Raw genomic sequence first — 56545 nt, forward strand, 5'->3', positions numbered from 1 at the left:
CGAGGATTTCGGCGCAGATCATCGCGGAGGCATTCGACGGCGCCGGCCGTTCGGCGGGTTTGAACACGGCGTCGCCACGGCGAATCTTGCGGCGCGACACCGCGCAGGTGCCGGACGTATGCGCCGACCGGCGCCGCCAGCGTTGCTCGCCGTAATGACATCGCCCGGGCTCTACCCAGCGGATCACCAGCGTCGTGTCGGAGCGCTCGAGAATTTCGATGCGTACGCCATTGGTACCGTCAAGGGGGATGGACTCTAAGGTCATCATCATCGGCTCCGTATTGTGGAAGGCCGAATGTAGTCCCGTGCGCGCCGGATAGCCATTGTGCCGCGGTTGAAACACTGTTCTCCAAATAGCAACAATGCCGCTTGACATTCACGATCGCCCGAAATGACGGGCGTTAGAGACCGTTATTATGTAAATTTTTAATAGTGTGAATTTTTGCAACGGAGTGTTGACTGGAGCGCGACGGAAGCGCCACCTGCAAGGGGCGCCGGTGCTTCCTTTAAGATGTGGTTCTCGATGGGCGACCGGCCGTGCGCTGCAAGTGTAGCGGGTTTGGATTTTTCGGGTCGGCTCGCGCACATCCTAAAAGAGAAGAGCTCATATGATTTCACGTCCACCCGACACCTCGTCCGATCGGCCGGTCCCGCCGGATCGCCTGAAAAAGCAGAAGGCGGCCTCACTCGCGCTGTACATCGGGCTGGTGCTGCTGGCGGTGTGGGTCGTGCGCGACTTCATCGCGGTGGTCGCGTGGGCCGGGGTCGTCGCGATCGCGCTGTGGCCGCTGTTGCGCAAGGTCGAGGGGAACCGCTGGTTCACCGGCCGCACGACGCTGATCGCGGCCATGCTGACGCTCGCGATTGCGTTGCTGGTGGTGCTGCCGGTCGGCATCGTCATTGCCCAGGCGTTGCGCGAAGCGCATGACCTGAACGAATGGTTCAAGGGGGTGCGCGAGACCGGCATCGCGATGCCCGACTTCATTCAGCGTCTGCCGTTCGGCGTGCCGCAGATTTCCGCGTGGTGGCAGGCCAACCTCACTCAACCGCTGCGCGATTCGGCCGCCATGAAGGGCCTGCACAACCCCACCGTCATGACGCTCGGGCGACGCTTCGGCGCGCGTGCGCTCCATGCGGTCGTGGTGTTCGCGTTCATGCTGGTCACGCTGTTCGTGATTTTCCAGGCGGGGCCGCGTCTGTCGGGCTCGTTGGTCAAGGCGGTGCGGCGTGCTTTCGGCGATGACGGTGCCGACCTTCTGCAACGGATGGCCGCGGCAGTGCGCGGCACGGTGTCGGGGCTGGTCGTGGTCGGACTCGGCGAGGGCGCGTTGTTGGGCGTCGCGTATTTCGTGACCGGCTTGCCGCATGTCGCACTGCTCGGCTTCATCACCGCGATTGCCGCGATGCTGCCGTTCTGCGCGCCGATCACGTTCGGGCTCGCGGCGTTGTGGCTGCTCGCGCAAGGCTCGGTGGCGGCGGCGGTGGGGCTGGCGGTGTTCGGCTCGGTCGTGGTGTTCGTCGCCGAGCACTTCGTGCGGCCGGTGCTAATCGGCAACTCGACGCGTCTGCCGTTCCTGCTCGTGCTGTTCGGGATTCTCGGCGGGGCGGAGACGTTCGGGCTGCTCGGTATCTTTATCGGCCCGGCGCTGATGACAGTGCTGATGGTGCTGTGGACCGATCTCGTGCGGTAGCGGGCAGGACGGTTTTTCGGGCGCGTGATCGGGTGGAACCACGCGCATTCGGCTAACCCGGTTCACCGGCCGGTCGGCCAATTCGGCAAGACACTGCGCGCGCCGAACGACGCCGGCGCGGCACGCGCGCCACTGCGATGCGCTGCGAGCGAACGCGATACGTCGAGCCCGGTAATCGACACGCAGGCCGGCTCGAGCGCATCGAACGACGACGTCACGCGGATGTCGCTCGCCTGTCGGCGCCACTCAAGGCTGCTGATTCGACGGATGCTCCACCGCCGGCGGCTTCACGCAGCCCAGCGTGTATTTCAACGCGGCGGGCAGCAGCGCGCTCCAGACTTCCCACGTATGCCCGCCGTCGATGATCCGCAGCGCCGCCGGATTGCCCGCCAGCCGCAGACGCGTGTACAGCGTCGACGCGTCGGCCTGGATCGCGAGGTCGTCGTCGCCGGCGGCGATGAACATCGGCAGGCGATACGGGCGGCTCATGTAGCGGTCCCATTGCGCCGGATAGTTGAGTTCATGCCAGACACCCGGCTCGAACTGCCGGTCGCCGAACACGCCGACCCGCCGTGCAGCCGACGCGCGCGGCGGCTCGTTCGCGTAGATCGCCGGGCTCAGCAGCATCGCGCCGCAGAACAGTTCCGGTTGCGTCAGCGCGTAGCGCAGCGCACCGAAGCCGCCCATCGACACCCCGCCAATCATCCGCGCGCCACGCTGCGTCGACACCGCATAGCGCGTTTCGATCTCGGGCAGCAGATCGCCGAAGAACGCGCTCTCCATCTTCTCCTTGCGATCGACGTACCAGTCGGTGCCGCCTTGCGGCATCACGATGACGACCGGCGGGATTTCCTTGCGCGCGATCAGCGTATCGGCGGCGCCTTGCAGGTGGCCCTGGGTGAGCCAGTCGTTGGCGTCGCCGTTGTTGCCGTGCAGGAGATACAGCACCGGCAGGCGCGCGGCGTCCTGGCGATAGCCGGTCGGCAGATAGACCGTGTAGTTCCAGTCGCGGCCGAGCGCCTCGGAATAGAAGCTGCGGCTGACGACGGTGCTGGCGAACGCCGGCGCGCCAACGGCAACGGATAGCAGGACGAGTGCGAAGTGTAGGAATAGACGCATGTCAGTGTAGGAAGCCCGCGCGCTGCTTGCGCGCGGCCGTCATGCTAGCAGCATCGGCGGACGATTTGAGGCTGAATGGAGGGCGATCGCGATTGATTCGAAGCGGGTGGGAGGCGACTCAGGGCGACAGGACAAGAGCAAAGGGCAAGCTACGCCCGTCACGCGCGCGCCCGTCGCTCAGGACGACATCCCCAGCGCGCCGGCGAAGCGTCCCACGCAGCGTTTGAGCGGCTCCACGCCCAGCGCGACGGCCAACAGCGCGCCCACCGCGATCGCGTCCGCGAGCAGCCCGAGCGGATAGTTCAGATAGCCGTCGGTGGCCGCGTACAGCACCGAGTCGACCACCAGCGAAATCACCGCGCCGGCGATGAAGCACAGCAGCCCCTTGCGCCCGATCACGCCGACCCACGGCAGCCATTGGGCGAGCTTCTTCGCCCAGCCGAGCTCGATCAGATTCGCGACCAGCCACGCGATCGCGAGGAAGTTGCCCGCGCGCAGGTAGGACAGATTCTGCTTGAGGCTCGCGTCGAGCGGCGCATGTTCGATGATGAGCTTGAAGTAGGCCGCGCCGGCGACCACCGCGAGCGCCAGCAGGCTGACGATCCAGCCGAGGCGGTGCGCGCTGACCCGCTGATAGACCGGCTGGCAACGCGCGAGCACGCCGAGCACGAACAGCAGTTGCCACGCGAACGGGTTGAAGTCCCAGTGCATGTCGGGCGCGGCCGGCAGGTACGCGTTGATCGCCGGCGCGCCGGCCCACAGCGCGACGCTGCCGGCCAGCAGCAGCCACGGCTTGCTGCGCGCGAGCGGCAGGATCATCGGCACCAGCAGCGCGAAGAACGCGTACATCGGCAGCACCGAGGCGAGGTAGGGCTGGCGGCGGAACAGCAGGATGTCGCGCAGCGCGGCGGCGGGCGTGGCGATCAGATCGTCGAGATCGGTGATCGCGAGATTCGGCCCGTCGATGCTGAACGCGCTCAGCACGGCGCTGACCAGCAGCATCAGCCCGGCGGTGACGAGGAACGCACGATAGATCTCCAGCGAGCGCCGCAGGAAGCGGCTGCGCGCGATCGTCTCGTTGCGCCGTTCGGCGAGCGTCACATACGCGGTGGCCGTGGCGAAGCCGCCGAGGAACACGAAGACTTCGGCGGCATCGCACAACGCGTACGCGTGCAGCGTGAAGCGCGACAGGATGCTGCCGCCGATGTGATCGACGACGATGATCAGCAGGACCAGGCCGCGAAAAAAGTCCAGCTCGATCAGGCGTGAGGGTGAGGGTTGCATTGTTTGCGCCAAAAGCAGCCCCGTGCGACGGCGCGCTGATTCAGCGCGTCAGGCGTCTCACAAGGCTTGGGAATTGGATTTGGGTATTGCGGCGGGTGCGCGACTCATAGCGCAACCCACATCGCCGCGTTCGACCGGCCTCGCGAGGCGCGGTGTCAGGGGGCAGTAAAAATGACCCTGGCGACGACGCGGAGTTCCGCTGCGTCGCCGCAAAAGCCGCCGATTATATTTCTTTCGATGACAAGCCGCTGCGGGCCGCGCATCGCACGAGCGTGGCAAAGCGTCGCCGAAGCCGGGCCGGCCGTGCGGCGGCGCCTACCTGAACGGGCGCCGGGACAAAAGGGGCCGTCGCTCGCAGTGGAGATTTCGCAACATTTTGAGATATCGAAGCGGCCCCCAATGGACGGCCAGTAAACGGCGTGTGAGGATTTCCAAAAGCGCGGCGCAAGCAGAAGCGGCGCGCTCGAAAGTGCCCGGGAAGCGCTCGGAAGCGAAGCGCCAGAAGCAGAACATCAGAAGCAGAATGCAAGAAGCACTACGCCAGAAACGAAGCGCCACAACAGAGCGCCAGAAACAAAAGCGGCCGGATCGAGTTGTCCCATTACTCGAGTGCTGGGAGATCTTCATGAACAAGCAAGTGTTCGCGCTGGCTGTCTCTGCCGCTGCGTCTGCCACTTTTGCCGCGTCCGCCGACGCGCAGACGAGCGTCACGCTATACGGGGTGATCGACGAGGGCATCAACTACACCAACAATGTCGGCCGCGGCCACGTCTACGAACTGGCGAGCGGGTTCGCGCAAGGCAGCCGCTGGGGCCTCCAGGGCGCCGAGGAACTCGGCGGCGGCCTGAAGGCGGTGTTCCAGATCGAGAGCGGTTTCGACCTGAACTCCGGGCGGCTCGCGCAGGGCGGCCGGATGTTCGGGCGCCAGGCGTTCGTGGGCCTCAGTTCGCAGCCGTATGGCACGTTGACGTTCGGCCGTCAGTACGATTCGGTGGTCGACTATCTGGCCCAGACCACGGCCAACGGCAGTTGGGGCGGCACGCTGCTCTCGCACCCGCTCGATAACGACAACACCGATAACACATTCCGGCTCGACAACACCGTCAAGTACACGAGCCCGTCGATTTCCGGCTTCCAGTTCGGCGGCACCTACAGCTTCAGCAACGACACCGGCTTCGCGAACAATCGCGCGTACAGCATCGGCGGCCAATATGTGTATGGCGGCTTGCTGGTGGCCGCGGCCTACCTGCAGGCCGACAACCCCGGCAACGGCTCGAACGGAGCGATCACCGCGAACGACGCCAATTTCATCGCGGCGCGCATGCGCGTGTTCGGCGGCGGCATCACCTACACCTTCGGTCCGGCGACGGCGGGCTTCGTCTACAGCAACTCGAACTATCTGGATCCGACCGGCAACGGCTATCTCGGCATTACACCGCTTGTGCCGCCTGGTGTGCTGCTGAACTCGCTGAAGTATCAGAACTTCGAGGTGAACGGCAAGTACCAGATTTCGCCGATGCTGTTCGTCGGCGCGCAGTACGTGTACACGATGGAAACCTTCGACGCGTCGACCGGCGGCGTGAAGCCGCGCATTCACTCGTTCGGCCTGATGGCGGACTACAACCTGTCCAAGCGCACCGATGTGTATATCCAGGGCGAATATCAACAGGTGACGGGCGATCTGACCTATTCGATTCTGGACTACGCATTCATACCGGGGACCCAGGCGCCGTCGTCGACGTCGAGGCAGGTCGTGGTGCGCGCGGCGATCCGGCATAAGTTCTAGGATGCGCCGCTTCAGGATGCGCGGTGTCGTCCGCGTTCAGTTCATCACGTAGTTCTGAATCAGAATGCCGACCAGCACGCCGGCCGGCACGCCTGAGGTTCGGCCGCGCAACGTGGCGCTCAGGTCTTCGTCGAGCACGAAGCTGCAACGGCGTTCGCTCAGGATGGTCCTGTAGGCGAGCGGTTTTGCATCGACGATCACGAGCGCCACGAGCGCGGCCACGATCAGCTGTTGCAACGCATGCAGCCGCGCCATGAACGGCAGGACTTCACCGGCGTTGCACACTAGCACCATCATGACGGCAGCGACCAGGGCGCCGAAGAGAAATCCGCCCATGAACCTGCTCGCCGTATTAAGAGAATCCACTTGAACCTCAGTTGCCTTCGTCGCCGGTATCGGGCCGACGAAGAAAAAAATGATGCTGCTGGAAAAGAGCGCCGTTCGATGCCACCGGCACCGAGAAAAACCGGGAAAGGCGATGCTGTCGGGACAGCCGTCGAAGCGACCCGTAAGCGTATTGACTTCGGGCGGCGCGACATATCGGAGGGTTCTTAAAACTGCGCGGACCGCGTCTGCCAACGCGCGCGGCTTGCGCGCATTCAATCGACGCGTTCGCTCCGACTCCGCGCACTGAACTCGCGCGCGACGGCTCGCTCAAACGGTATCGCGCTGTCGACACCGGACAGCCGCGTCTTTTACGTTTGCCGTAGACGAGCCCGCTTTTTTTTCACGGAGACTTCATGAGCATTCGCGCGACACTGATCCTTCCGCATCATCGTTATGTGTATTCGCTAGGCGCGCCGCTCGCCTGCGTGCAAGGCACGATCGGCAAGGTGTTCGACAGCCCGGAGAATCACCACGGCGCCAATCACCAGCACTTCGTCATCAAGGTCGACAAGGTGCTGAAGTTCGAAGGCGGCACGCAGAATCTGGTCGGCACCGAGTTATTTGTCGCCGTGCGTTTCGGCGACAGCGAGGGACTGGCGCAGGAAATCCCCGGACTCCAGGCGGGGCAGCCGATCGAGGCGCAAGGCGAATACATCTCCGAGGCGAGCGCCTATCCCACCGCCGACAACTCCAACCCGGTGCTGCCGGTGCTGCACTTCACGCATCATGCGGTGGGCTATGTGAAGTACGGCGGCGAGTACTACAGCTAGGCGGTGTCTTTCCCGCCGCGCGCGCCGATTCAAGTTTCCGCGACGATCTGCCGATAAAGAAAACGTGAACGTCCGGGCGCCGAGCGCGTCGCGCTGTTGCGCGATGGTCATGGCTGGCGATGCTTGCGTACGCGGACATTCACACGGGCCCGGGGACGCGGGCGCGGCGGGTCTGCGCGCAGGTGCGCGCAAGCCGGACGCAACGAGCGGCTTGCCGCGTTAGCGACCGCGCCTCGTGGCCTCGCCGCACATTCGCGCGACCCCACGCCACCGCTATTCGTTGCAGCCGCAACGTATGCCGGCAATACCTAAGTAATGTTTGTATCGAAGTGTTCGAGACGGGCGTTTTTATTAAAACGGCCTTTACAATTCCGCTGGAATTTTAATCAGCAATCTGGCCCTCCGCGTTCGGTGCCGGCTGTCCCGTGAGACCGGGCGCCGGGCCGCCCGATAAGTGGCAAGGGTTGGATCGATCGGCAGGCACGCGATGAGCGCCGCACGAGGCGGCCTCGCCCTGTCGCGACGCGGGCCGCGCGGCGTGAGACCGCGCCTCGCACGCGACATCGCGGCATCCGTCCCGCGCATATAAAGCAGGAGTCGAACAAAAGATGACAAAGCGTTTCGACAGAACGATGAAGGCCGGTCTCGCCGGCGTGTGGGTCGCGCTGGCGGTCAGCGGGTGTGCGAACGTGGGACAACAGGACGCGCAGAACGGCGGGGCGGCAAGTCCAAACGCGGCTTCTGGCGTGCAGGCGACGAGCGCAGCGGCTGTCGATCCGGCGCTGGCGCGCGCGCCCATCGCGAGCAGCACCGACGACGGCACGCTGCCTAAAAAGTCACCACCGCTCGTCTATCGCGTCAAGCGTGGCGACACGCTGTCGCGCATCGCGCAGCATCATCATTGCAGCGTCAAACAGTTGCAGGCGTGGAACGGCCTGAAGCCGTCGTCGCGGCTGAAGCACGGGCAGGTGCTGCGCGTTGCGTCGCCGGAAACGGTGCGGGCGGTGAACGCTGCCAATGCCGCGAAGGCCGCGGCGGGCGCCGTGCCGGCGGCTTCGCTGGCGACCCAGCCGGCGGGCGCATCGGGCCAGGCGCAGTCCGCGTCAGGCGCGCCCACCGCCGAAGAGGCGCGCGAAGTCGTGCAGCAAACCGCGCGGCACGCCAGCGGCGTCGCGCTCGTGTGGCCCGCGGGCGGTCGCGTCGTCGAAGCATTCCAGCCTGGCGAAACGCGCGGAATCGAAATCGGCGGCAAGCCGGGCGATCCGGTGCGCGCCGCCGCCGATGGCCGGGTGATGTACGCCGGCACGGGTCTGAACAGCTACGGCAGCCTGATCATCGTCCAGCACAACAAGGACTTTCTGACCGCGTACTCGCATAACCGCAAGCTGCTGGTCAAGATCGGCGACGTCGTCCGGCAAGGTCAGCAGATCGCCGAGATGGGCGATGAAAACAACTCGCGCGTGTCCGTCGGCTTCGAGCTGCGCCGTGACGGCAAGCCGGTCGATCCCATGCCTTATCTGCCGCAAGGGCGCGGTTAATCGCGCGCGGTCAGACGAAGCAGCGCAGCGCCGCGGCGACGATCGCCTCCGGCGCATCTTCCTGCATGAGGTGGCCCGCGTTCGGGACCGCCTGAAAGCGCGCCGCGGGAATCGCGGCGGCCAGTTGCCGTCCGCGCTCGAGCGGAATCCACTGATCCTTTTCTCCCCACAGAATCTGCACCGGGCAACGCAGTTGCGGATAACGCGCTTCGACTTCGTCGGTGTAGCGCTGGTCCATCTGCGCGATCTGCCGATAGAACGCGTCTTGTCCGGCAGCGCCGAGCCACGGTGTCACGTACGGCGCGAGTTCGTCGTCCGGAATCTCGCGGGCGATCGCACCGCGCACATACGCTTTCACCACCGCTTCGTGAATATAAGGCGGCAGTCCCGCGAACGCGTCGCCGTGTTCACGCACGTGCCGTACGAACGGCGAACCCCACGGCGCAACCGCGACCGGATCGATCAGCGTGAGACTGCGGTACTCGCAGCCGTTCAGCAGATGCGCGCGTAACGAAGTCGCGCCGCCGAAATCATGCGCGATCACATCAGGGCTCGGCAGCTTCCAATGCGCGAGCAGTTCCGCGAGCAACACGTTCTGGACGCCGAGCGACACGTCCTGTCCGTCGCGCTGCTCCGATTGCCCATAGCCAAGCAGATCGTAGTAATGAACCGTGCGCGTCTGCGCGAGATGCGCGGCGATGCGATGCCACACATACGAAGAGAACGGCGTGCCGTGAATCAGCACGAGCGGCGGACCGTTGCCGGTCACGTGGTAGCGCACGGTTTGATCGCGGAAGGTATAGGTTTCGGATAGCGGCCAGGTTTGCATGTTGATGAGCCGAGGAGCGTCGCATGAAGATCCGCTTACCTTAGCAGCCGAATGCGCAACGTGCAGCGCGCCTTTTCGTAGGTGGCTCTGCGCGGCTCCCGCAGAAGCTCACCTTTGTTTTGTTCAGCAACGCCAGGCAAATTGATGAACGACGCGTTTGCAGGACCGTTCGAATGACGGGCGCGCATCGTTCGCAATCCGCACTCTTACGAATCGGGCAGGAATAGGCTTGAAATAACGGGTATTTGTACGGGACGCAGTCGCGTAACGAACGTAATCGGTCGGCTACGCGTGCATGCGACGTTCGAGTGGAGCGCTCGGCGTCGTTGTGAACCCACCGGAAGCCGGTTTTTCAATGGTGAGGAAATCCGGGAGGCGGCGCGCGCATCGCAATGAGATGCGCGCGCCGCGATGCAGCGTTTTACTTCGCCTGAGCGCCGCGCAACAGTTGCGACACCTGGCCGTGGTGATGCAGGATCGCCGGGTCGGCTTGCAACAGCGGCAGGTAGCGCGGCAAGAACTGGTTCTGCGGCTGATCGGGCGAGAAGAGACCGGTCACCGCTTCAAGTGCGGCGAGGCGGTCGGCGGCGTCGGCTTCCTTGTCGTCGAGGATCTCATCGACGCTCGCAATCACCGTCGACAGCGGCGTGAGCCAGCGAAACCCCGAGCCGTTGATGAGCACCTGCAGAAACGCTGCGGGCGTCACCGGGCCGAATTCCTTTTCATACGCCGCGCGTTCGTGGTCGAGTATGGCCTTGTGCAGCGCGAGCAGGGGCCGGCGAATGTCCGAGAGGAATTGAGTGCATTGCTGGTCGTTCATAGTTCTGCTCCTTCGCATGGTCTGGCCGGATCGATCCGGCAATCGGCTCATGCTAACAAAATCGCTCCCGGTTGATCGGACATTGATTGGCCATCGACCGAACATCAGATCACGTGCGTGTGCCAAACGCGTCGACGCGAGTCAACACGCCACGACTAACACATTGATTCGATGCCCGTTTCAAGCTCGTCTCACGCGCCTGCAAGGCCTCTCTCGCGAGCCAGCCGCGCGAGCCTCACGGCGAATTTCTTTTTCCACGGCTACAATTTGTGAGTCCGTTCCGGCGCCTACGCGCCGCGCATCATCTGCCGTTGCCGGCGCGAGTCAGGCGCAAGTCAATCGCAAGCCGGCCGCCTCGCGTATTAGCCTGGCTTGTCGAATAAACGCGGCAAGTCTTTGCGTTTTGGTTCGACGTCTCTGTCTAAACAGCCTCATAAACAATAATCCCCACCCGGAGCCGCTCATGACAACGTTCAACATCAACGGTCAGACTCACACCGTCGACGCGCCACCCGACATGCCCCTCCTGTGGGTGCTGCGCGATCTCGTCGGGCTGACCGGCACCAAGTTCGGTTGCGGTATCGCCCAATGCGGCGCATGCACCGTGCATCTCGACGGCGTCGCGGTGCGCTCGTGCGTGTTCCCGGCAGCGGCGGTCGGCGACCGGAAAGTCATCACGATCGAAGCGGTCGGCAGCACGCCCGCGGGGCAGAAGGTGCAGCAGGCATGGCGGCAACTGGACGTCGTGCAATGCGGCTACTGTCAGTCGGGGCAGGTGATGTCGGCGGCGTCGCTGCTCGCGAGCAACCCCAATCCCAGCGACGCGGACATCGACGCCGCGATGGCGGGCAACATCTGCCGCTGTGGGACGTACAACCGCATCCGAGCGGCGATCAAGCAAGCCGCGAAGGGAGTCTGATATGTCCCAGGGATTGCTCGATGCACAGAATGGAGCGGAGTCTTCGAAAGGGGACGCGGGTGGTGCAGGTGGCGCAGGTGGCATCTCACGCCGGACCTTCCTGAAATTCAGCGTGACGGTGGGCGCGGCGGCCGGCGGCGGTTTGTTGCTCGGCTTCAGCATGCCGGCCGCGAGCCAGGATCAGAAGGCCGGCAAATCGGTGGTCGGCGGCGATGCGATCGAAGCGCCGCAAAGCGGCGTGTTCGCGCCGAACGCGTTCATCCAGATCGATACGGCGGGCAAGGTCACGCTGGTGATTCCGAAGGTCGAGATGGGCCAGGGCGTCTATACGTCGATCCCGATGCTGATCGCCGAAGAACTCGAAGTGCCGCTCGACGCGGTCATACTCGATCACGCGCCACCGAACGAAAAGCTCTTCATGGACCCGCTGCTCGGCGGCCAGCTCACCGGCGGTTCGACGTCGATCCGCTTTGCGTGGGAGCCGATGCGCCGCGCCGGCGCCACCGCGCGCGCGATGTTGATCGACGCGGCCGCGCAGCAATGGCAGGTCGAGCCGGCAAGCTGTCACGCGCAGGGCGGGCAGGTGATTCACGCGGCCAGCAATCGCAGCATCGGGTATGGCCAGCTCGTCGAGGCCGCCGCGAAACTGCCCGCGCCGCAGAACGTGCCTTTGAAAGACCCGAAGGATTTCAAACTGATCGGCACGCCGGTGAAGCGTCTCGACTCGCCGGAGAAAGTGGACGGAACCGCGCAGTTCGGACTGGACGTGCGTGTGCCCGACATGGTCTACGCGGCGATCGCGAATTGCCCGGTGTTCGGCGGCACGCTCGCAAGCGTCGACGATACCAACGCGAAGAAGATTCCCGGCGTGCGCCAGGTCGTCAAGATCGATAACGCGGTCGCGGTGATCGGCGATCACACGTGGGCGGCAAGACGCGGGCTGCAGGCGCTCGACATCAAGTGGAACGAAGGCGCGGGCGCGAACATTTCGATGAAGCAGATCGTCGACGATCTCGCCAATGCGTCGCAACGCAACGGCGCGGTCGCGCGCAAAGAGGGCGACGTCGCCAACGCGTTCTCGAATGCGAAGTCGCGCGTCGACGCGGTGTACCAGCAGCCGTTCCTCGCGCACGCGACGATGGAGCCGATCAACTGCACGGTCCACGTGCGCGCCGACGGCTGCGATGTGTGGCTCGGTTCGCAGGTGCCCACGCGAGTGGTGGACGCAGCCGTCGCGGTCACGGGCCTGCCCGCCGACAAGATCGTCGTGCACAACCATCTGATCGGCGGCGGCTTCGGGCGGCGGCTCGAGTTCGACATGGTCACGCAGGCGGTCAAGGTCGGCAAGCAGGTCTCGACGCCGGTGAAGGTGCTGTGGACGCGCGAAGAAGACATCCAGCACGACATGTACCGGCCGTACTATTACGACAAGATCTCGGCGGGGCTCGACGCGAACGGCAAGCCGGTCGCGTGGCAGCACCGCATCGTCGGGTCGTCGATCATGGCGCGTTTCGCGCCGCCCGCATTCAAGAACGGGCTCGACCCGGACGCGGTCGAAGTGGCGTCGGACCTGCCGTACGACTTGCCGAACCAGCTGGTCGATTACGTGCGCCAGGAACCGCACGCGGTGCCCACCGCATTCTGGCGCGGCGTCGGGCCGACGCGCGGCACCTTCGTGGTGGAGAGCTTCATCGACGAACTCGCCGCTCAGGCGAAGATCGACCCGGTCAAGTACCGGCAGGACCTGCTGGGCAAAACCCCGCGCGCATTGAACGTGCTGAACACCGCCACGCAGGCGGCGGGCTGGGGCAGCGCGTTGCCGAAAGGGCAAGGGCGCGGCGTGTCGGTGATGCACGCGTTCGGCAGCTTCTTCGCGATCGTCGTCGATGTCGCCGTCGATCAGGGCGAGGTCGCGGTCAAGCGCGTCGTATGCGCGGTCGACTGCGGGATGGTGGTCAATCCGAACACGATCGAAGCGCAGGTGCAGGGCGGCATCATCTTCGGCATCACGGCGGCGCTCTATAGCGAGATCACGATCAAGGACGGCCGCGTCGAGCAGAACAACTTCACCGACTACCGGATGCTGCGGATCGACCAGACTCCGCCGATCGACGTGCATATCGTCAAGAGCAGCGAGGCGCCCGGCGGTATCGGCGAACCCGGCACGGCGGCGCTCGCGCCCGCGTTGACCAATGCAATTTACGCGGCCACCGGCAAGCGGCTGCGGCAATTGCCGGTCGGCAGCCAACTGCAAACCGCCTGACCGGAGCCCGACCATGAAAAACACACTGAAGGGTTTCAGCGCGGCGCTGTGCATGGCGCTGCCGTTCATCGCACAAATGGGCGCCTATGCGGCTGCGCCTGCCCCGGCTCACGCGGCGGACCCGGCGCTGCTGCAACGCGGCGCCTATCTGGCGAAGGTCGGCGATTGCGTTGCCTGTCACACGGCGCCGAAGGGCAAGCCGTTCGCGGGCGGCCTGCCGATGTCGACGCCGATGGGCCAGATCTACACCACCAACATCACGCCCGACCCGCAGACCGGCATCGGCAGCTACACGGAAGAGGACTTCGCGCGGGCGATGCGCGGAGGCGTCGCGAAAGACGGCCACAACCTGTACCCGGCGATGCCGTATCCGTCGTACGCGAAGATCAACGACGACGACATGAAAGCGCTGTACGCGTTCTTCATGAGCGGCGTCGCGCCGGTGCAGCAGGCGAATCGCGAGTCGGACATCAAGTGGCCATTGAACATGCGCTGGCCGCTGAAGTTCTGGAACATGGCGTTCCTCCAGAAGGGCGCCTATCAGGACAAATCGGGCAAGGACGTCGCATGGAATCGCGGCGCGTATCTGATCCAGGGACTCGGGCACTGCGGGTCGTGTCATACGCCGCGCGGCATCGCGTTCCAGGAGAAGGCGCTCGATGAAAGCGGCAGCGCGTTCCTCACCGGCGGCCTGCTCGACGGCTGGTTCGCGTCGAACCTGACCGGCGAGCACAACGTCGGGCTGGGTCGCTGGAACGACGAGGACGTGCACGCGTTTCTGAAGACCGGCGCGAATCGCCACGCGTCGGCGTTCGGTTCGATGACCAGCGTGATCAACAACAGCACGCAGGGCATGACCGATGCCGACATCGCCGCGATGACGACGTATCTGAAGTCGCTGCCGCCGGCGGGCGGCAACGGCGCGCCGGCTTACGCGTACGATCCGCAGAAGACGAAGGTGTCGCTGAACCGTCCGGCGAACGACGCGGGCGCGCGCGTCTACACCGCGTATTGCATGCATTGTCACGGCGCCGACGGCCGCGGCTTCGCGCCGATGATGGCGCCGTTGGCCGGCAATCCGAACGTGCTGGAGAAGGACGCGTCGTCGTTGATCAACGTCACGCTGAACGGGACCGGCGATCTGGTCGTCGGCGGCGTGCCCGCGGCCTTTCCGATGCCGAAGTTCGCGCCGGTGCTCAACGATCAGCAGATCGCCGACGTGCTGACCTTCGTACGGGCCGGCTGGAACAACGGCGCACCGGCGGTGTCGGCGGCCGAGGTGGCGAAGCTGCGCAAGTCGACGCAGGCGGCGCGTTAAGCGGCAGCACGGCGTTAGCCAGAATTTGCTGTGGCGGCAGGCGCAAAAAAACGGCAGCCGTGCAGAGCGCGCGGTTGCCGTTTTTTACTGGCGCGTCACGTGCCGCGAGGCAACGCATCGCACCATCGCCTCAACGATGCTGGCCGACCTTTTGCCGCTTTTCGAGCACGCGTGCGTACCACGTCAACGGGAAGCACATCGCGAAGTAAATCATCGCGACCATGCCGTAGATCGGGAACGGACGGAACGCGGCGTTGGTGATCATGGTGCCGGTCTTGGTCAGTTCGGTAAAGCCGATGATCGACGCGAGCGCGGTGCTCTTGACCACCTGCACGAGAAAGCCGACCGTCGGCGCGACCGCGATCTTCAGTGCCTGCGGCCACACGATGTAGCGCAACTGCTGGCCGAATGTCATGCCGAGACTCGCACCCGCGGCCCACTGTCCGCGCGGCACGGCTTCGACGCAACCGCGCCAGATGTCGACCAGATACGCGCTCGTATAAAGCGTCAACGTGACGGTCGCCGCGACCCAGGGCGACACGTCGACGCCGAGCAGCGGCAGACCGAAGAACGCGAGGAACAGCTGCATCAGCAGCGGTGTGCCCTGAAACACTTCCACGTACAGCACGACGATGCGGCGCAGCCAGGCGGTCGGCGACACGCGCATCGCTAGCAGCACCAACCCGACGATGCCGCCGCCGACGAACGCGATCAGCGACAGTAGCACCGTCCAGCGGGCGGCGAGCAACAGATTGCGGGCGATGTCCCACAGCGTGAATTCGATCATGATCAACGCTCCGTCGGCAGGGTGCGGGTGCCGCGCAACATCAGGCGGCTGCGCCAGTTACGCGGCGCGCCGTCGTTGCCCTGGTTGTTGCCGCGCGCGGCACGGCCCGCGAACAGACCGCGTCCGAAGCGGTTGATCAGTTGCCGCAACACGATCGACATCAGCAAATAGGCCGCGGTGATGATCACGTAACTCTCGAACGAACGGAAGTTGCGCGACTGGATGAAGTTGGCCGCGTAGGTCAGATCGGGCACCGAGATCTGCGACACGACCGCCGAGCCGAGCATCACGATCAGCACCTGGCTCAGCAGCGCGGGAAACACGTTGGCGATCGCCTGCGGCAGCACGACATGGCGGAACACCTGCCGGCCGTGCAGACCGAGCGCCTGCGCCGCCTGCACCTGGCCGCGCGGAATCGAATCGATGCCGGCGCGCACAATCTCGATTGCGTACGCGCCGAGATTCACCGTCATCGCCAGAATCGCGGCCTGGACTTCGTCGATATGAATGCCGAGGCTCGGCAAGCCGAAGAACACGAAGAACAACTGCACGATGAACGGCGTGTTGCGGATCAGTTCGACGTAGCTCGCCACGAGCCAGCGCGCCCACTTCGGCCCGGCGACCGCGATGCTCGCCCCGCCGATGCCGACGAGGCCGCCGAGCACGGTCGAGACGGCGGTGAGCCCGAGCGTCACGGCGGCGCCGCGCACGAGCATCCCCGCATAGAGGTCGAAGCCGCTGAAATCGAACGCGTAGGTCATGTCGTGGCGCTCATCGTGATGATCAACCTCTGTGCGAAGGGTTTTAGAGCTCGGCCGGCAGCGGCGCACGCAGCCACTTCTGCGAGATCGCGTTCATCGTGCCGTCCTTGCGAGCCTTGGCAATCGTCTCGTCGACCTTCGCCTTCAGGCGCGGTTCGTTCTTGTTCAGGCCGACGTGATCCGGCGAGCTGAACAGCGAGAACTTCTGCTCCGGATCGTTGGCCGGATGACGCGCGAGAATCGTCGCGCCGACGTCGTTGCCGACCACCATCAACTGTACCTGACCAGAAAGAAACGCCGAAATTGCGCCGTTCGGATCGTCGAAACGTTTGATGTTGGCGGTGGGCGGTGCGATCTTCGTCACGCTCAGGTCTTCCAGCGTGCCGCGCGCGACCGAGATCGACTTGCCGGCGAGGTCGGCGGCGTTCTTCACGGGCAGCGACTTCGGGCCGAACACGGCGAGGTAGTAGGGCGCATAAGGCTGCGAGAAGTCGATCACCTTTTCGCGCTCCGGCGTCTGTCCGACCGACAGCAGCATGTCGGCCTTATGGTCGGCGAGGTAGGCCATGCGGTTGTCGCCGGTCACCTGCACGAGTTCGACCTTCGCGTTGAGCGCCTTGCCGATCAGGTTCGCGACGTCGATGTCGTAGCCCATCGGCTTCATGTCCGGTCCGATCGAGCCGAACGGCGGATAGTCCATGAACACGCCGATGCGCACCGTGCCCGACTTCGCGATGTTGTCGATTGCGTCGGCACGCGCGGCCGACGGGAAGGCGCACAACACACCGAGGCCGGTGAAGGCGAGCGTCGCGGCAAGCGTGGCGAACACGCGGCGGGTCTGCGAGTGAGCAACGGGGCGCTGATTCATGGTGTTTCCTTGGTCGAGAAGGTCGGTACGTCGTTATTGGAATGGTTGCGGAAAAGTGGGCGCAAAAGCCAGGCTCAGTGCGTGGCGCGCGCGGCGATCAGCTTGCACGCGTGCGGTGGCAATTCCGCGAGCACCGGCATGCCGAGCGTGAGTCCCGGCGTTTCGCGCGGCGTGGTCGCGGCGGTCAGCGTGAAGCCGGCGCAATCGATGGTCGCCTCGAGCGACGCGCCCACGTCGCGAATGAACGTGACGGTGCCGGCGAGCCGGTTTGGACCGGGGACCTCGGAGGCCTGCTTCACGCAGACATCTTCCGGGCGGATCAACAGACGGACGTCGGTGCCCGACGCCGGCGCGCTTGCGCTTTGCGCGACGGCGATGCGCCGGCCGCCCGGCAGGCTGACGCCGCCCGCGCCATCGTACGCGACCGGCAGGATATTGCCGAGCCCGATGAAGTCGGCGACGAACTCGCTGACCGGATCGCGATAGATATCGAGCGGCTTGCCGACCTGCGCGATGCGGCCTTTTTCCATCACGACGATTTCATCGGCCATCGTCATTGCTTCGCGCTGATCGTGCGTGACCATGATCGTCGTGATGCCCAGACGCTGTTGCAACAGGCGGATTTCCACCTGCATCGCTTCGCGCAGCTTGGCGTCGAGCGCGGACAGCGGCTCGTCGAGCAGCAGCAGTTTCGGTTGCGACGCGATCGCGCGCGCAATCGCCACGCGCTGACGCTGGCCGCCGGAGAGTTGCGTGACCGGCCGGTTCGCCATGTGCGGCAACTGGATCAGATCGAGCAGTTCGGCGACGCGGCTCGTTTGCCGGGCCTTCGCCATCTTGCGCAGCTTCAGCGGATACGCGACGTTCTGCGCGACCGTCATGTGCGGAAACAGCGCGAGGGACTGGAACACCATGCCGAAGTCGCGCTGGTTGGCCGGCAGTTGCGTGATGTCACGGCCGGCGAAATGGATGCTGCCCGAACTCGGCGTCTCCAGCCCGGCAATCATCCGCAGCAGCGTGGTCTTGCCGCAGCCGGACGGGCCGAGAAAGCAGACCAGCTTGCCGTCGGGTACGCTCAGGTCGACATTGTCGACGGCATGCGCGGCGCCGAAGCGGCGAGTCACGGCCTGCAAGGTCAGATGGGTCATCGGGGGCTCCGGCAAAGTGGCGTCGTGCGTGCGTTCGGGTTCACAGTGCGACTCCTTCGTCGCCGATCAGCTTTTCCAGCAGCCAGATCAGCGCGAAGTCGATCGCGACGATGACGACGGCGAAACAGAACACGGTCGGATCGAGCGACGACACCGTGCGGCTGTACAGCCACACTGGCAGCGTCATCGTATCGATGCCGTACAGGAAGAAGGTCACCGTGAACTCGTTGAACGAGACGATGAACGCGAACAGCATGCCGGCGAGAATGCCCGGGCGCATCAGCGGCAGGATCACGTCGACGAGCGCGCGGCCGGGGCTCGCGCCCATCACGCAGGCGGCCTCCTCGAACTCCGGGCCGATGGACGCGACCGACGCCGCGCAATTCTTCACCGTGAACGGCAGCGCCAGAATCACATGCGCGATGATCAGGCGGAACACGCCAAGCTCGATGGGCAGCACGTTGAACACGAGCAGCAGCGACAGGCCAAGCATCACCAGCGGATAGACGAGCGGCAGCGCGACCAGCTGCTCGACCGCCGGTTTGCCGCGAAAGCGGTAGCGGCTCAGCGAGTAGGCGGCGGGCACCGACACGAGCGTGGCGATCAGCATCGTCGAGAACGCGACGATCAGGCTCGTGCTCAACGCGGCGCCCATGGACAGCGAGTCGCTCGCATCCGGCGACACGAAGCTGTGCCACGCGGCGCGGTACCAGTGCAGGCTGAACGCGTGCGGCGGAAACTCGAGCGTGTCGGCGGCGCTGAACGACATCACGATCATCGTGAGGATGGGCAGCGCGGCGAGCAACAATACGATCGCGGCAAGCAGCGCGGTGGCGCGGCCGAGCTGGCCGGGCATCGCGTTCGACAGCCGCGGCAGGCGAGGCGAACGCGGCGAGGGGGGCGCTGGCTGCGGCAGGCGCGAGGTTCGAAGCGGCGTGCTCATGCGTGGGGCTCCCCGGCGGCGAGCCGCTGTGTACGGCGCACGAGGCGCTGCGAAATCGCCATCACCGTGAGCGTGGCGACCATCAATACGACGCCCGACGCGGATGCCGCCGGCCAGTTGAGCAACGGCGCCACCTGGTCGTGGACCAGCACGGCGAGCATCGGCACGCGGCGTCCGCCGAGCAGCAACGGCACGGCGAACGCGCTGGCGTTGTACGCGAACACCAGCAGCGCGCCCGACACGAGGCCCGGCATCGCCAGCGGCAGTAGCACATGACGCAGCGTTTGCCAGCGCGTCGCGCCGAGCGTCGCCGCGGCTTCTTCGTAAGAGGTCGAGACCGCGCGCATCGCGCTCGACAGCGGCAGCACGGCGAGCGGAAACGCGGTCTGAATCAGACCGAGCAACACGCCATGCTCGCGATACAGCCACATCACCGGACGTTGCACGAGGCCGCTCGCGAGCAGCGCGTGATTGAGCAGACCGGCGGGCCCGAGAATGATCAGCCAGCCATAGCCTTGCAGCAGCAGATTGACCAGCAGCGGCAGCAGCACGCCGGCCAGCAGCAGCCGGCGCGCGAGCCGCGACTTCGTGCGCGCCATCGCGAGCGCGACGGGAATCGCCAGCAGAACCGCACAGATCATGCTCTGGAACGCGAGCCGCAACGTGAGCCACAACGACTTCATGAAGTAGCCGTCGAGCAGGTCCGCGTAGTTTTGCAGCGTGAAGCCGCGCCATTCGTCGCCTTGCGTGCCGAAGCTCATGCGCAATACGACGAGCGCCGCCGCGCCGAGCACAGCGAGAAACAGCAGGATCGGCGCGAGCAGCAGCCACGGACGCGCTCTCGCCAGCGCGGTGCCGGCGGGTTGATCCGGCGCGCCGGACGCGGCATCGGGCGTGGGCGCCGAGGTCGAGCCCGACGCCCCGTCCGGCGTCAACGCGGCCCGCCGCGAAAAGCGCGCGAGCATCGGCATCAGGCCGCGAAAATTTCGGTGTAGCGCTTGATCCACGCCGGCTGCACGGCGGCGAGCGCCTTGTCGTCGTGAAGCACGGCTTTCTCCGCGATCTGCTGTGGGCTCGGCACAAACGCGCGGCTTTCGGCAGGAATCACCGCTTTCGAATTGACCGGGCCGTTCAGCACGTCGGCGGCCATGCGGCCTTGCACGCCCGCGTCGAGTGAGTGATTGATGAACGCGTGGATCAGATCGCTGTCGCCCGGATGAGATTTGGGGATCACCGTGAACATCAGCTGGGTCGCGAAGCCTTCCTTCATGCCGTAGGTCACGCCCATCTTGTACTCGGGCTTGCGGATCTGGTCGGGGAAGAAGGCCGGCGAATAGATGCCGCCGATATCGAGCGAACCGGTTCGAAACAGATCGGCTATCTGGTTCGGGTTCTCGCCGAGCGTCATCACGTGGTCTTTCAACTGCATCAGCTTTTTGAAGCCGGGCTCGATGTTCTGTTGCGAGCCGCCGTTCATCTTCGCGGCGATGATCGCGAGATCGACCGCTTCGGCCCATTCGGGCGGCGGCAGGAACACGCGGCCCGCGTATTTCGGATCCCACAGCGCCTCATACGACGTCGGCGCGCTCTTGACCGTCGCGGTGTTGTAGATCAAACCGTCCGACCACAGCAGATAGCCGACGCCGAAGCCGTTCGCGCCGGTGCGATATTGCGGCGCGACTTCCTTCAGGTTCGGCAGCTTGTCGAGATCGGGTTTCATCAGCAGACCGGCGTCGCCGAGACCCGCCGCGCCGACGCCGGCGAGCGTGATCACGTCGTAGGTGGGACGGTCGCCCGCGGCCTTGACCTTGGCGACCATGCCGGAGGTGCCGTCGGCACGATCGGCGATCACCTTCGCGCCGGTCTTCGCGGTGAACGTGGCGGCGATATTGCGCAGAGCGGCCGCGCCGGTGTCGTCCGACCAGGTCAGCAGGCGCAGCGTCTTGCCGCTGAAGTTTTGTTCCGCGGCTCTCAGCTTGACGAACGGCATCGGCAGCGTGGACGCCGCGAGCGCGGCGCCGAGCGTCTTGATGGCCTGCCTTCTACCCCGTTTGATCTCTTGCATGGCGGTCTCCTGTGTTGAACGCCTGTTGCCTGCTGATATCCGCTGTGACCGCTGCCGCTGCATTTTTCAGTTGCGTGGTTCGGTGCTGCGCTGTGTGCTCTTTGCCTACTCTTCGCCTGCTTCCTGCCCGTTCGCACACGAGGCGGCGAGTGCCGGTTGCCGGGGGCGTCGTGTGTGGATGCACTGTAGGTTTGCCAAAATCCCTCGCCAAACGAAATATGCGCATGGGCGGTATGACGTAAGCTCATGCACACGCCCTCGCGTAAGCGGTATGGCGGTAGAGGATCAACTGCTGGCGGCGCCTAGGCAGCGGCGCATGCGGGTTAACGTCCATGATTGCGAGGCCAACCCAACACGCCCGGAGGTATGAGGAAAGCTCGGTTCTGGTGCGCTCGCAGCTACGCCGTGCCCTGTGACGGTGCAGAAAATGCCAAGCGCACGCGTCCGTCGAGGCCCGCATGAGCCGAACGCATGCGGGCTGCCGCGTCGGCACTCTCGTGCGGCGATGATCGATCGCGTATCCTGTGGGCTTCGCGGGCGAGGCGGCGAGCAAGCTTCGCCGTCCGCGCAATGACTTTTTCTGATCCGGAAACCACGATGCGACGACTCCCGCCGCTCAACGCGCTGCAAATTTTCGAAACCGTCGCGCGCCACCGCAGCTTCACCCGCGCCGCCGACCATCTGTGCCTCACGCAAGGCGCGGTCAGCCGGCAGATCATCGCGCTCGAGGACTACTACAAGTTCCCGCTCTTCAAACGTCACGCGAAGGGGCTGACGCTCACCGCCGAAGGCGAAATGCTGCTGCCGGCCGTCAAGGAGAGCTTCGCGCGTATCGAGGAAATTTCGCTGCGCCTCACGCGCCAACGCACCGATCTCGCGCTGAAGGTGCCGACCTGCGTGATGCGCTGGATGCTGCCGAAAATCATGCGCTTCCAGGCCGAGTATCCCGATCTGCACGTGCAAATCACCACGACCTGGCAGCACGACGTCGATTTCCAGAGCGAGCCGTTCGACGCCGCGATCATCTATGCGTCGTCACCCGGTGCGGACGTGCAGGCGGTGCCGCTGTTCGAGGAGCGTCTGACGCCGGTCTGCGCGCCCGATCTGCTGAAGGACAAGCCGCTCGCGGAAGTGGCGGATCTCGCGCGCCACACGCTGCTGCATCCGACGCGCGATCATCGCGACTGGAAGATGTGGCTTGCGAAGGTGGCCGAGGTGGATGCCGCGCATGCCACCGCGATCGACGCCGAGCACGGCCCGAGTTTCGACACGCTCGACATGGCGACCAACGCCGCGTTGCAGGGCTTCGGGATTGCGATCAGCGATCTCGCGCTGATCGACGAGGACGTCGCGGCGCGGCGCCTCGTGCGTCCGTTCGATACGGTGCTCAAGACCGGCTGGCGTTACTACTTCGTGTATCCGGACTCAGTCGCGCATCAGCAGAAGCTGAATCTGTTCCGTGACTGGATCGCCGCGCATTGGGAGCAGTAGGGCCGCTCGTGGTTCACGTCGCGTGCGGAACGGGGGAGGCTCGCCGGGCCGCCTGCCGGCGCCTTGGGCCGTTTGCCATTGCGCGTGCCGCAAACCTCAAGGCGCGAACGACAGAAACAGATACGCCGCGAACAGCGACAAATGCACGGCGCCTTGCAGAATCGTCGTGCGACCCGTGCTCAGCGTGAGCGTGCCGACCACCAGCGTCAGCGCGAGCAACACGGTCTCCTTGCCGGTGATGCCGAGCACGAGCGGCTGGCCGGTGAACAGAAACACGCCGGCGACGGTCGGAATGGTCAGCCCGATGCTGGCCAGCGCCGAACCGAGCGCGAGATTCAGGCTGTTCTGCAAACGGTCGGTGCGCGCCGCGCGCACGGCGGCGAGACCCTCGGGCAACAGCACCAGCGCCGCAATGATGATCCCCACCACGGCTGGCGGCGCCCCCGCGTTCTGCACAGCCGTTTCGACGACCGGCGACAGCACCTTCGCCAGCAGCACCACGGCGACGAGGCATACCAGCAGCAGACCGCCGCTCGCGAGCGCGAGGCCGACGCTCGGCGGCGCGGCGTGGACGTCTTCGTCGGGCACGCCGGCGAGGAAGTAGTCGCGATGGCGCACGGTCTGCACGAACACGAACACGCAATACAGCACCAGCGAGGAAACCCCGGCGAACGCCAGTTGCGACGACGACAGGATCGGGCCGACGCTGGTGGTCGTGTAGTTCGGCATGACCAGCGTCAGCACGGACAACGACGCGAGCACCGCCAGCGCCGCCGCCGCGCCACGGCTCTGAAAGTCCTGCTCCCGATGGCGAATACCGCCCACCAGCAGACAGATGCCGACGATCCCGTTACACACGATCATCACCGCGGCGAACACGGTGTCGCGCGCCAGGCCGGCTTTTTCGGGACCGGAGGTCAGCATCACCGACACGATCAGCGCCACCTCGATCACGGTGACGGCCACCGCCAGCACCAGCGTGCCGAACGGTTCGCCGACCCGATGCGCGACCACTTCCGCGTGATGCACCGCGGTGAAGACCGCCGCGCACAGTGCCACGCCGACGAGCGCGAGCAGCAGCGCGTTGCCCGGCAGCGCATAGGCGACGCCGAGCACGATCCACGCGACGAAGGGTGCGGCAATGGTCCAGCGGGGCAAAACGGGCGAGGGAGTGGTCATTCGTGCGTCCTTTAATGCGAATTCATGACGGGGCATGACTCGGGCGATATGGATCGCCCGGTGTCGAAGCTGGGCGCAATGCTAAACCAAAGCATCAATAAAGCGACCTAACGTGTTAAATTATAAAAGATAATCTGTGCCGGTCGGCTTTATTGTGTGACGAGCGCCGGCGTGCAAAAAGCCGCGCGGCGCCGGTCGGGCTCACTCAGTCTGCTCCGGCGCGAGGCAAACGGCGACTCTCTCTTTTAGCAGGATTTTCTTACGCAGAACTGCGTGGGAAGGCATCGGGATGTGCGGCGATTCCGCGGACGGTACGAGTGCGTGCCAGAGGAATCGCAGACACCACACCGGACGAAACACGTTCAACCCGGCAGGGCGCCAATGCCCAGCGAAAGGACACCGGCGCCCGCTTGTTTCTTTTACAGCAAGTTGACGCGATTATTGCCCTTGAGCACGAATCGTCAGCGCATTCTTGACCGAGGTCACGCCGGCCACGCCTTGCGCAGCTTGCGTCGCGATGTCGATTTGCGCCTGTTCCGGCACCGAACCGGCCAGCGTCACGTCACCGCCGCGCGCGCGCACGGTGATGTTCGCCACGCTCAGGCCCTTCGTCTTCGACAGCGTCGCGCGCACTTTGCGGCTCAGCGCGCGGTTGGCCTGCTTCACCTGCTTGGCGGTCGGCGCGGATGCTGCCGGCGCGGCGGCATCGCTGGCTTGCGCATAGGCATTGATGGACGCCAGAACGATCAGCGCACCGCCGATCATCTTGATTGCCGGAAATGCTTTCATTCAACTTTCTCCTATTGTCATAAGTACGCAGTCCCCGGATGGGACGGTTTGCTACACCAACGAGTAATTCGGGATCAAATCTGAATGGAACGAACAGCAAGCCGTGCGGACGCTTCAACCTGTATGCCGAAGCGCGCGTGCTGAAACGCGGATGCACCGGCAGACGGCTGCGTAGAGGCCGTGCGAGAGGCCGGACAGAACGATACCGCAATTAGTGCCATGTTGAATGCCAGGCTATCCCTAAATGAGGCTTTGCTACAACGATTAAGCCGGCTGGAGTGGATCGACTGCGTTTTCCGGTTATTGCCGGACCGGTTTTTCTTCTGATTTCGCTATTCTCTTCAATTGCCATTGGGGTAATCCCAAACAGTGGGAATAACGCGTGGCCGCTTTGTACTGCTTTAAGGGTTTATCCGGCGAACGTCGGAACAGGACTGAATTTATGCGAAACGAATTGCTTCCTATCCGGCCTTTGCAACGCGACGATTTACCAGTCGATACGATCGAACTCGCGCGCTTCATGATCGGCAAATACCTCGTGCACGATTTGCCGGAAGGGCGCGTCAGCGGACGGATCGTCGAGACCGAAGCGTATCCCGTCGGCGATTCGACCAGCCATGCGTTTATCGGCCGTCGTCCGCATAACGGTTCGATGTTTCTCGCGCCTGGCCACGCTTATGTGCGGCTCACCTATGGGCTGTCGTACATGCTCAACATGTCAGCCGAAGCACAAGAGACCGGCGCCGGTATTCTGTTTCGCGCGATCGAGCCGCTCGAAGGGCTCCCGTTGATGGAAGCGCGGCGCCCCGGCGTGCCGTTGCGGGATCTCGCGCGCGGGCCCGGCCGCCTTACGATGGCGCTCGGCATCGGCGCGGCGTTCGACGGCCGCGATCTTTGCACGGGACGCGGTTTGTGGATCGGCGTGATCGAGAGAGAGGCCGCGTCGATTGGAGTCACGACGCGCATCGGTCTGTCGCGCGAGATGGATCGGCCGCTACGCTTTTTCGAGCCGGGCAGTGCGTTCGTCAGCGGGCCGCGCAAGCTGCTACTGATGCCGCATTCTCGCGCATGACGGTGTGCGTAAATTCGACTGCCAGCACGTGGCCTTTGCGGCAAAACCCGCTCAGATCAGACGATATTTTGAAACATCAGACACATCGCCTTACGACTCCGACAATTATTACCGCAATCTGGAAATGTAAATCGCATCCTGCGGCAATCCCCGGAGATTTCTTGCGAATCTAGCAATTATTTATCTCGAAATTAAGGGTTTTCCCTCGCGCATCTGATGACTAGACTGAATTCACTCGCTTCTCGCATGGTGTGAAAAGCGACGCAAATAAAATCAAGTCTGGAGGTAGTCATCATGAAATCGCTCATCAAGGCAGTTGCCATTGCAGCCGTTCTCGCCGCCCCGGTCGCTTCGTTTGCTCAGGCGAGCCAGCAGCCGGTGACCCGCGCGGATGTCCGTAACGAATTGGTCCAGTTGGAAGGCGCGGGCTACAGCCCGGCCACGACTAACGACACGAACTATCCCGCCAATATCCAGGCGGCCGAAAGCCGCGTGCAGGCGCAGAACCCCGCTGTCGCGCAAACCCAGCCGGTCGCCGATACCAGCGGTTACGGCGCGCCGATGAGCGGTTCGTCACAGGCGGGCGGCATGCTCCAGCCGACGACCGGTCCGAAATCGGTCTATTTCGGCAACTGAGTTGGCAACCAAGCCGACGTAGTCGCATCGGGGCGGAGGCCGGCGGTACGGTCCTCCGCCGACCGAAGCAGGGCGCGCGAGGAACTGCACTAACTGCGTTCCCCGTCGGCAGGCAGGAAAGTTGACGTAACAGAAGCGTGCGTGCCGTCGAGACTCAAGGTTTCATGGCGCGCCCGTCATCGCGAGTGATTCAACGCCTCGCGATCTTCACCCCCAGCGCCGCGCGCGCACCTGCATCACACAACCCGCGCGGCGCGTTCCCAGTTCAAAGAACCTCCGCTGCCGCAAGGTAGCTTCGCCCAACCGTTTCGACGATTGGGCTTTTTTTGCGATCTCTACACCGCGCGAAATGGCGCGTCCTGTGTCGCGGCGTTCATCATGCGGCGTGCATCAAGGACGTTCGCCGTGAATATAGAACTCGAGTTGCTGAATGGTGAACTGCTGTTCGGCGATGATGTTCTTCACCAGATCGCCGATCGATACCATACCGACCAGCCGGTCATTCTCGATCACCGGCAGATGGCGCATACGCCGCTCGGTCATCAGGGCCATGCAGTCGTCGGTAGTCTGATCGGGGCGCACGAAGCGCACCGCCTTGCTCATGATGTCGCGCACCGGCGTGGCCTTCGACGAACGGTCCATCAGCACTACCTTGCGCGCATAGTCGCGCTCCGTGATGATCCCGGCGATGCTGTCGCCGTCCGTCACGACCAGTGCGCCGATGCCTTTTTCGGCCATCAGTCGGATCGCCTCGTAGACGGAATCGTCGACGCCGATCGTGAAGACGCCGGTGTTGTTCGGTTTCGTTTTAAGAAGCTGGGCAACGCTTGTCATGGAGCGGCTCCGTTTCGCAATGCAGCACGCCGGTGCGGCGCGCTGTCGTGAGGGACAGGCCATTCCAGTATAGGCGCGGCGCGGCGGCGCGGTACTCCGGGAATACCTGGGGCGCGTCGCGCGTTCAATTCGGGTAGCGCCGCCGCGCCCCTACGCTCCTTGCACCGCGCAGGGACATACGGGTGCGCCGCGCGGATTAGCGGTAAACTCCCAGTCCAACCTTTATCCCCGGTTTGATCGGGTTCATGTCAGCAATACTGTCCAACGCCATGCTCACGTCTCACGATCCATCGCCCGCAGCAGACGGCGCCATCAACGGCGAGTGCGTCGTTCTCGACGCCACCGCCACGCTTCCCACGCGCTACGGCACGTTCACCTCGTACGTGTTTCGCGTGTGCGAAAGCGGCGCCGAACATCTCGCGCTCGTGATGGGCGATGTCGCCAACCAGTCGTCGGTGTTGACGCGCCTGCATTCGGAGTGCCTGACGGGCGATGTGCTCGGCTCGTATCGTTGCGATTGCGGCGAGCAGCTCGACCTCGCGTTGCGCTACATCGCGGCCGAAGGCTGCGGCGTGCTGCTGTATCTGCGCGGCCATGAAGGGCGCGGCATCGGTCTGTCGAACAAGATTCGCGCGTATGCGCTGCAGGAGCAGGGGCGCGATACCGTGGAGGCTAATCTCGATCTCGGCTTGCCGGACGATTCACGCGAATACGATTCCGCCGCAGGCATTCTGCGCACGCTGAAAGTCACGTCGGTGCGCCTGATGAGCAACAACCCGGAGAAATTCGACACGCTGTCCAAGCACGGCATCCCGGTGTGCGAGCGGGTCGCGCTGGCGATCCCGATGCGCGAGGAAAACGAGCGCTATATCCGCACCAAGCAGCTCAAGTTCGGTCATTACTTCGACGAGAACGAATAAGCGCCGCGCGTGGGCCGCTTGCCGTTCGGGAACGGCGGCCGGCGTTGTAGCGGCGGATTCGTCGAGATGTTGCGCGGGTCAGTGCAAGGCAGTGGAGTGGGGCAGGCTCCGGGCGCGCTGTGTTGGTGTTTGAGTTTGCATTTGCGTTGCGTCGCCCAATCGCGATAGTGCAGTAGCGCAGCTTCTCGGCATCGCGCCCGTGCGCATCAGAACAGACCGAAATCGTCATTGCTGTCGGGAATCGCGTTGAGCAGGTCTTGCAACGCGCGCCAGCCGAGCCAACCCAGAAGCGTCGCCGCCATCGCCAGCCCACCGTGGGCGCGGGCATTCACACCCGTCGACGAAACGCGGCGAGCCGTCTCGCGCGATTCGTCCCGCAACGAGGCACGCAGCAAAGGGCAGGTTTGCATTCTGTCTCTCCTTCTTCAATGGCAATGTCCGATCAGCGAGCGTTCGCCGCAGCGTCGCTCACGCGCGTCAACAGCGCCGCCAACGCCTGAGCTAGCGATGTCGCGCCAAAGCGCCGCTCGCTGACATGCGCTTCGACGTCGATGCGGCCCGCGTTATGCGCGTCGTACAGATCGACGATCAAACGCGTGTGCAGTTCGCCGAGCCCGGCATGCCGAAGCACAACGGTCCATTCATCCCGTGGCACTTCATGCGCGACGACCGGCCGGCCCGCCACTTCGGCGAGCGTGCGCGCCACGTCCAGCGCACTGACGCGCCGATCGCTTTCCACGCTCACGACACGCGGTGACGCTTGCGCGCGACTGTCGTCGAGCAGCAGTTCGGCGGCGAGCGAACCCACATCCTCCGCGGCGACGGTCGGGAACAGTTTGTCCAGCGGATGATGCAGACTCGGCAGCACGCCTTTGGCGAGCGCCATCGGCAACACGCGCGCCCACTTGTGCATGTGCTCGGCGGCGCGCAGAAACGTCAGTTGCGCGTCGATGCCGCGCAACTGCGTTTCGAGGTAGTGGAACAGCGTCGTGATGCCGGTGCCGTGCGGATGTTCCGCGCCGTAGTCGGAGAGCGCGAGCACGTGTGGCGGCCGCGCGGCACGCAGGGCTGCGACGCTCGCATCGATCGTCTGCCGCATCGCCGCCGCGGGATCGTCATGCGCACGTGGGACCGGACACAGCATCTGCACGGCATGCGCATCATCGAGCGCGCGCACCAGCGACGCCGCGTCGTTCAGATCGGCGACGGCAATTTCGCAGCCGATCGCAGCGAGCGGCGCCCCTTGTTCTACGTGGCGGACCACCGCGCGCACTTCACGGCCCGCGCGACGCAGGACCGTCGCGCTCATTCGGCCCACGGGGCCGGCTGCTCCAAAAATTACGAACACGTTGCGCTCCTCGAAGGATCGGTCGGTATGTCGTGATCATAGGGACGCGGCGTTCGGCCGGCGCGCAGGCAAGGATGGATTCGCGCAGATTCGGATGACGGTTTTTTCACGACGCGTCATGCGCAACACGCCACATGCCACGCAGGCACCGAATCTCGTAGCGCCAGGCGCGCGCGCGGAAAACGCCGCACAATGCACGTACGTTGTGCTGCCATCCACGAGGGACGCCATGAACGCCGCGACACCCCTATCGCAACTGCAACCGCCACCGCACTCAGGCTCGCGCATCGCCTTGCTCTCCAGCCAATCGCTCGGCTGGCAGGGCTTCGGCGCGGAACTGGTCAACGTGTCGGCGGGCCTTCACCGGATACCGGCGTTCAAGCATCATCGGGTGGGCGTGCATGTCGGCGCGCCGGTCCGGGCGCGCTGCCTGTGCAACGAACGCCGTCACACGCGAATTCAGGCACACGGCGATGCCGATGTGATCCCCGCCGGACTCGACGGCCAATGGAGCGACGACGCCGCGTGCACGATTTTCAGCGTCTGGATCGGCGATGAATTTTTGCGGCGGACTGTCGAGCAATTGGCCTTGAAGTCTGCGGACGCGCAACTGCGGCCGAGGTTCCAGATGCGCGACCCGCGCTTCCAGCATCTCGCGTGGGCATTGCGCGCGGAGCTCGAAGCGGACGACGCATCCGATCCGCTGTACGCCGAGAGCCTGGGTACCGCGATGGTGGTGCGCCTGATCGGCGGCGCGCCGTCGCTCGACGACAAACGGCGCACGCTGGCACCGAGGACGGCCGCGCGGGTGATCGAGTTTATCGACGGGCATCTGGACCAGCGTCTCACGCTGAGCGAACTGGCCGCGCTAGCCGATCTGAGCGTGCCGCATTTCAAGGTGCTGTTTCGCGAAACGCTCGGCATGCCGGTGCATCGGTACGTGGTGCAGCGGCGGGTGGAACGCGCGCGAACGTTGTTGCTGGAGGGGCGGCTCAACGCGAGCCGGATTGCGCTGGATTGCGGCTTCGCGCATCAGAGTCATATGGCGCACTGGATGGGGCGCCTGCTGGGTGTCACGCCGCGCGAACTGCTGCTCGCACGGCCGCGCGACGTGACGAGTGCCGTGTCGTCGGAACGTGACCGCGGCGTCGAAAGCTAGTTACGCGGCGCGCTACGTCACCTCACGTCGCGCAACGCAGCGCCATGCGCGCCGCGAACATCGGGCTCAACCCGGCGCGGCGCCCGTCAACTGCGAGTACACATCGTGCGACAGCTGCAACAGCTGAGCGCGATCGATCCCGCCCGACACCGCATAACCGAAGTCGCCGTCGACCCAGTAAAACACGTTCACCGGCCCCGACTGATACAACTGGAACGCGGTGGTGTTCGAGTTCACCTGACGATGCGAGATGCACAACGTGACGCGCTCGCCGTTCGGCCCGCGATACATGAACTGCGCGGTGGGTCCGTCGGCGCCGGGCAACAGGCGGCCGCCGGAGAGATTGAAGCCGCTCTTCGACAGCACCGGCGGATGCACGTTGGTGCCGAGCTTGTTGGCGAGCCACTGCACGAAATCCTGTTCGTGATCGGCGCTCATCTCGCTCGGGCGGTCGATGGCCGGCATATAGACCACGTGCGCGAGCGCGGCTTGCCGCGCGAACGTTTCGGCGCCGTCCGCGCTCACCGGCCGCGTGTCCGAATGACCCACCGCGAGCGGCCCGGCGACGTCCTGCCCCATGTGCGAACCGACGCCGATACCGATGCCCAGCACCAGCGCCGCCGCCATCCCCGCGAACTGCGGCCAGTTGGCGGCGATGCGCGAGCGACGCGGCGCGGCCGCCTTCAGGCGCGTCGGCACCGGCTCGCTGAGCACTCGGTCATAGCGCTCATGGAACATGTTGTTCAGCGAAAAATAATCGCTGACGCGCGCGGCCAGCTCGGGGTTCTGTTCGAGCGCGCGCTCCACGTCCACACGGCGTTCGTCGGACAGCGTGCCGTCCACGTACGCGTGCAGGTCTTCTTCGCCGATCGGCATTTGCTGGTCGCTCATCGCACCACCTGTAATTTCGCACCGGGCTGCGTGCCCGCCATCAACGCCCGCAGCCGCTCGCGTCCGCGCGACAACCGCGACATCACCGTGCCGATCGGGATGTTCAGCGCGAGCGCCACGTCGGCATAGCTCATTTCCTCCAGACCCACCAGCAGCACGACTTCGCGCTGCTCCATCGGCAGACGCTGCAGCGCGTAGTCGAGGTCGCGCATTTCTAGCGAGCGGGTCTGCTCGGACGGCACCGCGAATTCGCTTTCGGCGACGCTGTCGTCGTCGACGGCCACGTGGATGGCGCGCGCCGACGCCTTGCGTGCCTGATTCGCGAACACGTTGTGCATGATCGTGAAGAGCCACGCGCGCAGGTCGGTGCCGGGCTGGAACATGCCGGTGCGGCCGAGCGCGCGTTCGAGCGTGTCCTGCACGAGGTCGTCGGCGAGATCGCGATTGTTGATCAGCGCTCGCGCATAGCGCCGCAAACGCGGCACATGCTCCATCAACTCGTCACGCACATCCATTTTCGATCCCGATGGTGAGCCCCGCGAAAGGGCTGGGCGCTGGCATTGGGCGAGGGCCGCCGGTTGGGTTGCTGGTTCGCCCGCCACGCGCATTCGAATGGCAAACACGGGTGCGGCCATTTTATTCCGCAGCTGCACGTGAAAGTTATCGAGTGGTGGACGTCATCGCGCGGTTATCGCGCCGTCATCGCGTCGGCGGCGCGCATCAGTCCATGGGTACGGGCGTCGCCCGCCACCACGAAGCGCTGGCGCTGCGCGGTCCAGGTCAGCAACCGGATCTCGCCGATGCGGCGCGCGGCCCACTGCGGCTGCGCCGGCGCGAGCAGCGCGAGTGTCGACATGACCACCACCGGCTGGTTGTCGCCGTTCAGGTAGATGAACTCGCTGGCGCGCTGGAACGGGCCGAGCGACAGCGCGCGCCGCTCGACCAGCCGCAGGCCGATCGCGCCGAGTTCGGGCGCGGCCGGGTCGGCGCGCGTCGGCGATGCGGGCGGAAACGGCTGCGCGGCGGTTTCCGCGAGGGCCATTACCGCGGCGTTGTCGAGCGCCTGGGCGGACACCTGGGTGGCGGCCAGCCAGCCGCTCGCGGCCGCTACCGTCAGCGCGAGCGCGACGAGTGTGTCGATGAGTTTGCGTCGGCGGCCGGTTGGCTTTGCGCGTTCGAGCGCGCGGCGCGATCCGTCGACCTGGTTCGCGGCGGGCTCGTCGGTGGTTTGGAAGGCCTGCTGGATCTGTGCGTTCAGTCGGCCGTAAAACGCCACGCGCCGCGCTTCCGCCGGGTCCCGGCCGAGATAGTCGCGCAGAAACGCCGCGCGTTCCGGCGTCAGTGTGCCGTCGGCGTAGGCCTGAATGTCGGCTTCGGAAAGCGGCGAGTCGGGTGGGACGTCGATCGAGGTCATGGTGTCGGTGGTCGTCGGAGTGCGGCTATCGAGGGGCGAACACACGCAGAGGCGGGTTTATTCCACGCATGATTCGATGCTTGCCACGCGCCGCTTTTCAAAGCCGCCGGGCACGCGTTGGTCACGCCGTCCCGACGCATTGCCGATTCTTTTTCCTTGTCGCCGAACAGCGGGCAAACCCGCGCGAGCCCGCTTTTATTCCGCGTTTTAGCGATGTTTTTTTCCCGCCGTCGACGCAGGAATAAAAGCCGCCAGGCCGTAGTTCTCCCTGATGCGAACCCGCACAACACTCATTGGAGTCCATCATGAAGAAGCTCGCATTTGCCGCATTGTCCGTCGTCGTTCTGGCTGCTTCGTCGAGCGTTTTTGCGCAAGGCAAGACGCGCGCCGAGGTGTACCAGGAACTGATCGAGGCGCAGCAGAACGGTCTCGATTACATCACCGACGCATCGTACCCGGACGTCAATCCGGTCTTTGTGGAACAAGTCAAGCATCGCAAGGAGGCGCTCGCGGCACGAGCGGCGGCGGCCAGCAGTGTCGCCAGCGGCAACGCGCCGGCAGGCAGCGTCAATTGAAGTGTCGGCAGCCGGCGCGCGAGTGGAGCGGGCGCGCCGGCGTCGAGTGGAATAGATCGCCGCCGCGCGTGTTAGCCGGTAGGTGCATCCACCCGACAAGGAGTCCCCGTGACACAACCTCCCGTTCCCAACTCCGGGCCTGTCTGCGTGCCATGCCGGCTCGCGGTGATCGGCGCGGTCGTGCTGGTGCTGGCCGGCGGCTTTGCGTACACCGCGGGCTGGCTGACGCCCGCGCGTCTCACGGCATCGCGCTTCATCAACACGTTCGAAACCGTCGCGGGTCAACCGCACCCCGGCTACCGGCGCAATCATGCGAAAGGCCTGTGCGTCGAAGGTTACTTCGACAGTAACGGCAACGGCGCGGCAGTGTCGCGCGCAACCGTATTCGCGCCGGGACGCACGCCGGTCACCGGACGCTTCGCTGTGCCCGGCGGCAACCCGTCCGCGCCCGACACCAGTTCGCCGGTGCGCAGCCTCGCGTTGCAGTTCCAGCTGGCGAATGGCGAGCAGTGGCGCACCGGCATGAATTCGACGCCCGTTTTCGCCGTGCATACGCCCGAGCAGTTTTATCAGCAGCTGCTCGCCGCGCGGCCCGACCCGGCGACCGGCAAACCGGACCCGGCGAAACTCAAGGCGTTCTATGCGGCCAATCCCGAGACCTTGCCGTTTCAGAACTGGGTGAAGGCGCATCCGCCTTCATCGAGCCTCGCGAATGCCGCTTACTACGGCATCAACGCTTTCCGCTTTACCGACAGTTCGAACACGACGCGCGCCGTGCGCTGGGCGATGGTGCCCGAGACGCCGTACGCGCCGATCACCGACGCGCAGAAGGCCGCGAAGAATTTCCTCGAGGCCGATCTCGATCAGCGTTTGCAAAGCGGGCCGTTGCGCTGGCATCTGTTGCTGACCGTCGCGCAACCGGGCGACCCCACCGACGACGCCACGCTGCAATGGCCCGCCACTCGCCAGCAGATCGACGCGGGCACGCTGGTGCTCGAGCACGCGAATTCACAGGAAGATGGCACGTGCCGCGACATCAACTTCGATCCGACGATCCTGCCGGCGGGCATCGCGCCATCGGACGATCCATTGCTTGCCGCGCGTTCGGCCGCGTATGCGCTGTCGTTCCAGCGCCGCACGCGTGAGGAAACGCTGCATCCGGCGGTTCATCAAAAGCTCACCCAAGGTCAGACAGCAGGGCAGACACAAGGGCAGACACAAGGGCAAGCACAAGGAGATCACTCATGACACCGGCACCGACTCATTTCAGTCCGCTCGCGCGGCTGCTGCATTGGACGATGGCGCCGCTGATCCTCGCGATGCTGTTCATCGGTGTGGGCATGGTTGCGACCGTTGCGCGCGCGCACAACACGCTGATCGCGATTCACAAGCCGCTCGGCATTGCGTTGCTGCTGCTGGTGGTGGTCCGCGTGGGCGTGCGCATCGTCCGCGGCAGCCCGCCGTTGCCTGCCGACATGGCGGCGCCGCAGCGGATCGCGGCGAAGGCTTCGCATCTCGTGTTGTATGCGCTGATGGCGACAATGCCGTTGATCGGCTGGGCGATGCTGTCAGCGGCGGGATATCCGCTCACGCTATACGGTCCGCTGCATTTGCCGCCGATCGCGCCGCATAACGTCCAACTGTTCGCGGTGCTGCGTGCGTTGCATACGTGGCTCGCGTTTGCGCTATTCGCGACGGTGTTGCTGCATCTGGCGGCTGCGCTGTTTCATGGATTGATCCGGCGCGATGGGGTGTTTTCGAGTATGGCGCGCGGGGGGCGGTAGAGGAGGCGGGGCTGGTGGCGCGGGGGTGCTGATCAGGGGCGTTGGGGTTTGGCCGTGCTTGCGATACTAGCCATGACTCCGCGGGCCCGGTGCGTACCTGCGAGCCAACAAACGCGCCAAACCCGCCCCCACAGCCAAGCCGCGCCAACGCGTAAAATGGCCGGCTATCACGGGCAATCGCAGCCGGACTGCGCGCCGCCGACGCCCGCCTCAGCGCAGCGTCCGGCGAGCCGCATCCTCCACGCGCGATTGCCTTCGCCGGCTTGAATAGGAATGGACGCCGATGTCGTCAGTTTTCTTTGATCGGGAACGGATTGCAGAATGGCTCGGTGATCGGGCCGTGGCCAAAGCGCGCTCGGTGGGTCCCGTCACGCACGTGAGGTGGCAGGGCGCCACGCTCAGTGGCGACGTCCAGGGCACGCAGCCGTTGCCGTACCGAACACGCGTGCGCTTTCGCACCGACGGCGGTTCGCCGTGGGCACAGAGCGACTGCAGCTGCCCGGTCGGCCGCGACTGCAAGCACGTCGCCGCGCTGCTGCTCGCCGAACTCGACTATCACGACGAGATGGACCACATCACCCAGGTCGACCCCGACCAGGACCACGCGCCGGACGACGGCACCTCACCATCCAGTCTGCCGCCGAAACCCTTGACGAATCTGACCCGGCCGTCCGGCGTGCGTCCCGAAGTGGTGAGCTGGCTGGAGCGTTTCCGTGCCCGCGCCGAAGCCGCCGGCACGGTCGCGCAGAAAGCGGGCGCCGTGCGCCACCAGACGCTGGCGTACCGGCTGAACTGGTCCGACTTCCACATGCGCCACGAGGTCGTGCTTTATCGCGCGCGCTGCAACCTGGACGGCGTGGTCGTCGCAATCGACGAACCCTGGGACAACGTGGAAGCCGCGCTCCTCAAGCAGCCTAAATTCGTCTCCGACGAAGACTTGTCGATCCTGCGCGGCCTGTGGCTCGGCCGCTCGCGCGAGGACTTCGGGCAGTTCATCCTGCGCGGCACCAATGGCGCGGAGATGCTGCAGAAGCTGATTTCGACGGGGCGTCTGTTCTTCGATTTCGAACCCGCACCGGGTCGCGCGGAACCGGCCCCGCTGGCGCGCGCCGCCGACCGCCCCGGCCGCATCGAATGGGAGCCGCTCGCCGACCAGCGTCTGCGGCCCGTGCTGCGCACCGAACCGCGCGCGTCGATGGTTCTGCCGACCGAGCCGGTCTGGTATGTCGACGGCGCGGCGAACGAAGCGGGCATCGTCCAGTCGTCGCTGCCGTTCCAGCAGTTGCCCGATTACCTCGCGATGCCGCCGATCTCGCTCGCTGAAGCACCGCTGGTCGCGTCGGTGCTGCGCGAGATCGCGCCCGGCTTGCCGCTGCCGCCCACGCACGACGCGTCCGCGATCCGCGTGATCGACGTCGAGCCGGTGCCGGTGCTTACGCTCAACAGCCACGCGTTGCCGTCGGCGGCGAAGGGCGAGCGGCGTAAAACTGAGACGGTCGAACTGGCCGGCGTGAGCTTCGACTACGACGGCGTGAGCATCAACGTCGATAGTAGTGTCACGCTGGTGCCGATGCCGGGCGGCGATGTGATCCATATCCGCCGCCGTTACGACGCCGAGAAAAAGCGTCTGCTGGAACTGCGCAAGACCGGCCTGCAGAAAGTGCCGACCAGCCGCGTCTACGCGTCGCGCCTGTTGCCCGACACGATGCTCGGCTTGCCCGATACCGACGCGTGGTCGGCGTTCGTCAACGACGCGGTGCCGGAGCTCGTGAGCCAGGGCTGGCGCGTAACGATGGCGCCGGAGTTCCGCTACAACGTGATCGAGATCGACGCGATCGACGGCACCGCGCATCAGGCCGGCGACGGCTGGTTCGATCTGGAGATGGGCATTCGCATCGGCGAGCGCAACGTGCGGCTCGAGCCGCTGCTCGCCGACCTGTTCCGGCGCGATCGGCGCTGGCTGAGCGGCGCGCTCGAGAGCATCGCCGACAGCGAACCGATCGAGCTGAAGACCGAAGAGAACAAGCGGCTGCGCTTGCGTGCCGATCGTCTGAAGCCGGTGGTGCGGGTACTCGTCGATCTGTTCGATTCGCTCGGCGGCACGCTGGCCGAAGGCGCGCCGCTGCGCGTGCCGTCGGTCGATGCCGGGCGGCTCGACGCGTTGAACGAGACGGGCCGCTGGCAATTCCGCGGCGACGATTCGATACGCCAGCTCGCGCGTCGTCTGCAAGCCGGGCCCGGCCTGCGCGAAGTGCCGGTGCCGCGCGGTCTGAAGGCGGAACTGCGCGCGTATCAGCACCAAGGCCTGAACTGGATGCAGTTCCTGCGCGAACAGGACCTGGCCGGCGTGCTCGCCGACGACATGGGGCTCGGCAAGACCGTGCAGACGCTCGCGCACATTCTCGCGGAGAAGGAGGCGGGGCGGCTGAAGCGTCCCGCGCTGATCGTCGTGCCGACCACGCTCGTGCACAACTGGCGCGAGGAAGCGCGACGCTTCGCGCCCGAATTGAAGGTGCTGGTTCTCAATGGCCCGCAACGCAAGGAGCGCTTCGAGCAGATCGGTGAACACGAACTGATTCTGACGACCTACGCGTTGCTGTGGCGCGATCAGAAGGTGCTCGCCGAGCACGAGTATCACCTGCTGATTCTCGACGAAGCGCAGTACGTGAAGAACGCCAGCACCAAGGCCGCGCAGGCGATCCGCGGGTTGCGCGCGCGGCATCGGCTGTGTCTGACGGGCACGCCGCTGGAGAATCACCTCGGCGAGTTGTGGTCACAGTTCGATTTTCTGCTGCCGGGTTTCCTCGGCAGCCAGAAAGACTTCACGCGGCGCTGGCGCAATCCGATCGAAAAGAACGGCGACGGCGTGCGTCGCGCGTTGCTCGCGCGCCGTATCCGGCCATTCATGCTGCGCCGTCGCAAGGACGAGGTCGCGAAGGAACTGCCCGCGAAGACCACCATCGTGTGTTCGGTCGATCTGGAAGGCGCGCAGCGCGATCTCTACGAAACGGTGCGCACGGCGATGCAGGAGAAAGTGCGCGTTGCGGTCAGCGCGCAGGGGCTCGCGCGCAGCCACATCATCGTGCTGGACGCGTTGTTGAAACTGCGCCAGGTGTGCTGCGATCCACGCCTCGTCAGGACGCTCAAGGCCGGCGATGCCGTGCAGCCGGATCAAGCGACAGCCGGGCGTTCCGCCGAACCCGCGGCCGACTCGCCGACTGGCAAGCGAGGCAAAGCGGACCACGAAAAGCTCGAGAAGAGCGCGCGCGCGATGCGGTCGGCCAAGCTCGATCTGCTGCTGTCGATGCTGCCGGAGCTGATCGAAGAAGGGCGCCGCGTGCTGCTGTTTTCGCAGTTCACCGGCATGCTGTCGCTGATTGCCGAGGCGCTCGACGAAGCCGCCATTCCATACGTGATCCTGACCGGCGACACCACCGATCGCGTCACGCCCGTCGAGCGGTTCCAGCAAGGCGACGTGCCGCTGTTCCTGATCAGCCTCAAGGCGGGCGGCGTCGGTCTGAACCTCACTGCCGCCGACACGGTGATCCACTACGATCCATGGTGGAACCCGGCCGCCGAGAATCAGGCGACCGACCGCGCGCATCGGCTGGGGCAGGACAAGCCGGTGTTCGTCTACAAACTGATCGCAGCGGGCAGTATCGAAGAAAAGATCGTGGAATTGCAGGAGCAGAAGGCGGGGCTCGCCGACAGCATCCTCTCCGAAGACGCGGCGGGCGCCGCCAAGTTTTCCGACGACGACCTGGACGCGCTGTTCGCGCCGATGCCGGAGATCGAAGGCGCGCGGTAGTTCGCGGAGCGGCTGTAGCAAAACGTCCGCGCGTGTGAATTGACAGTTGCGGGCGCCTGAGTTCGTCTCAATCCGCGTCTACATGGCGCGGGGATTCCACGCGAGGCGCGAAGACGCTCTGTGTAAGAGCTGCCTTGATCACCTTCGCAAACGGAGTTCTTTCGTCTAGAGCCCACTTCCGGTAGCCGCTACTTTCGTGTCACTCGTGCGGCTAGACTCTGGCGAGCGTGAAGTGTTTCGAGCGGCGTCGCCTCGACGAGGCGACGCCGTTTTTTGCCTCACAAGTGAGACTTACGCTTTCCACTTCAACGCCGAATCGCCGCGTTGCATTTCTTTAGTTAGGTGATTGCCATTAGTTGCCGCGCGCGATTTTTTATGAGATAAAGCGGCGCTCAACATCATCGACGCGATACCCGCAAGCAAACCGCCAGCTCTTTGTCGTAATTTAACAATCTTTAAACGATTTATTTCGAGATCGTTCTTATACTCACTCGAAAATTGTTAAATCACTAAGCCGCGAATGAGAGTTTTCTGAAACGGCGTAAGTGAGCGGGGCCAATGACCGTGCGAGCGAGACCAACCGACCCAGACGCCGATTCGCGCAGGTCGAAATCTATAGCCGGCGGACCCGGCGAGACTTTCTAAAGAACATGCGAAAACGGCCCTCGGCCGAAAGCCGCGACGGCTTGCCGCTGGACGGTGTCCGAAAAAAAAGTGGGGGTTTTCGATTATGATGACCTGCCCTGAATAATCTGTAGGATAAAGTCGATCGATATATGCGTTGATTTCAGATTGTGCGGAAGCAACGCGGAAACGGGGGCGAGGAAAGGACTACTAGTCGAAAGATGTACGACTGGAGCTTGAATTGGAAGCCGGATCGGCGGTGTGCGAATGCCGTCATCCCGGTCGTCTGCCGGCTAGCCGGCCACCAGTTACGAAGGACGATGTCGCGTTGCGGGGTTTTATGAGAATTGCAGTGCTGGATGACGATGCGGCTCAGGCCGATCTGGTTTGCCAAACGCTGTCGGCGGCCGGCCATATTTGTCACGCTTATAGCGCGGGGCGGGAACTGGTGCGGCAGTTGCGCCGGCAGACTTTCGATCTGCTCGTGCTCGACTGGAACGTCCCTGACATGTCGGGCGAAGAGGTGCTGCGCTGGGTGCGCGAAAGCCTCTCCGAACGCCTGCCGGTTCTGTTCATGACGAGCCGCGGCCGCGAAACCGATATCACGTCGATACTGAACACCGGCGCGGACGACTATCTCGTCAAGCCGGTATCGGGCGCCGTATTGCTGGCGCGCGTCGGCTCGCTGCTGCGTCGCGCCTATTACCTCAAGCCGCCAGCGGCCAAAGAAGTGTTCGGTGAATTCGAATTCGATCTGGGCGCGAAGCACGTGGTGGTGCGCGGCACGGCGGTCGCCGTCACGCAGAAAGAGTTCGAGCTCGCGTTGCTGCTGTTCCAGCACCTGAGCCGGCCGCTGTCGCGCGCGCACATTCTCGACGTGATCTGGAAGCAGGCCACCGACATCCCTTCGCGCACGATGGACACGCACGTGTCGATGCTGCGCAGCAAGCTCGGACTGCGGCCGGAGCACGGCTATCGTCTGACGCCCATTTACGGCTATGGCTACCGGCTCGAGCGAATCGAAACCGACTCACCGGCAACGGCCGCCGATGAAACGCCTGAGGCGGGGCAGGCGTGACGCTTTCCCTGACCATGGCGATGCGCGAGAGCGTCACTGGGCCGGGCCGTCGCGCCGGCCGGCTGGCACTGGCCGGCCTGATCGCAATGGGCTGGTGCGGGTCAGTGTGGGCCGACTCGCACCCGTCCCGCGCGCTCGGGGCGCCCGTCAAAGCAACTGCGCCGGCCTATGTGCAATACACGACGCGCGAGGGCGATTCGCTGTACGACATCGCCAACCGTTATCTGGACGGTGAGGCCGACTGGGCGACGCTGAGCCGTCTGAACCATGTGCCCGTGCCGCGCCGCATGCCGGCCGGCATCGTGTTGCGTCTGCCGGCCGGCAAACTCAAACAGGATTGGGAAACCGCCCACGTCGTAGCGACCAGCGGTCCGGCCGAGCGCGCGTTCGGCAAGAACCCGTATGTGCCGCTCACGACCAACGCCGCCCTCGTCGAAGGCGATCGCATTCGCACCGGGCCGAACGGCTTTGTCACGCTGGAGTTGCCGGACCACTCGTTCGTCACGGTTGCGCAGAACGGCGAGATGGACATCGGCACGCTGCGTCGCATCCGCTTGACCGGCGCGGGCGACCGCGTGTTCGACCTGCATCGCGGCGAAGTCGAAAGCCAGGTCACACATGCGACAAAACATGACGATCGTTTCCAGATTCGCTCACCGTCGGTGGTGGCTGGCGTGCGAGGCACGCGCTTCAAGGTGACCTACAGCGGCGACGCGCAGACCACCACCGTGGCGGTGCTCGACGGCGCGGTCGGCGTCGATCCGGCCGCGCACAATGGCCGCGATCTCGCGCCGTTGCCCGGTGTGCCGCTGCAGGCGTCCGAGCAGCTCGTCAAGGCGCGCTTCGGCAACGTCACGCATGCGGGCGGCGCGGTCGGCGGTCCGGTCCAACTGCTGCCGGCGCCAGCCCTGGCCCAGCCGGCGAGGGTGCAGGACGGCAAGACGGTCGCGTTCGACATCGTGCCGGCCGAACAGGCCGCCGGCTACCGCGTGCAGATCGCGCGCGACGCTGACCAGCTCGACCTGATCCGCGACTTGCGCGTGAGCGAGCCGCACGCGGACTTCGGCGATCTGCCCGATGGTACGTACTTCGTGCGCATCGCCTCTATCGCCGCCGACGGTCTCGACGGTTTGCCGCAGGTGTACGCGTTCGAGCGGCGTCAGGTGGGGCTGGACGTGTCGGCCGGCCCGCGCGCCGGTACTCACGACTACGAGTTCCGCTGGCTCGTCGGCCGCACGAACGTCGATACGCGCTTCCGCTTCGTGATGGGCAAGACGGCCGATCTGAGCCAGCCGATCGTCGATCGTACCGATCTGTCGGGCGGTCAACTCGTCGTCAGCGATCTGCCGGCCGGCGTCTATTACTGGACGATCGTCGCCGAGCAGTTCGAGAACGGCCGCTTCTACGAAACGAGCAGCGCAGTCCGCTCGTTTACGATCGCGCGCTGACGCTGGTAGATTGGCGGGACCGGCTCACCGGCCGGCCCGCTCCCTAGCTCTGGACCCCCGCATCCATTTGCCGACCACACCTAAGCGCCTGAGCCTCGTCGACCTGCGCGCCCGTTTCGGGCGGCGCGCCGGCCGGCGCTTCCTGATCGAATGGGTGAGTGTCGGCTGCCTCGGCATCGTCGTGATTCTGCTCGCCTCGGTCGGCCGGCTGAGCACGGGCGTCGATCTGCTGGTGTACGACCAGTTCCTGAGTGCGCGCGCGCGGCCCCTGTTGCCCGAGATCGTCGTGATCGAAATCGACAATGCGAGCGTCGCGGAACTCGGCCGCTGGCCGTGGCCGCGCAGCGTCCACGCGCAACTGCTCGAACAGATTGCGAAAGCGAAACCGGCCGCCGTGATCTTCGACGTGCTATTCACCGAGGCCAATCCCGAAGACGCCGTGCTCGCTCACGCGGTCGCGCTGAGCCCGACCTATCTGCCCGTGCTGCTCACTCCGCCCGACGCGTCGGGACGCCGTACGGTCGTCGAACCGGTGGCGCCGCTGGCGCACGCGGCCGCCGGGCTCGGCCATATCAATCTCGAAGTGGACAGCGACGGCATCGTGCGCAGTGTCGCCCAATTTCAGGGCGACGCCGGTTCGCGCTGGCCGCAGTTGATGGTGACGGTCGCCGACGCGTTCGAGCGCGGCGCGCTGCGCCTGCACGGCAAGGCGTGGCGGCCATCGCCGGCCAGCGTGGCGGCGCGCCAGGCCGCCCACGATGACAGCGGCGAAGACCGCTTCCTGATCCCGTTCGGCTCGAACGCGGAGAACTACGCGAAGCTGAGCTTCGCGAGCGTGCTCGCCGGCAATGTACCGGCCGACCAGTTGCGCGGGCGCATCGTCGTAATCGGCGTGACGGCGTCGGGCCTGTACGACCGCTTCGCGACGCCGGTGTCCGGCGAGCTGGGTCCGCTGCCCGGCGTGTACATCCACGCGAACGTGCTCGACACGCTGCTCACCGGCCGCGAGATTCAGCCAGCCGGAAGCTGGCTGGTGTTCGCCGTGTCGCTGTTGCCGCTCGCGGTGCTGCTGGCCGGCTTTCTGGTGCTGTCGCCGCGTCGCTCGCTGCTGCTGACGGTCGGCCTCGTGCTGCTCGCGGCGGTCGCGAGCGCGGGGTGGCTATACGGCGCACGGTTCTGGATGTCACCGGTGCCGGCGATCGTCGGCGTCGTCGTGGTGTATCCGATCTGGAACTGGCGGCGCCTCGAAATGACGATGGCCTATCTGCGCAAAGAACTGCAGCGCCTCGCCGATGAACCGCATCTGCTGCCGGAAACGCCGCAGCGCCGCCGCGAGTTCAGCGGCGATGTGCTGGAGCAGCATATGGCGCTGATGGCGCAAGCCGCGCAGCGGGTGCAGGACATGAAGCGCTTCGTGTGGGACAGCCTCGACAGCATGCCCGAGCCGATCCTCGTGAGTGACCTGCGCGGCGTCGTGCTGATCGCGAACCACGCGGCCAAGGCGCACTTCGCGCGGCTCGGCGCGCCGCTGCCCGAGGGGCGGCACATGCAGGCGGTGCTGGGCGGCCTGACGCTCGTCAAGACGATCGACGGCGACGCGGCGCTCGATGCCGAACACAATCAGTTCGCGCATGCGCACTGGCCGGCGCTGCTCGATCCGACGCGCGGCGAGTTTGCCGCGTTGATGGCGCAGGGCGTCGAGGTGCGCGACGCCAACGCGCGCGACCATCTGCTGCGCTACGCGACCTGCACCAACGCGCAGGGCGAGACGACCGGCTGGATCGCGGGTCTCGTCGACGTGTCGGCGCTGCACGCGGCCGAGCGTCAACGCGAAGACGCGTTGCGGCTGCTGTCGCACGACATGCGCTCGCCGCAGGCGTCGATTCTGGCGCTGGTCGAGATCGAGCGCGCCCGCACCGAGCCCGCGCTTGCGCGCGATCTGCTGGGGCGCATCGAGCGTTATGCGCAGCGCGCGCTCACGCTCGCCGACGATTTCGTGCAACTGGCGCGCGCCGAATCGCAGGCGTATGTGCTCGAACCGGTGAACCTGGACGAACTGCTCATCGACGCGAGCGACGAGGTCTGGCCGCAGGCGCACGCGAAGCGCATCACGCTGGAGACCAACACCGGCGCCGCTGCGGATGCCGACGACGACCACTGGATCTGCGTCGACCGCTCGCTGATGACGCGCACGCTCGTCAACATTCTGAACAACGCAGTCAAGTACAGTCCGCCCGACACGCATATCGAGTGCAGCGTCGACAGCGAGCCGTCGACGGTCGTGCCGGGCGTCGCGCGGCGCGTGTCTTGCACGATCCGCGACCAGGGGTATGGCATTCCGAAGGAGCAGCAGGCAGGTCTGTTCGAGCGCTTCCGCCGCTTTCACGCGACGGAGCGGCCCGAGGTGGGCGGCGCGGGGCTCGGCATGGCGTTCGTCAAGACCGTCGTGACGCGCCATGGCGGCGACGTCGAGGTGGTGAGCGCGCCCGGCGACGGCACCGCCTTCACGATCCGGCTGCCGGCGCTCGACGACCAGCAGTCCGACTCGCCGGTCGCGCGGCGGACATGACGGATCAACACGCAATTTACCGAAACGAGAAGATGGAAAAAGTCACTCTGATGTGTGCCGCGCTGGCGGCGGCGAGCCTCACCGGTTGCGCGGGCCTGAATGCCGACGTGCACACCGCGAATCCGTCGGCGGGGCTGCAAGGCGACCCGACTTATACGATCACGCGGCTGCCGTCGCAGGATGCCAGCGGCGATCATCCGCAATTCGAGTCGTTGCTGCGCGACGAGCTGGCCAAACGCGGCTTCGTCGCCGCGGCGGGCAACGGCGCGCACTATCTGCTGTCGATTGCGTACGACACGCAGCCGGCGGTCGTCGGAATTGGCGGCAAGGACTGCGCGCCGAGCGACTGCGGCAAGGCCGACGCGCCGTTCGCGCTGTTCGGCGGGACCGCGTACCAGCATTCGTTGACGCTGCGCTTTTTCGAGCGCACGAGCGGCGAGGAGCGCTACAAGGTGCGCGCGGTGATCGCCGATCGCGATGCGGACCCGCTGCATGCGATGCCGGTGCTCGTAACAAGCGCGCTGGCGAAGTTCCCGTTCGACGCGTCGTCCGATTGGCGCGTGAAACTCAAGCAGGACAAGGCGGGCGGCGTGCCGAGCGTGATCTCGGTGAAGCCGCTGCAGTAGAGCGCGAGTGCTATTGCGGCGTCGCGCCGGCTTCCGGCCAGGTGTTTTCGAACACGCAATCGGCGAGCGGCAGGCGGCTCGCCCAGCGCTCGGTTTCGAGCATCGGCTCGCTGTAGAACTCGTCGACGTGGCCCAGACACAGAATCGCCACCGGCCGCGCGCCGTCGGGCATATGCAGCAGCGTACGCACCGCGTCGACATCGAATAGCGACACCCAGCCCATGCCGAGACCCTCGGCGCGCGCGGCGAGCCACATGTTCTGGATCGCGCACGCGACCGACGCGAGGTCCATCTCCGGCAGCGTGCGGCGCCCGAAGATATGCCGCTCGCGGCCATCCATCAGCGCGATCACCAGCAGTTCGCCGCACTCCAGCATCCCTTCCACCTTCAGCTTCATGAACGCTTCGCGGCGTTGGCCGAGCGCGTCGGCGGTGGCGAGCCGTTCGCTTTCGACCGTCGCGTGCAACGCGCTGCGCAATGCCGCGTCGGTGATCCGCATGATTCGCCACGGCTGCATGAAGCCGACGCTCGGCGCGTGATGCGCCGCGTCGAGCAGACGCTGCAGCACGGCCGGATCGACCGGATCGCTGACGAAGTGGCGCATGTCGCGGCGTTCGTAGATCGCGCGATAGACGGCGTCGCGCTCGGAGTCGTTAAAAGGCTTCGCCATGGAACAGGGCGGCCGTGAAGGCCGGGTTGGAGGGCCAATAAGCGTGCATATAAGTCGCGACGATCGAGCCCGCGCGATACACGGCCTCGCCGGGTGCCTCGCCTTGCGGCCGGGTGGCCGAGCGCAGCGCAATGAGCGGCGTGCTCAGCTTCGAGTAGTGAAACGTGTGACCGGTCATCGGTCCGTACAGACCGTCGAGCTGCTGCATGCCGAGTGCGCTGAAGCGCGTTTGCATCGTCGCGTGACCGGGCAGCAGGCCGAGCATCGGCGTCGTGACGCCGTGCGTGTCGGTCAGTCGATCGAGCAGATAGAGCAGGCCGCCGCATTCGGCAACCAGCGGCTTGCCGGCTGCCGCGTGCGCGCGAATCGACGCCGCGCTGCGTGTGCCGCCGGCAAGCGTCGCCGCGTGCAGTTCCGGATAGCCGCCGGGCAGGTAGAGCGCGTGGGCGTCGTCGGGGACGGCCTCGTCGGCGAGCGGTGAGAAGTAGACGACCTGCGCGCCGAGCGCTTCCAGCAGTGCGACGTTGGCCGGATAGATGAACGAGAACGCGGCATCGCGCGCGACCGCGATGCGCTTGCCGTCCAGCAGACGCGGCAACGCTTGCGGCAGCGGCGCGCCGAAGTCGACCGGCGGCGGTAGTTCGGCCAACGCGGTTTGGGCGAGCGTGTCGGCGGCGCGCTCGAGGCGCGCGTCCAGATCGTCGATCTCCGCCGCCTGATGCAGGCCGAGGTGGCGGTCGGGCAACGCGATCTCAGCGCTGGCCGCGATGGATCCGCACCAGCGCAGCTCGCGCGGCAACGCTTCTTCGAGCATCTGCGCGTGCCGCGCCGAGCCGACGCGATTCGCGAGCACGCCATAAAACGGCACCTGCGGCCGGAAGCGCGCGAGACCGAACGCGACCGCGCCGAAGGTTTGCGCCATCGCCTTCGCGGAGATCACTGCGAGCACCGGCACGCCGAAGGCGGTTGCGAGATCGGCGCTGCTCGGCGTGCCGTCGAACAGACCCATCACGCCTTCGATCAGGATCAGATCGGCTTCGGCCGCCGCCTGCGCGAGCAGATTGCGGCACCCGGTTTCGCCGACCATCCACAGATCCAGCGACAACACCGGCGCGCCGCTCGCGCGTTCGAGGATCATCGGGTCGAGAAAGTCCGGGCCGGTCTTGAAGACGCGCACGCGCCGTCCGAGCCGCCGGTGATAGCGGGCGAGACCGGCGGTGATCGTGGTCTTGCCCTGGCCCGACGCCGGGGCGCTGATGAACAGCGCGGGACACGCGCCGGAGGAACTTGCCGTTCGGGTCGCCGCTGAGGAAGCGCCTGTGGGCCGCTCGCGCTCGGACATCGCTCAGAACTCCACGCCGCGCTGTGCTTTCACGCCTTGCTCGCGATACGGATGCTTGACGATGCGCATCTCGGTGACGAGGTCGGCGGCTTCGATCAGCGCGTCCGGCGCGTGGCGACCGGTCACCACCACATGCAGCATCGCGGGGCGCGCGTCGAGCACCGACAGTACTTCGTCGAGCGGCAGGTATTCGTACTTCAGCACCGTGTTCAGCTCGTCGAGGATCACCATCTGATAGTCGCCGCTTTCGATCATCCGGCGCGCCTCGTCCCAGCCTTTGCGAGCGGTGGCGATGTCGGCGTCGCGGTTCTGCGTGTTCCAGGTATAGCCGTCGCCCATCGTGACGAAATCGCATTGGGCGATCGCGCCGAGGAAGTCGCGCTCCGACGTATGCAGCGCGCCCTTGATGAACTGCACGACGCCGAGGCGCATGCCGTGTCCGAGCACCCGCACGGCCATGCCGAATGCGGCAGTGGTCTTGCCCTTGCCGGTACCGGTATTGACGATCAGCAGGCCTTTTTCGACGGTGGCGGCGGCCTGCTTTTTCTCATGGCCTTCGCGTCGGCGCTCGGTCATGCGTTGATGCGATTCGGGATCGGTCTTCATCGAAGGTCCTGTGGGTGAGGGGCGGGGTTGGGGTGTTCGCGATTGGCGTCGAGAACGGATGTGGCGATTGCGGCTGCGCTTGCGGCGATCGCCACGGTGACGCCATCGTGATGAGTCTTCGGCACGAGGAGGCGCACGGTTGACGCTGTTGCTGCCGCGCAGGCGGCAGATGTGGTCTGCGCAACCGCCTCAAAGGGTATGCCGCGCTCATCGGCAGCGGTATGCGCGGCAGTCGCAACAACGGTGGCCGCTTCGCACGACGCCGCGAGCAACGCGCACGGTTCGCAGACGCCATCCACGCCGAGATGCTCGCGCACCGCTGACGACGCGTTGGCAATCGGCATCGCCGCGATCTGCTCGCGGCTGAACAGGTGCAGCGGCAGCGCGTGACGTGCGCAGAATTCGAGCAGGCCGGCTTCGTCGGCTTTGGTGTCGATCGAGGCGACCGCGCGAATCCGATCGAATTCGAGCGAGCCCAGCGCGGCGCGCACTGCCGCCTCGATCTGCGCGGCCGAGCGGTGCAAGCGGCAACCGATGCCGACGCTCAGCGTTTTCATCGGGCATTTGCTCCGGGAGTGGGGGTTGCAACGGCGGACGCATCAACCACGTTCGCCTCGACCGCCGCGCGAGCCAACGCCAGCGACGCCACGCCGCCGATCACTACAATCGCCGGCGAGCCGAGTCCCGCGCGTGCCACCGCATCGGCGAATTCATCGAGCCGCGCGAGCACATGACGTTGCTCGGGACGCGTCGCCGACTCGATCGCGGCACACGGCGTATCGGCAGACATGCCGGCCGCAATCAACGCGCTCACGATCTTTCCGAGCCGCCGCATCCCCATGTAAATCACCAGCGTCATGCGCGTGGCGACGAGCGCGGCCCAATCCGGCTCGCCGCTGTCCGCGCCGTGTCCGGTGACGAACACCACGCCCTGCGCGAAGTCGCGGTGCGTGACCGGAATGCCGATCGCGGCAGGCGCTGCGATCCCCGCCGTGATGCCGTTGATCACTTCGACTTCGATCCCCGCCTCATGCAGCGCCTGCTGCTCCTCACCGCCGCGGCCGAACACGAACGGATCGCCGCCCTTGAGCCGCGCGACGCGGCGTCCGGCCCGCGCATGCTCGAGCATCTGCGCGACGATGCCGGCTTGCGGCGTCGACGGATGCCCGCCGCGTTTGCCGACATACACGACCTGCGCATCGGCGCGCGCGAATTGCAGCACGTCGGGATTCACGAGGTCGTCGACCAGCACCACGTCGGCTTGCGCGAGCGCGCGGGTCGCCTTCAGCGTCATCAGTTCGACGTCGCCGGGACCGGCGCCGATCAGCCACGCGCGGGTCATCACGGCGTGCATGGCGTGGGCCATGTCGTAGTCGTTGGCATAGGGCAAAACAGGAAGGAGCGCCAGTTGGCGGAGGTCGAGATCATGCGGTGCTACGGATTCAGGCGCGACGACCGCGAGGCTCATCGCGAAATCGCGCGGGAAACTTCTCTCGCAACAATCCGCAACCCACGCGTGACGTCGTGCTTCAGCGCCTTCACATCCGTCCCTCGCGGATTCCGGCGGCCGGCGGCGTGACGTGCGCCACCTCCGCGTCTGGCCGGTATCCGGGCTGGCGGCCTCATGCGCTTTGCCTTCCCGTGCCGGATTCGCCGGACAGTGGCATCGAAAACGCATGCGCGGCGTGTGCTGAAGAAACAGCGCGCCGCAGGTCGCTTACCGTTGCGGGGACAGCACAGGTTGAGCGCACCACGCGCTGCCTGTTTCCCGTTTAACTGCACACGCGAACGCATGTGCGGGCACCAAACGCGCGCATACGATAGCACACGGCGCCCCGCCCGATAAGCGCCGCCGGCTAGCGTTTTCTTGACTGCGCAAGGCCGCGGGCCTACACTCGCACGCACTTTGGTGCTCGTATGCGCGCTCGTGCGCATGCAGTTAAACGGGAAACAGGGCGCCCACCTGCAATGGATCGGGTCAACCTGTGCTGCCCCCGCAACGGTAAGCGAAAAGTGGCGTCGGCGTTTATTGCTCGACGCCGCGGAGCCGGCTTCGATGTCCACGCGCAAGGCCGCGTCGGCATATCACCACTGGGCGAGAAATCACTCGTCCGGGAAGGGGAAGCGGCGCTTTCGCCAGCCCGGATACCGGCCAGAATAAGCAGGACGCTCGTCGCGGGGATGCGACGGCGCGTTCATGACCTCATACCCGCTTTCTGCTTTCCGTTGTCGCGGCAACGCCGTCGTTCGTCCCCGTGTGTTGTGATGGTGCCGGCTTGCCGTGCGTGCGCTCGCGCATGCTCGCCTCGCCGGCTCATGCGGACAGACGGGCGCACACGCACGGCAAACTCGCGCAACGCCTACGGATGGACCTCACGATGCAAACGCAAATGCGCAAGATCCCCGTCACCATCGTCACGGGCTTTCTCGGCAGCGGCAAGACCACGCTGCTGCGGCACATTCTTCAGCATGCGGGCGGCAAGCGCATCGCGGTGATCGTCAACGAGTTCGGCGAACTCGGCATCGACGGCGAAATCCTCAAAGGTTGCGGCATCGGCTGCGATGAAAACGGCGTCGAAAGCGAAGGGCAACTGTATGAACTCGCGAACGGTTGCCTGTGCTGCACCGTGCAGGAAGAGTTCTTCCCGGTGATGGAAAAGCTCGTCGAGCGCCGCGAGCAGATCGATCACGTGCTGATCGAAACCTCCGGTCTCGCGTTGCCCAAGCCGCTAGTGCAGGCGTTCAACTGGCCGCAGATCAAGAACAGCTTCACCGTCGATGCGGTCGTCACGGTGGTCGACGGCCCGGCTGCGGCGAGCGGTCAGTTCGCCGACAACCCCGTTGCCGTCGACGCGCAACGCAAGGCCGATCCGAATCTCGATCACGAGTCGCTGCTGCACGAGCTGTTTGAAGATCAACTCTCCGCCGCCGACCTGGTGATCCTGAACAAGACCGATCTGCTCGACGACGCTCAGCAGAGCGCCGTCGAAGCGGTGATCCGCGAAGAAATTCCGCCGCAGGTGAAGATCGTGCGCGCGCAGATGGGTCAGCTCGATCTGCACACGTTGCTCGGTCTCGAGGCGGCGTCGGAAGAGACCATCCACTTGCGCCACGATCACCACGGTTCCGCCGACGACGCCGATCATCATCACGACGAATTCGATTCGGTGGTCGTGCAGGCGAACGCGCCCTCGCGTGAAGCGGTGATCGCCGCGTTGCAAGGACTCGTCGAGTCCAGCACGATTTACCGCGTGAAAGGCTTCGCGGCATTGCCGGGCGCGCCGATGCGTCTCGTGATCCAGGGCGTGGGTCGGCGCTTCGACAGCTATTTCGATCGACGCTGGCAGGCCGGCGAAGGTGGCGCGGGCTACGCGAGCCGCTTCGTGCTGATCGGCGAGGACCTCGATCAGGCCGCGTTGCAACGCGCGTTCGATACTGCGCTCGGCGTCGTGCCGTCGAGCACCGAAGCCCACCAGGCGTAAGCGCCGATGCATCTGCTGCGCACCACGCCGGGCGGTTTCGTCGACGATACGCAGGGCGTGATCCGCATCGATCAGCAGCCCGCCGACATCGTCGTGCTCAGTTCCGCCGACACCACACTGTCACTGCTCGCGAGCGTGTTTGCGCGTCTCGGCGAGGGCTTCCCCAGCGTGCGGCTTGCGAACGTCACGTATCTGCGCCAACCGGCGTCGGTCGATTTCTATATCGAGGACGTGTTGCAACACGCGCGCGTGGTGGTGGTCGATCACCTCGGCGGCGAGGCGTACTGGCCGTACGGCATCGAGCAGGTGGTCGCGCTGGCGGAGCGCAAACAGCAAACGCTCGCGATGTTTTCCGGCGACCTGCAGGAAGATCCCAATCTGCTCGCGCGCAGCACCGCCGATGCCGCGTTGTGTCATCAGCTATGGCGCTATCTGCGCGAAGGCGGCCCGCAAAACGCCGAAGCGTTTCTGCGCTGCATCGCGTATCGCGCGTTCGGCAGGGGACGCGAGCCGGCGCCGCCGCGCGCGTTGCCGGCCGCGGCGCTCTATCATCCGCAACACGACACGCCGACCATCGCCGACTGGCAGGCGCGCTGGCAACCCGGCGCGCCGGTCGCGGCGATCCTGTTCTACAAGGCGCATTTGCAGGCGGCCAACACGGCGGTGTTCGACGCGCTGATCGACGCGCTCGAAGCGCAAGGCGTCAATCCGCTGCCGCTCGCGATCACGTCGCTGAAGGATGCGATGAGCCGCGACGTCGTGCAGACGCTGTGCGCGCAACATCGGGTCGCGCTGGTGCTCAACACGACCGCCTTCGCCGCGAGCGCGATCGACGACCCCGCGCCGCTCGCGCTCGCCGGTGACGCGCCGGTGTTCCAGGTGATCCTGAGCGGCGGCAATCGCGACGACTGGCTCAAGGACAACCAGGGCCTCAATTCGCGCGATATCGCGATGCATATCGCGCTGCCGGAAGTGGACGGACGCATCATCACGCGCGCGATCAGTTTCAAGGGACTCGCGTATCGCTGCCCGCACACGCAGGTCGACGTGGTCCGTTATCAACCGGACCTCGAACGTGTCGGCTTTCTCGCCGAGCTGAGCCGCCGCTGGTGCAGGCTGCGTTCGCTCGATAACGCGGATAAAAAACTCGCGCTGATTCTTGCCAACTATCCGATGAGCGAAGGACGCATCGGCAACGGCGTGGGGCTCGACACGCCGGCGTCGGTGGTCGGCATTCTCGCGATGCTGCGCGACGAAGGCTATCGGCTCGCGAATGCGTTGCCCGTGGATGGCGACGCGCTTCTGAAGAAGCTCACCGAGGGCGTGACCAATGATCCGGTGGTTCGCGATCTGCGTCCCGCGTTGCAAAGCCTCGCGCTCGACGATTACCTGCTGCATTTCAATGCGCTGCCCGCCGCCGCGCGTCAGGCGCTGAACGCGCGTTGGGGGCCGCCCGAGCAGGACCCGACGTTGCGTCGCGGCCGCTTCATGATCGCGGGCTGGCGTTGCGGACAGGTGTTCGTCGGCATTCAGCCTTCGCGTTCGCGCGAGCAGGGCGACTATGCGAGTTATCACGACGCCGACCTGGTGCCGCCCCATGCGTACCTCGCGTTCTATTTCTGGCTGCGTCACCAGTTCGGGATCGACGCAGTCGTGCATGTCGGCAAGCACGGCAATCTCGAATGGCTGCCCGGCAAGAGCGTCGCGTTGAGCGATACGTGCTGGCCCGATCTGATTCTCGGGCCGATGCCGCATCTGTATCCGTTCATCGTCAACGATCCGGGCGAGGGCAGTCAGGCCAAGCGGCGCGCGCAGGCCGTGATCGTCGATCATCTGATGCCGCCGCTCACGCGCGCCGAAAGCTATGGGCCGTTGCAGGACCTGGAGCGCCAGGTCGACGAATACTATGAAGCGCTGATGGTCGATTCGCGTCGCTCGAAGCTGCTGCGCAGCACGATTCTCGCGACCATCGTCGAGCACAGGCTGCACGAGGAACTGAGTCTCGCGGAACCGAACGGCGCCGACGCCGAGGACGCGCTGCTCACGCGCGTCGACGCGTGGCTGTGCGAGCTGAAGGAAGCGCAGATTCGTGATGGCCTGCACACGTTCGGACAATCGCCCGACGGTGTGCAGCGGCGCGATACGCTGCTTGCGTTGGGGCGCTTTCCGGTCGGCGACGGTCGAGGCGGCAACGCGGGTTTGATCGATGCGCTGGCGCGCGATCTGCACATGGATCATCTGTTCGATCCCTTGTCGGTGGACTGGTCGGCGGTGTGGGACGGGCCGCGGCCCGACGTATTGCAACAGGTGAGCGATGCGCCTTGGCGGCATTGCGGCGACACGCGCGAGCGGCTCGAATTGCTGGCTGCGCAAATGTTGAACGGCGTGTGCGCCGCTCGCGCCGATGCGGACGCAATGATGGGCGATGTGGTGCGCGGGATGCCGGACGAACCATCGGACGCGATACCCGCAATGCCGCTAATGGGTACGTTGCCGCAAGCGGAGTTGGTCATCGAGCGTTTGCGCAACGACGTACTGCCGCGCCTCGACGGTTGCGGTCCGCAGGAAATGCTGCAACTGAAGCGCGGCCTCGAAGGGCGCTTCGTGCCGCCAGGCCCGAGCGGTTCGCCATCGCGTGGACGACCCGACGTGCTGCCGACTGGCCGCAACTTCTATTCGGTAGACACGCGCGCGATCCCCACGCAGGCCGCGTGGTCGCTCGGTTTGAAATCGGCGCAACAGTTGCTTGAACGGCATCTGCAGGACAAGGGCGATTATCCGCGTGCGATCGGCCTCTCCGTGTGGGGCACCGCGACGATGCGCACCGGCGGCGACGACATCGCCCAGGCGCTCGCGCTGCTCGGCGTGCGGCCGAAGTGGGCGCCGGGCAGTCATCGTGTGACCGACTTCGAGATCATGCCGATCGAAGCGTTCGACCGTCCGCGTATCGACGTCACGTTGCGCGTGTCCGGCTTTTTCCGGGACGCGTTCGCGAACGTGATGCATCTGTTCGACGCCGCCGTGCAGGCGGTCGCCGAACTCGACGAACCGGAGGAGCTGAATCCGATTCGCGCGCGCGTGCTGCGCGAGCGCGATGCGCTGATCGCGCGCGGCATGGACCCAGCCGTGGCGCGCCGGCGCGCCGGCTGGCGCGTGTTCAGCGCGCGGCCGGGCGCGTATGGCGCGGGTCTGCAGGACATGATCGACTCGCGGCAATGGCAGTCCGACGCCGATCTCGCGAACGCGTATCAGGCGTGGGGCGGCTATGCGTACACGCAGAAGAGCGCCGGCGAAGAAGCGCGCGATGCGTTCGGCGCACGTCTCGCTGCGCTGGACGTGGTGCTGCAGAACCAGGACAACCGCGAGCACGACCTGCTCGATTCGAACGACTACTATCAGTTTCAGGGCGGTATGGTCGCGGCGGTCCGACATCTGGCCGGCAATCAGCCGAGCGTGTATCACGCCGATCACAGCAACCCGGCCGCGCCGCGCGTGCGCACGCTGCATGAGGAGATCGCGCGCGTGATCCGCTCGCGGGTGGTCAATCCAAAATGGATCGATGGCGTGAAGCGCCACGGCTATAAGGGCGCGGCGGAGATCGCCGCGACCGTCGACTATCTGTACGGTTACGATGCGACCGCGCGGGTGATCGCGGATCATCAATATGCGCTCGTCACCGATGCGTACCTGAACGACGCCGCGACCCGCGAGTTCTTGCAGCGGCACAATCCGCATGCGCTGCATTCGATCTGCGAGCGTTTGCTCGAAGCGATGCAGCGCGGTTTGTGGCAGGCGCCGGGCGAATACCGGACGCAAGTCGAACAGCACCTGCTCGCGAGCGAGCAGCAGATCGAAGGAATGCAGACATGAATGCAGCGACGTCAGCAGTGAGTCAGCACGCGAGCGAGGTGCCGCGCTCGGGCCAGCGGCCCGCGTTTCCGTTTGCCGCGCTGATCGGCCAGGGCCCGTTGCAGCAGGCGCTGCTGCTGGCCGCGATCGATCCGGGGCTGGGCGGCGTGCTGGTCAGCGGGCCGCGCGGCACGGCCAAGTCGACCGCGGCGCGCGCGCTCGCCGAGTTGCTGCCGCAAGGGCAACTGGTGAATCTGCCGCTCGGCGCGAGCGAGGATCGTCTGATCGGTACGCTCGATATCGAAACCGTGCTGCGCGACGGCGCGGTGCGTTTTTCGCCGGGGCTGCTCGCGAAGGCGCATCAGGGCGTGCTGTACGTCGATGAAGTCAACCTGCTGCCCGACGCGCTCGTCGATGCGTTGCTCGACGCGGCGGCGAGCGGTGTGAATACCGTCGAACGCGATGGCGTGTCGCACAGTCACGACGCAAGCTTCGTGCTGATCGGCACGATGAATCCCGAAGAGGGCGAACTGCGCCCGCAATTGATCGACCGCTTCGGCCTGATGGTCGAGTTGCAGAACTGCTTCGAGCCGCAGGTGCGGCAGGCGATCGTCAAGGCACGGCTCGCGTTCGATCTCGCTCCGCATGAGTTTCGCACGGGCTATGCGGCGCAACAGGCGGCGTACGTCGAGCGGATTCGCGCGGCGCGTGCAGCGCTGCCGCAACTCGCATTTGATGACGCCGTGCACGCGCACGTCAGCGCGTTGTGTATCGACGCGGCCGTGGACGGGCTGCGCGCCGATCTCGTGATGCTGCGCGCGGCGCGGGCGTTGGCCGCGTTGGAGCAGGCGGACGCGGTGACGGTGGAGCATGTCGGACGGGTCGCCGAGGCGGTGTTGATTCATCGGCGTCGTCAGCGTGATGGGCGGTCCGGTGGCGATGCGCGCGACGGCGATGGTCAAGCGCAGCGGGACGCGGTGGCGGGCAGCGACGCGGGTCGTTCGGCGGAACCTGCTCCTGCTGGGAACCCTGCATCCGCGCCCGGTCTCGCCGAT

At 65.5% G+C, this 56545-nt stretch carries 50 protein-coding genes and 2 riboswitches (2 of these 52 only partly in view); of the genes, 23 read left to right on the forward strand and 27 right to left on the reverse strand.

Annotated features, from left to right (window positions below; translation table 11 throughout):
• Window positions 1–265, reverse strand: the 5' portion of a protein-coding gene (locus tag BGI01S_RS21545) for a DUF3331 domain-containing protein (RefSeq protein ID WP_042328115.1). 20 nt of this gene lie to the left of the window's left edge; 265 of the gene's 285 nt are visible here — the first part of the coding sequence; it begins with the start codon at window positions 263–265; its stop codon lies beyond the left edge, outside the window.
• Between the two features lie 343 nt (window positions 266–608).
• On the opposite strand from BGI01S_RS21545, the gene BGI01S_RS21550 reads away from it, so the two are divergent.
• Entirely contained in the window at window positions 609–1691 is a 1083-nt protein-coding gene (locus BGI01S_RS21550) for an AI-2E family transporter (RefSeq protein ID WP_042328044.1), read from the forward strand.
• Between the two features lie 62 nt (window positions 1692–1753).
• On the opposite strand, the gene BGI01S_RS30345 is transcribed toward BGI01S_RS21550, so the two are convergent.
• From BGI01S_RS30345 to BGI01S_RS21560, 3 genes are all read right to left on the reverse strand, one after another.
• Window positions 1754–1909, reverse strand: a complete 156-nt coding sequence (locus tag BGI01S_RS30345; protein ID WP_157004246.1) for a hypothetical protein — start codon at window positions 1907–1909, stop codon at window positions 1754–1756.
• Window positions 1910–1937: 28 nt separating this feature from the next.
• The gene (locus BGI01S_RS21555; protein WP_042328045.1) at window positions 1938–2810 is read right to left on the reverse strand and encodes an alpha/beta hydrolase; all 873 of its coding nucleotides are present in this window, start codon (window positions 2808–2810) and stop codon (window positions 1938–1940) included.
• Between the two features lie 177 nt (window positions 2811–2987).
• Entirely contained in the window at window positions 2988–4094 is a 1107-nt protein-coding gene (locus tag BGI01S_RS21560) for an OpgC domain-containing protein (protein WP_042328046.1), read from the reverse strand.
• Between the two features lie 625 nt (window positions 4095–4719).
• Here BGI01S_RS21560 and BGI01S_RS21565 point away from each other — a divergent pair.
• Window positions 4720–5880: a porin gene (locus tag BGI01S_RS21565; protein WP_042328047.1), complete on the forward strand. Its 1161-nt coding sequence runs from the start codon at window positions 4720–4722 to the stop codon at window positions 5878–5880.
• Between the two features lie 36 nt (window positions 5881–5916).
• Here the strand turns inward: BGI01S_RS21565 and BGI01S_RS31190 are convergent, their stop codons facing one another.
• A complete protein-coding gene (locus BGI01S_RS31190; protein WP_232624463.1) occupies window positions 5917–6483 on the reverse strand; it encodes a hypothetical protein in 567 nt (188 codons plus the stop codon).
• Between the two features lie 137 nt (window positions 6484–6620).
• On the opposite strand from BGI01S_RS31190, the gene BGI01S_RS21575 reads away from it, so the two are divergent.
• Both BGI01S_RS21575 and BGI01S_RS21580 read left to right on the forward strand, forming a co-directional pair.
• A complete protein-coding gene (locus tag BGI01S_RS21575) occupies window positions 6621–7037 on the forward strand; it encodes a hypothetical protein (protein WP_042328050.1) in 417 nt (138 codons plus the stop codon).
• 608 nt (window positions 7038–7645) lie between these two features.
• A complete protein-coding gene (locus BGI01S_RS21580) occupies window positions 7646–8575 on the forward strand; it encodes a peptidoglycan DD-metalloendopeptidase family protein (protein WP_042328051.1) in 930 nt (309 codons plus the stop codon).
• 10 nt (window positions 8576–8585) lie between these two features.
• Here the strand turns inward: BGI01S_RS21580 and BGI01S_RS21585 are convergent, their stop codons facing one another.
• Both BGI01S_RS21585 and BGI01S_RS21590 read right to left on the reverse strand, forming a co-directional pair.
• On the reverse strand, window positions 8586–9404 hold the full coding sequence (locus BGI01S_RS21585; protein WP_042328052.1) for an alpha/beta fold hydrolase: 819 nt from the start codon (window positions 9402–9404) through the stop codon (window positions 8586–8588).
• Between the two features lie 421 nt (window positions 9405–9825).
• Window positions 9826–10224 (reverse strand): hypothetical protein, encoded by a 399-nt coding sequence (locus BGI01S_RS21590; RefSeq protein ID WP_042328053.1) that lies wholly within the window; start codon window positions 10222–10224, stop codon window positions 9826–9828.
• 463 nt (window positions 10225–10687) lie between these two features.
• Between BGI01S_RS21590 and BGI01S_RS21595 the strand changes: the two genes are divergently transcribed.
• From BGI01S_RS21595 to BGI01S_RS21605, 3 genes are read left to right on the forward strand one after another with little or no spacing between them, the layout of a single operon-like run.
• Window positions 10688–11143, forward strand: a complete 456-nt coding sequence (locus BGI01S_RS21595; protein ID WP_042328054.1) for a (2Fe-2S)-binding protein — start codon at window positions 10688–10690, stop codon at window positions 11141–11143.
• A gap of 1 nt (window position 11144) precedes the next feature.
• Window positions 11145–13406 (forward strand): xanthine dehydrogenase family protein molybdopterin-binding subunit, encoded by a 2262-nt coding sequence (locus BGI01S_RS21600; protein ID WP_042328055.1) that lies wholly within the window; start codon window positions 11145–11147, stop codon window positions 13404–13406.
• Between the two features lie 13 nt (window positions 13407–13419).
• The gene (locus BGI01S_RS21605; RefSeq protein WP_042328057.1) at window positions 13420–14724 is read left to right on the forward strand and encodes a c-type cytochrome; all 1305 of its coding nucleotides are present in this window, start codon (window positions 13420–13422) and stop codon (window positions 14722–14724) included.
• 130 nt (window positions 14725–14854) lie between these two features.
• Here the strand turns inward: BGI01S_RS21605 and BGI01S_RS21610 are convergent, their stop codons facing one another.
• The 7 genes from BGI01S_RS21610 to BGI01S_RS21640 form a co-directional block, all read right to left on the reverse strand.
• Window positions 14855–15511, reverse strand: coding sequence for an amino acid ABC transporter permease (locus tag BGI01S_RS21610; RefSeq protein ID WP_042328058.1), 657 nt, complete (start codon window positions 15509–15511; stop codon window positions 14855–14857).
• A gap of 2 nt (window positions 15512–15513) precedes the next feature.
• Window positions 15514–16272 carry an amino acid ABC transporter permease gene (locus BGI01S_RS21615; RefSeq protein WP_042328060.1) on the reverse strand — a complete coding sequence of 253 codons (759 nt, stop codon included), beginning with the start codon at window positions 16270–16272 and terminating at the stop codon, window positions 15514–15516.
• Between the two features lie 43 nt (window positions 16273–16315).
• A complete protein-coding gene (locus BGI01S_RS21620) occupies window positions 16316–17140 on the reverse strand; it encodes a transporter substrate-binding domain-containing protein (protein WP_042328061.1) in 825 nt (274 codons plus the stop codon).
• A gap of 74 nt (window positions 17141–17214) precedes the next feature.
• Window positions 17215–18288 (reverse strand): ABC transporter ATP-binding protein, encoded by a 1074-nt coding sequence (locus BGI01S_RS21625; protein WP_042328062.1) that lies wholly within the window; start codon window positions 18286–18288, stop codon window positions 17215–17217.
• A gap of 40 nt (window positions 18289–18328) precedes the next feature.
• On the reverse strand, window positions 18329–19231 hold the full coding sequence (locus BGI01S_RS21630) for an ABC transporter permease (protein ID WP_042328063.1): 903 nt from the start codon (window positions 19229–19231) through the stop codon (window positions 18329–18331).
• Window positions 19228–20196 carry an ABC transporter permease gene (locus BGI01S_RS21635; RefSeq protein WP_042328116.1) on the reverse strand — a complete coding sequence of 323 codons (969 nt, stop codon included), beginning with the start codon at window positions 20194–20196 and terminating at the stop codon, window positions 19228–19230. The genes BGI01S_RS21630 and BGI01S_RS21635 overlap by 4 nt, the downstream gene beginning before the upstream one ends.
• Window positions 20197–20201: 5 nt before the next feature.
• Window positions 20202–21296 carry an ABC transporter substrate-binding protein gene (locus BGI01S_RS21640; RefSeq protein WP_042328064.1) on the reverse strand — a complete coding sequence of 365 codons (1095 nt, stop codon included), beginning with the start codon at window positions 21294–21296 and terminating at the stop codon, window positions 20202–20204.
• A gap of 597 nt (window positions 21297–21893) precedes the next feature.
• Here BGI01S_RS21640 and BGI01S_RS21645 point away from each other — a divergent pair.
• The gene (locus BGI01S_RS21645) at window positions 21894–22787 is read left to right on the forward strand and encodes a LysR substrate-binding domain-containing protein (RefSeq protein WP_042328065.1); all 894 of its coding nucleotides are present in this window, start codon (window positions 21894–21896) and stop codon (window positions 22785–22787) included.
• A gap of 96 nt (window positions 22788–22883) precedes the next feature.
• Here BGI01S_RS21645 and BGI01S_RS21650 read toward each other — a convergent pair whose 3' ends face one another.
• Both BGI01S_RS21650 and BGI01S_RS21655 read right to left on the reverse strand, forming a co-directional pair.
• Window positions 22884–23966 carry a calcium:cation antiporter gene (locus BGI01S_RS21650; protein WP_042328066.1) on the reverse strand — a complete coding sequence of 361 codons (1083 nt, stop codon included), beginning with the start codon at window positions 23964–23966 and terminating at the stop codon, window positions 22884–22886.
• Between the two features lie 438 nt (window positions 23967–24404).
• Entirely contained in the window at window positions 24405–24755 is a 351-nt protein-coding gene (locus BGI01S_RS21655; RefSeq protein WP_042328067.1) for a BON domain-containing protein, read from the reverse strand.
• A gap of 442 nt (window positions 24756–25197) precedes the next feature.
• Between BGI01S_RS21655 and BGI01S_RS21660 the strand changes: the two genes are divergently transcribed.
• Both BGI01S_RS21660 and BGI01S_RS21665 read left to right on the forward strand, forming a co-directional pair.
• Window positions 25198–25827 carry a DNA-3-methyladenine glycosylase gene (locus BGI01S_RS21660; protein ID WP_042328068.1) on the forward strand — a complete coding sequence of 210 codons (630 nt, stop codon included), beginning with the start codon at window positions 25198–25200 and terminating at the stop codon, window positions 25825–25827.
• A gap of 294 nt (window positions 25828–26121) precedes the next feature.
• On the forward strand, window positions 26122–26463 hold the full coding sequence (locus BGI01S_RS21665; RefSeq protein ID WP_042328069.1) for a DUF4148 domain-containing protein: 342 nt from the start codon (window positions 26122–26124) through the stop codon (window positions 26461–26463).
• A 390-nt stretch (window positions 26464–26853) separates the two neighbouring features.
• On the opposite strand, the gene BGI01S_RS21670 is transcribed toward BGI01S_RS21665, so the two are convergent.
• Entirely contained in the window at window positions 26854–27297 is a 444-nt protein-coding gene (locus tag BGI01S_RS21670) for a CBS domain-containing protein (RefSeq protein ID WP_042328070.1), read from the reverse strand.
• A gap of 269 nt (window positions 27298–27566) precedes the next feature.
• Between BGI01S_RS21670 and ribA the strand changes: the two genes are divergently transcribed.
• Entirely contained in the window at window positions 27567–28217 is a 651-nt protein-coding gene (gene ribA / locus BGI01S_RS21675; protein WP_042328071.1) for a GTP cyclohydrolase II, read from the forward strand.
• A 206-nt stretch (window positions 28218–28423) separates the two neighbouring features.
• Here ribA and BGI01S_RS21680 read toward each other — a convergent pair whose 3' ends face one another.
• Both BGI01S_RS21680 and BGI01S_RS21685 read right to left on the reverse strand, forming a co-directional pair.
• A complete protein-coding gene (locus BGI01S_RS21680) occupies window positions 28424–28627 on the reverse strand; it encodes a hypothetical protein (RefSeq protein WP_042328072.1) in 204 nt (67 codons plus the stop codon).
• 32 nt (window positions 28628–28659) lie between these two features.
• Entirely contained in the window at window positions 28660–29565 is a 906-nt protein-coding gene (locus tag BGI01S_RS21685) for an NmrA family NAD(P)-binding protein (RefSeq protein ID WP_042328073.1), read from the reverse strand.
• Between the two features lie 229 nt (window positions 29566–29794).
• On the opposite strand from BGI01S_RS21685, the gene BGI01S_RS21690 reads away from it, so the two are divergent.
• A complete protein-coding gene (locus BGI01S_RS21690) occupies window positions 29795–30724 on the forward strand; it encodes an AraC family transcriptional regulator (protein WP_042328074.1) in 930 nt (309 codons plus the stop codon).
• Between the two features lie 66 nt (window positions 30725–30790).
• Here BGI01S_RS21690 and BGI01S_RS21695 read toward each other — a convergent pair whose 3' ends face one another.
• The 3 genes from BGI01S_RS21695 to BGI01S_RS21705 all read right to left on the reverse strand — a co-directional run bounded on the left by BGI01S_RS21695 (window position 30791) and on the right by BGI01S_RS21705 (window position 33029).
• A complete protein-coding gene (locus BGI01S_RS21695; RefSeq protein WP_042328075.1) occupies window positions 30791–31615 on the reverse strand; it encodes an anti-sigma factor family protein in 825 nt (274 codons plus the stop codon).
• Complete coding sequence (locus BGI01S_RS21700; protein WP_042328076.1) at window positions 31612–32130, reverse strand: sigma-70 family RNA polymerase sigma factor; 519 nt, start codon at window positions 32128–32130, stop codon at window positions 31612–31614. The genes BGI01S_RS21695 and BGI01S_RS21700 overlap by 4 nt, the downstream gene beginning before the upstream one ends.
• 173 nt (window positions 32131–32303) lie before the next feature.
• Window positions 32304–33029 (reverse strand): anti-sigma factor family protein, encoded by a 726-nt coding sequence (locus BGI01S_RS21705; RefSeq protein ID WP_042328077.1) that lies wholly within the window; start codon window positions 33027–33029, stop codon window positions 32304–32306.
• Window positions 33030–33334: 305 nt separating this feature from the next.
• Here BGI01S_RS21705 and BGI01S_RS21710 point away from each other — a divergent pair, with 305 nt between their 5' ends.
• The 8 genes from BGI01S_RS21710 to BGI01S_RS21745 all read left to right on the forward strand — a co-directional run bounded on the left by BGI01S_RS21710 (window position 33335) and on the right by BGI01S_RS21745 (window position 45541).
• Entirely contained in the window at window positions 33335–33604 is a 270-nt protein-coding gene (locus BGI01S_RS21710) for a DUF4148 domain-containing protein (protein ID WP_042328078.1), read from the forward strand.
• Between the two features lie 108 nt (window positions 33605–33712).
• The gene (locus tag BGI01S_RS21715; protein ID WP_042328079.1) at window positions 33713–34852 is read left to right on the forward strand and encodes a catalase family peroxidase; all 1140 of its coding nucleotides are present in this window, start codon (window positions 33713–33715) and stop codon (window positions 34850–34852) included.
• Window positions 34849–35388 carry a cytochrome b gene (locus BGI01S_RS21720; RefSeq protein ID WP_042328080.1) on the forward strand — a complete coding sequence of 180 codons (540 nt, stop codon included), beginning with the start codon at window positions 34849–34851 and terminating at the stop codon, window positions 35386–35388. Before BGI01S_RS21715 ends, BGI01S_RS21720 begins: the two co-directional genes overlap by 4 nt.
• A gap of 283 nt (window positions 35389–35671) precedes the next feature.
• Window positions 35672–39196: a DEAD/DEAH box helicase gene (locus BGI01S_RS21725; protein ID WP_042328081.1), complete on the forward strand. Its 3525-nt coding sequence runs from the start codon at window positions 35672–35674 to the stop codon at window positions 39194–39196.
• A gap of 964 nt (window positions 39197–40160) precedes the next feature.
• Window positions 40161–40898, forward strand: coding sequence for a response regulator transcription factor (locus tag BGI01S_RS21730; protein WP_042328083.1), 738 nt, complete (start codon window positions 40161–40163; stop codon window positions 40896–40898).
• A 14-nt stretch (window positions 40899–40912) separates the two neighbouring features.
• Window positions 40913–42346 (forward strand): FecR domain-containing protein, encoded by a 1434-nt coding sequence (locus tag BGI01S_RS21735; RefSeq protein WP_084585455.1) that lies wholly within the window; start codon window positions 40913–40915, stop codon window positions 42344–42346.
• A gap of 67 nt (window positions 42347–42413) precedes the next feature.
• A complete protein-coding gene (locus BGI01S_RS21740; protein ID WP_042328085.1) occupies window positions 42414–44915 on the forward strand; it encodes a CHASE2 domain-containing protein in 2502 nt (833 codons plus the stop codon).
• Window positions 44912–45541 (forward strand): DUF4136 domain-containing protein, encoded by a 630-nt coding sequence (locus BGI01S_RS21745; protein WP_408638636.1) that lies wholly within the window; start codon window positions 44912–44914, stop codon window positions 45539–45541. Before BGI01S_RS21740 ends, BGI01S_RS21745 begins: the two co-directional genes overlap by 4 nt.
• A 10-nt stretch (window positions 45542–45551) precedes the next feature.
• Here the strand turns inward: BGI01S_RS21745 and bluB are convergent, their stop codons facing one another.
• From bluB to cobA, 5 genes are read right to left on the reverse strand one after another with little or no spacing between them, the layout of a single operon-like run.
• The gene (gene bluB / locus BGI01S_RS21750; protein WP_042328087.1) at window positions 45552–46211 is read right to left on the reverse strand and encodes a 5,6-dimethylbenzimidazole synthase; all 660 of its coding nucleotides are present in this window, start codon (window positions 46209–46211) and stop codon (window positions 45552–45554) included.
• Window positions 46195–47553, reverse strand: a complete 1359-nt coding sequence (locus BGI01S_RS21755; protein WP_084585456.1) for a cobyrinate a,c-diamide synthase — start codon at window positions 47551–47553, stop codon at window positions 46195–46197. Before BGI01S_RS21755 ends, bluB begins: the two co-directional genes overlap by 17 nt.
• A gap of 3 nt (window positions 47554–47556) precedes the next feature.
• Window positions 47557–48159: a cob(I)yrinic acid a,c-diamide adenosyltransferase gene (gene cobO / locus BGI01S_RS21760; protein ID WP_042328088.1), complete on the reverse strand. Its 603-nt coding sequence runs from the start codon at window positions 48157–48159 to the stop codon at window positions 47557–47559.
• Entirely contained in the window at window positions 48156–48716 is a 561-nt protein-coding gene (locus tag BGI01S_RS30775; protein ID WP_042328089.1) for a cobalamin biosynthesis protein, read from the reverse strand. The genes cobO and BGI01S_RS30775 overlap by 4 nt, the downstream gene beginning before the upstream one ends.
• Window positions 48713–49501, reverse strand: a complete 789-nt coding sequence (gene cobA, locus BGI01S_RS21770; protein ID WP_042328119.1) for a uroporphyrinogen-III C-methyltransferase — start codon at window positions 49499–49501, stop codon at window positions 48713–48715. Before cobA ends, BGI01S_RS30775 begins: the two co-directional genes overlap by 4 nt.
• 240 nt (window positions 49502–49741) lie before the next feature.
• Window positions 49742–49982, reverse strand: a riboswitch (cobalamin riboswitch).
• A gap of 67 nt (window positions 49983–50049) precedes the next feature.
• A riboswitch (cobalamin riboswitch) is annotated at window positions 50050–50330 on the forward strand.
• A 207-nt stretch (window positions 50331–50537) separates the two neighbouring features.
• On the opposite strand from cobA, the gene cobW reads away from it, so the two are divergent.
• The 3 genes in view from cobW to BGI01S_RS21785 are tightly spaced (at most 6 nt apart) and all read left to right on the forward strand, a layout consistent with a single transcriptional unit that may run on beyond the window.
• Window positions 50538–51641 carry a cobalamin biosynthesis protein CobW gene (gene cobW, locus BGI01S_RS21775; RefSeq protein WP_303621169.1) on the forward strand — a complete coding sequence of 368 codons (1104 nt, stop codon included), beginning with the start codon at window positions 50538–50540 and terminating at the stop codon, window positions 51639–51641.
• A gap of 6 nt (window positions 51642–51647) precedes the next feature.
• Entirely contained in the window at window positions 51648–55511 is a 3864-nt protein-coding gene (cobN, locus tag BGI01S_RS21780; protein WP_042328091.1) for a cobaltochelatase subunit CobN, read from the forward strand.
• Window positions 55508–56545 carry the 5' portion of an ATP-binding protein gene (locus BGI01S_RS21785; protein ID WP_042328092.1) on the forward strand. Its footprint extends 87 nt past the window's final position, so only the first 1038 of its 1125 coding nucleotides appear in the window; the start codon lies at window positions 55508–55510; its stop codon lies off the right edge, out of view. The genes cobN and BGI01S_RS21785 overlap by 4 nt, the downstream gene beginning before the upstream one ends.

The sequence above is a fragment of the Paraburkholderia ginsengisoli NBRC 100965 genome (assembly GCF_000739735.1).
Classification (GTDB): domain Bacteria; phylum Pseudomonadota; class Gammaproteobacteria; order Burkholderiales; family Burkholderiaceae; genus Paraburkholderia; species Paraburkholderia ginsengisoli.

What these genes read in the sequence shown, in the direction of transcription:
- BGI01S_RS21630 (WP_042328063.1), bottom strand. Translation starts at nt 19,231, where the DNA reads ATGAGCACGCCGCTTCGAACCTCGCGCCTGCCGCAGCCAGCGCCCCCC.
- BGI01S_RS21660 (WP_042328068.1), top strand. Translation starts at nt 25,198, where the DNA reads ATGCGAAACGAATTGCTTCCTATCCGGCCTTTGCAACGCGACGATTTA.
- BGI01S_RS21580 (WP_042328051.1), top strand. Translation starts at nt 7,646, where the DNA reads ATGACAAAGCGTTTCGACAGAACGATGAAGGCCGGTCTCGCCGGCGTG.
- BGI01S_RS21645 (WP_042328065.1), top strand. Translation starts at nt 21,894, where the DNA reads ATGCGACGACTCCCGCCGCTCAACGCGCTGCAAATTTTCGAAACCGTC.
- cobO (WP_042328088.1), bottom strand. Translation starts at nt 48,159, where the DNA reads ATGAAGACCGATCCCGAATCGCATCAACGCATGACCGAGCGCCGACGC.
- BGI01S_RS21655 (WP_042328067.1), bottom strand. Translation starts at nt 24,755, where the DNA reads ATGAAAGCATTTCCGGCAATCAAGATGATCGGCGGTGCGCTGATCGTT.
- BGI01S_RS21560 (WP_042328046.1), bottom strand. Translation starts at nt 4,094, where the DNA reads ATGCAACCCTCACCCTCACGCCTGATCGAGCTGGACTTTTTTCGCGGC.
- BGI01S_RS21625 (WP_042328062.1), bottom strand. Translation starts at nt 18,288, where the DNA reads ATGACCCATCTGACCTTGCAGGCCGTGACTCGCCGCTTCGGCGCCGCG.
- BGI01S_RS21640 (WP_042328064.1), bottom strand. Translation starts at nt 21,296, where the DNA reads ATGCAAGAGATCAAACGGGGTAGAAGGCAGGCCATCAAGACGCTCGGC.
- BGI01S_RS21615 (WP_042328060.1), bottom strand. Translation starts at nt 16,272, where the DNA reads ATGACCTACGCGTTCGATTTCAGCGGCTTCGACCTCTATGCGGGGATG.
- cobA (WP_042328119.1), bottom strand. Translation starts at nt 49,501, where the DNA reads ATGACCCGCGCGTGGCTGATCGGCGCCGGTCCCGGCGACGTCGAACTG.
- BGI01S_RS21720 (WP_042328080.1), top strand. Translation starts at nt 34,849, where the DNA reads ATGACACCGGCACCGACTCATTTCAGTCCGCTCGCGCGGCTGCTGCAT.
- BGI01S_RS21650 (WP_042328066.1), bottom strand. Translation starts at nt 23,966, where the DNA reads ATGACCACTCCCTCGCCCGTTTTGCCCCGCTGGACCATTGCCGCACCC.
- cobW (WP_303621169.1), top strand. Translation starts at nt 50,538, where the DNA reads ATGCAAACGCAAATGCGCAAGATCCCCGTCACCATCGTCACGGGCTTT.
- BGI01S_RS21680 (WP_042328072.1), bottom strand. Translation starts at nt 28,627, where the DNA reads ATGCAAACCTGCCCTTTGCTGCGTGCCTCGTTGCGGGACGAATCGCGC.
- BGI01S_RS30775 (WP_042328089.1), bottom strand. Translation starts at nt 48,716, where the DNA reads ATGAAAACGCTGAGCGTCGGCATCGGTTGCCGCTTGCACCGCTCGGCC.
- BGI01S_RS21590 (WP_042328053.1), bottom strand. Translation starts at nt 10,224, where the DNA reads ATGAACGACCAGCAATGCACTCAATTCCTCTCGGACATTCGCCGGCCC.
- BGI01S_RS21730 (WP_042328083.1), top strand. Translation starts at nt 40,161, where the DNA reads ATGAGAATTGCAGTGCTGGATGACGATGCGGCTCAGGCCGATCTGGTT.
- ribA (WP_042328071.1), top strand. Translation starts at nt 27,567, where the DNA reads ATGCTCACGTCTCACGATCCATCGCCCGCAGCAGACGGCGCCATCAAC.
- cobN (WP_042328091.1), top strand. Translation starts at nt 51,648, where the DNA reads ATGCATCTGCTGCGCACCACGCCGGGCGGTTTCGTCGACGATACGCAG.
- BGI01S_RS21690 (WP_042328074.1), top strand. Translation starts at nt 29,795, where the DNA reads ATGAACGCCGCGACACCCCTATCGCAACTGCAACCGCCACCGCACTCA.
- BGI01S_RS21635 (WP_042328116.1), bottom strand. Translation starts at nt 20,196, where the DNA reads ATGCTCGCGCGCTTTTCGCGGCGGGCCGCGTTGACGCCGGACGGGGCG.
- BGI01S_RS21735 (WP_084585455.1), top strand. Translation starts at nt 40,913, where the DNA reads ATGGCGATGCGCGAGAGCGTCACTGGGCCGGGCCGTCGCGCCGGCCGG.
- BGI01S_RS21610 (WP_042328058.1), bottom strand. Translation starts at nt 15,511, where the DNA reads ATGATCGAATTCACGCTGTGGGACATCGCCCGCAATCTGTTGCTCGCC.
- BGI01S_RS21555 (WP_042328045.1), bottom strand. Translation starts at nt 2,810, where the DNA reads ATGCGTCTATTCCTACACTTCGCACTCGTCCTGCTATCCGTTGCCGTT.
- BGI01S_RS21665 (WP_042328069.1), top strand. Translation starts at nt 26,122, where the DNA reads ATGAAATCGCTCATCAAGGCAGTTGCCATTGCAGCCGTTCTCGCCGCC.
- BGI01S_RS21575 (WP_042328050.1), top strand. Translation starts at nt 6,621, where the DNA reads ATGAGCATTCGCGCGACACTGATCCTTCCGCATCATCGTTATGTGTAT.
- BGI01S_RS21710 (WP_042328078.1), top strand. Translation starts at nt 33,335, where the DNA reads ATGAAGAAGCTCGCATTTGCCGCATTGTCCGTCGTCGTTCTGGCTGCT.
- BGI01S_RS21695 (WP_042328075.1), bottom strand. Translation starts at nt 31,615, where the DNA reads ATGAGCGACCAGCAAATGCCGATCGGCGAAGAAGACCTGCACGCGTAC.
- BGI01S_RS21620 (WP_042328061.1), bottom strand. Translation starts at nt 17,140, where the DNA reads ATGAATCAGCGCCCCGTTGCTCACTCGCAGACCCGCCGCGTGTTCGCC.
- BGI01S_RS21600 (WP_042328055.1), top strand. Translation starts at nt 11,145, where the DNA reads ATGTCCCAGGGATTGCTCGATGCACAGAATGGAGCGGAGTCTTCGAAA.
- BGI01S_RS21725 (WP_042328081.1), top strand. Translation starts at nt 35,672, where the DNA reads ATGTCGTCAGTTTTCTTTGATCGGGAACGGATTGCAGAATGGCTCGGT.
- BGI01S_RS21670 (WP_042328070.1), bottom strand. Translation starts at nt 27,297, where the DNA reads ATGACAAGCGTTGCCCAGCTTCTTAAAACGAAACCGAACAACACCGGC.
- BGI01S_RS21605 (WP_042328057.1), top strand. Translation starts at nt 13,420, where the DNA reads ATGAAAAACACACTGAAGGGTTTCAGCGCGGCGCTGTGCATGGCGCTG.
- BGI01S_RS21745 (WP_408638636.1), top strand. Translation starts at nt 44,912, where the DNA reads ATGACGGATCAACACGCAATTTACCGAAACGAGAAGATGGAAAAAGTC.
- BGI01S_RS21585 (WP_042328052.1), bottom strand. Translation starts at nt 9,404, where the DNA reads ATGCAAACCTGGCCGCTATCCGAAACCTATACCTTCCGCGATCAAACC.
- BGI01S_RS21755 (WP_084585456.1), bottom strand. Translation starts at nt 47,553, where the DNA reads ATGTCCGAGCGCGAGCGGCCCACAGGCGCTTCCTCAGCGGCGACCCGA.
- bluB (WP_042328087.1), bottom strand. Translation starts at nt 46,211, where the DNA reads ATGGCGAAGCCTTTTAACGACTCCGAGCGCGACGCCGTCTATCGCGCG.
- BGI01S_RS21565 (WP_042328047.1), top strand. Translation starts at nt 4,720, where the DNA reads ATGAACAAGCAAGTGTTCGCGCTGGCTGTCTCTGCCGCTGCGTCTGCC.
- BGI01S_RS21700 (WP_042328076.1), bottom strand. Translation starts at nt 32,130, where the DNA reads ATGGATGTGCGTGACGAGTTGATGGAGCATGTGCCGCGTTTGCGGCGC.
- BGI01S_RS21550 (WP_042328044.1), top strand. Translation starts at nt 609, where the DNA reads ATGATTTCACGTCCACCCGACACCTCGTCCGATCGGCCGGTCCCGCCG.
- BGI01S_RS21595 (WP_042328054.1), top strand. Translation starts at nt 10,688, where the DNA reads ATGACAACGTTCAACATCAACGGTCAGACTCACACCGTCGACGCGCCA.
- BGI01S_RS21705 (WP_042328077.1), bottom strand. Translation starts at nt 33,029, where the DNA reads ATGACCTCGATCGACGTCCCACCCGACTCGCCGCTTTCCGAAGCCGAC.